We start from the raw sequence: 55,164 nt of genomic DNA on the forward strand, positions 1-55,164 counted from the left end.
CGTGCCACAACGGCCCCACCTCAGCGACGAGTTCAGCGATCACATCCGGCGACAGCCCAGTGACCCGGCACTCCGCCACGATCAACTCACGCGCCTCACCTGCTGGCATGGCCGTCGTTGGGACTTGTGTGCGTACCACGGAGGAGCATGCTGACGCCCTCGCTGAAGCTGCCTGCGAACTTGTCGACTCCGCAGGCCCATGGAGCGCAGATGCGGTCGACGGTGTCCTGACCGTGGTGGAGACTCTGCTCGGGGCGCTCTGCGAGCGCCTCGACGTCACTGTTGGGCAGCGCCTGGATACGGCGGCGAGTTGTAGTGGAGCACCCCCTCAAGCGCGGGCAGGTGTACGCCCCGTGCGGGCAGCCCGAAGGGACGGCTCGGTACGTCCGGATTGAGCGCCCGGGAGGCCAGCGCGTGCTGATCGCGGACGCTGCCACTGGCCGCCGCGAGCGCGAGATCGACGTCAAGCGGCTGCATGAGTACCCCACTCGCAACGGAGTGCCGCGGCCGCGATGCGCGGCGCGCCGAACCGCTCCTTGACGAACACCGCGCCGATCTCACTGAGAAAAAGCCAGCTCCGTACAACGAATTTCAGCTTACAAATTCATAGGCTTTCAGTGCGGCATACGTGTAGAGATAAGCGCCACTGGGGCTTTGGGTCGGTAGTGAATACCGCGCGTCGCTTACCGTCTGTGTCTGTCGGTGTGGCCCGTCTCGGACTGCATCGCACAGAGAAATGGAGAAGCAATGCGCAAGTTCCAGAAGATCGCTGCTGTGGCAGCCGCGGTCGGCAGCGTCGCCCTCGCCGGAATGGGGACTGCCCATGCACAGGGCCACGACGGTGAGGACGACCACGGCAAGCCGAAGGTTGTCTTCAACAACATCGAGTACAACTGCTACGTAGCTGGTGACGTAAACCGCACAACCCCCAGCCAGGGTTTCCAGACCCTGCTCGCCGTCGTGAGTCCTCCGTTCCTCCTGCTGGGCGCCACCCAGCCGCAGGGAGTCAACTTGAACGCGTCTATCTGTTCTCCCGGAACCAACACGGTCTTCAACGAGCCTGACGCGGCCCAGGTCTCCCGTACGTGACGACTGACAGCCCATGGTGGTCATGCCCAAGTGCACGATCACCATGGGCTGCCGAGGTACTCAGGCCGATCTCGTGGCCTGCTTTTTCGTCGGCCGTTGGCGCTTCCTGAATTCGGGTATCGGCGGGTTGACCGACATCGCTCTCGGGGCCGAGACACCTCATTGGTAGCTTGCCCCAGTGGATCAAGCCAGGTGATGCAGGCTCTTGAAGGCGAGGTCGGCGCGCTCGTCCGCGCCCTCCGCGATCTGTCGGAAAAGGACTGGGAGCGCCCGACTCGATGTGAGCCGTGGCGAGTACGGGAGCTGTTGGGACACATCCACGTTGTGGTCGGATGGCTTCCGGAGATGCTGGCAGCGCCGGCGCCGCCCCATGCCGAGATCTCCGCAGCGAAGTACTACCGACCGGACGACCGCTTCGCACCGCAGACCAATGCGGCCCGCATCGAGCTTGCCCAGCAACATGCAGCGGCCCCGGTCAGCGGTGCCGCCTCACCACCGCTGACGCGTCCGTCGACCGGGCCTTGCTGAGGCGGCTGTTCCAGCGGGTCGCGCCGCCGCTGTGAACTGAGCGCTCCTGCAAGAGACGGGAGGGTGGATCGCATGCTCCCGGCCACCGGCAAGCAGACGTCCCACCGCGCGACGGGAGCTGACGTGGAGGACAGCGGCGCCGGCGGCGGATTGCCTGCGGCGTCGAGGACCGCGCTGCGCGGTCCGGCGGTGCGGCGGCCGCTCGCACTGCGGGCAGGGAAGAAGCTGACAGCAGGCCATGTACGGGTAGCTGCGGATGCACTGGGGGTGTCGGAGCGCACGGTGTGACGGTGGCTGGCAGCCGCTGAGAGGAATGAGACCGCGGCCGTCAGCCCCGTGCCCACGAACCGCTCCTGCGGCGCCCGCTCATCGGCGAGCGGGGTACCACCGCGCTCCCGCAGGATCCGCAGGATCTCCGAGACGTAGCGGGACTCGGCGTCGAGATGCAGCCGCGCCTCGGGAACGGAGTATCCGAACAGCTCTCCCTCACCCCGATGGATGATCACGTTCCGTACCAGGCCGGCGAGTTCCCCCGGGTGCCCGCGGCAGGCCGCTCGTGTCCAGGTCACGGGGGTCGCTGTACGGCGTCTGCCGCAGGTGGTCGTCCATGCCCCGGACCCTCGCCCCTGCCCCAGGGGCAAGGTCAACGGCCCAGGACGTTTGGCCGAATCACCCCCACACGAACCGGGGCCTTGGCACGGTAGGACCATGACGAGCACCGATGACCAGGCGACCCCATCCGGTCGTACGACGGCCGTCCAGGCCATGCGCGGCGCGGCGGCGCAGCTTGCCGAACTGCTCGGCACGGCCCCCGACTCCGTCACCGCGGTCCGCCCGACGCCCGACGGCTGGACGGCCGACGTGGAGGTCGTCGAGCTGGAGCGGGTCCCCGACACCATGACCATCATGGCGACCTACCGGGTCACCCTCGACCCGGAGGGCCGGCTCCTGGGCTACGAACGGGTGCGCCGGTACGCCCGCGGCCAGCTCGACCGAGGCCGCTAGGCCTGCCGTTTTCGAGGCCCTCCTCCGCCTTGCAGCCGCACGCACCAGACCCCGCTCGCCGGCACTGACGAGATGCCGCCGATTCCCTGCGACGTGAGGCAAACGACAGGCCTGGCGACCGTCCTGCTCCTCTCGGCTTCCCTTCGCGGGACCGTTTTCGGTGTTCGCGTGAACACGCCCGCCGCCACCCCCGTACCTACGGGCGGCACGAGAACGAGTCTCGCGAGAGGAATCGCACCGTGACCGTCATGACGCAGACCGGCGGGACGCAACCCGCCGCCACCTCCGGCGGGTCGGGGACCGGCGGCCTCTTCGACATCCTCGAACTGATCCTGGACCGCGGGCTTGTGATCGACGTGTTCGTCCGTGTCTCCCTGGTCGGCATCGAGATCCTGAAGATCGACGTACGCATCGTCATCGCGAGCGTCGACACCTACCTCCGCTTCGCCGAGGCCTGCAACCGCCTCGACCTCGAGTCCGGCCGCAAGGCCCCCGACAAGCTCACCGACATCGTCGGCAACCTCGTCGAGAGCGGCGCCCGGGGCAAGACCAGCGGCGCGATCGGCGGCGCCATCGACGCGATCGGCGACATCTTCGACCGCGACGACAAGGACGGCAGGGAGGAAGACCGGTGAGCGGCGTCTACGTCTACGCCGTCACCCGCTCCGACCACCCCCTGCGGCTCGACGGCCTGCGCACCGTCGGCGGGACCGACGACCCCCCTCGCGTGGTCGTCCACGGCCCGCTCGCCGCCGTGATCAGCGCCGCACCCCCCGGCCTGCGTCCCAAACGGCGCGACCTCGCCGCCCACCAGGAACTCCAGGAGCGGCTGATGGCCGACGGATCGGTTCTGCCCATGCGGTTCGGCCTGCTCGCCCCCGACGACACCGCCGTCAGAACGGCCCTGGAGGAGCGGGGCCAGGACTACGCCCGAAGGCTGGACGCACTGCACGGCACCGCCGAGTTCAACCTCAAGGCCGCCCGCGACCAGGACGACCTGCTGCGCGAGGTGCTCGACGAGTCCGAGGAGGCCCGCCGGCTCAACCAGGGCACCCGCGACGGCACCGGCAGCTACGAGGACCGCCTCGCTCTCGGCGAACTGGTCGCCCGGCAGGTCGACGCCCGGCAGCGGCGGCAGGCCGACGAGATCGTCCGGCGGCTGTCCGGACTGGCCAGGTCCAGCGTCGTGGCGGACCCGTCCAAGGACGACTTCCTCAACGTGTCGTTCCTCGTCGAACGCGCCCGCGCCGAGGAGTTCACCACGGCCGGCCGGCGCCTGGCCCACGACTACGGCGACGCCTACGACTTCCGCCTGCGCGGTCCCTTGCCCCCCTACAGCTTCGCCGCCTGACCATGGGCCTGCTCACCGGCATCCTCACCCTCCCGCTCGCGCCCCTGCGCACCACCCTCTGGGCCGCCGAGCAGCTACAGGCGGCGGCCGAGGCGCAGTACTACGACCCGGCTCCCGTCCGGCAGGCCCTCGTCGACCTGGAACGGGCCCTGCTGGAAGGCCGCATCGACGAGGACGAGTACGACCGCCGCGAGGACGAACTACTGGACCGACTCGACGAGATCACCGCCCGGAGACGAGCCCCCCGACCATGACCCATCCGGCAACAGGCGGACTCACCGGACCGCCCCGCCTGCCCTCCCCCCACGACCACGGGCCCGGCACCCAGAGCGCCAACCTCGCCGACATCCTCGAACGCGTCCTCGACAAGGGCGTGGTCATCGCCGGTGACATCCGGATCAACCTGCTCGACATCGAACTGCTCACCATCAAGCTGCGCCTGCTCGTCGCTTCCGTCGACAAGGCGAAGGAGATGGGCATCGACTGGTGGGAACACGATCCCTCCCTCTCCTCCCGGGCCGCCCGCCCCGAGCGGTCCCTGGCCGACGAGAACGAACGACTGCGCGCCGAGATCGCCGCCCTCAAGGCGGCCGACAGGAGGCCGGAGCCATGACCGACCCGAACCTCGTCTACGCCTACGCGGTCCTGCGCCGCACCCCCGAGGCCGCCGCGGCGGTGGCGGACCTGCGCGGAGTCGCCGGCGACCCGGTCCACCTGGTGGAGCCCGCCGACCCCACCTCCCGGCTGGCCTTCGCCGTCGGTCACGTCCCGGCCGCCGACTACGACGAAGCCCCCCTCAAGGCCCACCTCGACGACCTGGACTGGATGGAGTCCACGGTCCGCTCCCACCACGCCGTGGTCGCCGCGCTCGTCGCGAGCGGCGCCGCCGTCCTGCCCCTCCGCCTGGCCACCGTCTACCCCGATGAGAACCGCGCCCGGCAGGCCCTCGACACCCGCCGCGCGTACTTCCTGTCCCTTCTGGACCGCCTCACGGGCCACGTCGAACTCGGCGTCAAGATCTACGCCACACCCGACATCACACCACCCGAGTCGGACACCGACGCCGGACAGGAAACGCCCACCGGCCTCGGCGTCGGCCGCGCCTACCTGGCCATCCGCCGCCGCAGACACCGCAGAAACGAGGAAGCCTGGCGTACGGTCGCACAGGCGGCGGCACACCTCACGCAGACGGCCGGCACCCTCGCCGTCGACCGCGTCGCACACACCCCGCAACGCGGAAGCCTCGCGGGCCCGGCCCCCGGCACCAACGTCGGCAACGACGCCTACCTCGTCCCCGCCGACCGCGTCGACGCCTTCCGCACCGGCCTACTGGCGGCCGCCCGGGGCATCCCCGGCCTCCGCGTCGAAGTCACAGGCCCCTGGGCCCCCTACTCCTTCGCACTCCAGCCGGAGCCGGAACCCGCCGGGTGACGGCCACGCACTCCCGCTCGAGTACCTGCTCGGCGGCACACGACCTTCCGCAGACCCACGAACCGGAACAAGCGCACACCCGGGGGGCGAAGCAGCCGGCAATCGGAGCCCGTGCCGTTCAGGCGCTCACAGCCGCCAACGCCGGCACCTGAGCCGCCTCGTACCGCTCCAGCACCACCCGGGCCACCTCCGGCGCCGGCCCCAGCACGTCCGCCAGGACGTCTGCCTCCGCCGCGCCCCGGGCGATGCGGTCCGGGAGGAAGCCGGGGGCGAGGACGTAGGGCGCGACCGCCACTCGGGAGCAGCCGAGAAACCGGAGTTCCCGGACGGCGTCCTCCGTGCGGGGGAGAGATGCGGAGGCGAACGCAGGTCGCACGGCGCACCAACCGGTGTGCCGCCACTCCCGCGCGATTTCTGCGATCACTGCGATCGCCTCCGGGTCGGTGGACCCCGCCGAGGCCAGCACGACCCCGGTCGAGGACTTGTCGGCGGGGGACAGACCCGCCTCGTACAGGCGTCGCTCCAGGGCGGACAGCAACAGGGGCGACGGGCCCAGGACCTCCGCCTGGCGGATACGGAGCTGCGGGGGAGCGTCCGCGAGAACCGCCGGGATGTCCGCCTTCGCATGGAACGCCCGGGTCAGGAGGAGGGGAAGGGCCACGACGTCACGGACGCCCTGGACCGCAAGGGACTCCAGCACTCCCTGCACCGAGGGCACGTTGAAGTCCAGGAAGCCTGTCTCCACGCGTACGTCGGGACGTAGGGAGCGGACCCGGCGTACCAGGGCATGCACCGTCGCGGCGTGCCGCGGGTCGCGGCTGCCGTGGGCGATGACGAGGAGAACAGGCTTGTTGATCACGGGACTTCAGCTCTTCACCAGCAGGCCGCGGTTGCGCAGCACCCACCGCTCGAGCGGGCTGAAGATGAGCAGGTCGATGGCGATGCCGACGACGAGGATGAGGAGGATGGCTTCGAAGACCATGGCCATGTCGCTGGCGTTGCGGCCGTTCTCCAGGAGCTGGCCGAGGCCGACGCCGAGGTCGGGGAAGGAGGCGATGATCTCGGCGGCCATCAGGGAGCGCCAGGAGAAGGCCCAGCCCTGCTTCAGGCCGGCGACGTAGCCGGGCAGGGCGGCCGGGAGGACGATGTGCCAGGTGTGCTTCAGGCCGGTCGCGCCGAGGGTGCGGCCCGCGCGGAGGAACAGCGGCGACACCTGGTCGACGCCCGAGACCAGGCCGTTGGCGATCGAGGGGACCGCGCCGAGCAGAATCACCGCGTACATCATCGAGTTGTTCAGTCCCAGCCAGATGACCGCCGGGGGGACCCAGGCGACCGAGGGCAGGGACTGGAGGCCGGACAGGATCGGGCCGAGGGCCGCGCGGACGAACTTCACGCGGGCCACGAGCAGGCCCAGGGGGGTGCCGATGATCAGGGCGAAGCAGAAGCCGAGCAGGCCGCGCGAGACGCTGGTCCAGATGTAGCCGAGCAGTTCGCCCTGGAGCCACGCGGTGTGGACGACGTCCCACACCGCCGACGGCGCGGGCAGCTTGGTGGGGTCGTCGACGACCTTGAAGGAGACCAGGGCCTGCCAGGCCGCCAGGACGAGGGCGACGGCGATGACGGGCGGCAGGATCTTCTCCACGAAGGTCTGCCGAAACGGCTTGCGGCCGGTCTGCACCGTCTCCAGCGCGTCCAGGCCGGCTTCCAGTCCGGCGAGATCGTTGCCGTCCTTGGCGGCGGTCGTCGAATCAGTGCTGGCCATGACGGCGGATCTCCCCACGCAGTTGTTCGGTGATCTCGACGGACAGCTCCGCCACGGCCGTGTCCTCGATACGGCGCGGGTGCTCGATGTCCACGGTCCACTCGTGGGCGATGCGGCCCGGCCGGGAGGACAGCAGCACCACGCGCTCGGCGAGCCGGACGGCCTCGCGCACGTTGTGCGTGACGAACAGGACGGACAGCTGCGTCTCGCGCCAGATACGGGTCAGCTCGTCGTGCAGCACATCGCGGGTGATGGCATCGAGCGCGGCGAACGGCTCGTCCATCAGCAGGAGCTTGCTCTCCTGGGCGAGCGCGCGGGCCATCGCGACGCGCTGGCGCATTCCGCCGGACAGTTCGTGCACCCGCTTGCGGTGGGCACCCTTGAGCCGGACGAGTTCGAGCAGTTCCTCGGCCCGCTCACGGCGCTCCGCCTTCGGCACGCCCCTCAGTTTCAGGGCGAGTTCGATGTTCTTGCCGGCGGTCAGCCACGGGAACAGCGCGTGCTCCTGGAACATCAGCGCCGGGCGGCCATCCGTGCTGATCTCGCCGGCGGAGGGCCGGTCCAGGCCCGCCACCAGGTTGAGCAGCGTGGACTTGCCGCAGCCCGAGGCCCCCAGGAGGGTGACGAACTCGCCGGGGGCGACATCGAGGGTGATGTCGTCCAGGACGAGCTGCTGCCCGGCGGGGCCCGGGAACGACTTCGAGACGTGGGCGATCCGGGCGGCGTGGGTGGCCGTCTCGGTGCCGTCGGCGGCCTTGGCGAGGGTCGTGGCCATGGTCGTCACCTCCTGGGAATGGGTCGGGATGCGGGCTTACTTGACGCCGAGACCGGCGTCGTCGACCGTGGGCTCGCCCTCGGCCTTGAGGACCTTGTTCAGCGGCGCGAGGTCGTAGATGCCCTTCAGATCCGGCTTCTCCAGCAGCCCGGCCTTGACGGCGTGTTCGGCCTCGGTGTTGAGGGTGGAGGCCAGCGGGTCGTCGGTGAACTGGATCGACTTCCACGCCGGGTCCAGCACATCGGCGGGCAGCGCCTTGCCGGAGTCCGCCGCCAGCTGCTGGTTGGCTGCCGCCTTCGCCTCATCGGGGTGGGCGTTGATCCACTTGTTGGTCTCGACCGAGCCCTTCAGCACCGCCTCGACGACCTTCGGGTGCTTCTTCAGGAAGTCCTGCCGCACGATGATGTTCGTGATCACGAACTTCTTGTCCGGCCACAGTGACCCCTCGTCGAGGAGCACCTTGCCGCCCTCGGCGACCAGCTTCGACGCGGTCGGCTCCGGCACCCAGGCGCCGTCGACGGACCCGGACTTGTAGGCGTCCGGGGTGACCTTGTTGTCACTGCGGACGACCGTGACGTCACCCTTGCCGGTCTGCGGGTCGACCTTCCAGCCCTGCTCCGCGGCCCAGTTGAGGAACGCCACGTCCTGGGTGTTGCCGAGCTGCGGAGTCGCGATCCGCTTGCCCTTGACGTCCTTCAACGACTTGATCTTGTCCGGATTGACCACCAGCTTCACGCCGCCGGACGCCGAACCGCCGATGATCCGCAGGTTCTTGCCGTCCGCCTTGGTGTAGCCGTTGATGGCGGGGGAGGGGCCGATCCAGCCGATGTCGATGGAGTCGGAGTTGAGGGCCTCGATCTCGGAGGGCCCCGCGTTGAAGAGCGCGGGCTTGACCCTGGTGGCGCCGAGCGCCTTCTGGAAGAAGCCCTTCTGCATGCCCACCAGCGCGGTGCCGTGGGTCAGGTTCCCGAAGTAACCGATCTTGACGGTGTCGAGACCCTCGATCTTCTTCGCCCCGGCGGCGATCTTGGCGCCCCCGTCGTCCTTGGCCTGGGAGCCGTAGCCGCAGGCGGCCAGCGTGAGCAGGGGCAGCGCGGCCAGTACCGCGAACGATCGGCGCAGAGCGGATGATGCAGGCACGGGAGGGTTTCCTCTCGGAAGCCCGGCGATCACGGTCTCTCAGGTCGTGGCCGGGAGGTCGGCAGGTTTTCGTCTACGGCGGTGGGGGGTGAGGGCGCGCGAGCGGTGCGCGTACGTCAGCGCACACATCGGGCCACTCCGCCCTGCCCGCTGCCGAGAGCACCGCTGCCGACGCGGCCGCCCTCCTTCGCGAACATCGAGTAGAAGTCGGAGGAGTTCATGTCAGAAGTCCCACCCGTCGTCCTCGGACTCGTCCTTCACCGGCTCCGGGGCGGCGAAGGACTCGCCGACCATGCCCGCGGTCAGTGTCGTGCCGTCGTTGGGATCGATCAGGATGAACGAGCCGGTGCGCCGCGAGTCCGCGTAGGAGTCGACCGGCAGCGGCTCGGCGGTACGGATCTTCACCCGGCCGATGTCGTTGGCGACGAGCTGTCCCGGGTGCGGGTGCAGGGACAGGTCGTCGAGCGTGAGGCGGGACGGGATGTCCTTCACGATCGCCTTGACCGTGCGGGTGCCGTGCTTCAGCAGCACCCGGTGGCCGACGGTCAGCGGGGCGTCGGCGACGTGGCAGACGGTGGCTTCGACGTCCTGCGTGGTCGGGGGCGCGTCCTTGGTGGGCACGATCAGGTCGCCGCGCGAGATGTCGATGTCGTCCTCCAGCAGGAGGGTCACCGACTGCGTCGTCCAGGCCACGTCGACCGGCTCGCCCAGCAGATCGATACCGGAGATCTTCGAGGTGCGGCCCGACGGCAGCACGGTGACGGCCTCGCCGACGTGGAAGGAACCGGCCGCGATCTGACCGGCGTAACCCCGGTAGTCCGGGTGGTCCGCGCTCTGCGGCCGGATCACGTACTGCACGGGCAGCCGGGCGTGGCAGTGACTCAGGTCGTGCGCGACCGGGATCGTCTCCAGGTGCTCCAGCACGGTCGGGCCGCCGTACCAGTCCATGTTCGCGGACGCTTCCACCACGTTGTCACCGACGAGCGCGGAGATCGGGATCGCGGTGACCTCGGGGACACCCAGCTCGGTCGCGTACGCCGTGAACTCCTTGGCGATGGCGGCGAACACCTTCTCGTCGTAGCCGACGAGGTCCATCTTGTTCACCGCGAGGACCGCGTGCGGCACCCGCAGCAGGGCCGCGATGGCGGCGTGCCGGCGGGTCTGCTCGACCACCCCGTTGCGGGCGTCGACCAGGATCACCGTCAGCTCGGCCGTGGAGGCGCCGGTGACCATGTTGCGGGTGTACTGCACGTGGCCGGGGGTGTCGGCGAGGATGAACCGGCGCCGGGGCGTGGCGAAGTAGCGGTACGCCACGTCGATGGTGATGCCCTGCTCCCGCTCGGCCCGCAGACCGTCCGTCAGCAGCGCGAGGTCCGGCGCCTCCTGGCCCCGGCTCGCAGACGCCCGCTCCACGGCTTCCAACTGGTCGGTGAGGACCGACTTGGAGTCGTGCAGCAGCCGGCCCACCAGGGTGGACTTGCCGTCGTCGACGGAACCGGCGGTGGCGAACCGCAGCAGCGTGGTGGCCGAGAGCTCCTCGGTCGTGATCGTGCTCATCTCTAGAAGTACCCCTCGCGCTTGCGGTCTTCCATCGCGGCCTCGGACATCTTGTCGTCGGCGCGGGTGGCACCCCGCTCGGTCAGCCGGGAAGCGGCGATCTCCACGATCACCTTCTCGATCGTGTCGGCGTCGGAGTCGACGGCGCCGGTGCACGACATGTCACCCACCGTGCGGTAGCGCACCAGGCGCTTCTCGACGGTCTCGCCGTCCTTCGGCCCGCCCCAGTCACCGGCCGTCAGCCACATGCCGCTGCGCTGGAACACCTCGCGCTCGTGCGCGTAGTAGATCTCCGGCAGCTCGATGCCCTCGCGGGCGATGTACTGCCACACGTCCAGCTCGGTCCAGTTGGACAGCGGGAAGACGCGGACGTGCTCGCCCGGGGCGTGCCGGCCGTTGTAGAGGTTCCACAGCTCCGGGCGCTGGCGTCGCGGGTCCCACTGCGAGAACTCGTCCCGCAGGGAGAACACCCGCTCCTTCGCCCGGGCCTTCTCCTCGTCCCGCCGGCCGCCGCCGAAGACCGCGTCGAAACGCTCCTGCTGGATCTTCTCCGTCAGGGGCACCGTCTGCAGCGGGTTCCGCGTGCCGTCCGGACGCTCCTTGAGCACACCCCGGTCGATGTAGTCCTGCACCGAGGCGACATGCAGTCGCAGCCCGTGCCGGGCCACCGTGCGGTCCCGGTAGTCGATGACCTCGGGGAAGTTGTGCCCGGTGTCCACATGCAGCAGCGAGAACGGCACCGACGCCGGCCGGAAGGCCTTCAGCGCCAGATGCAGCATGACGATCGAGTCCTTACCACCGGAGAACAGAATCACCGGCCGCTCGAACTCACCCGCCACCTCACGGAAGATGTGTACGGCCTCGGACTCGAGAGCGTCGAGGTGGGAGAGCGCGTACGGGCTGTCGGTCTCCTCGGAAACCGTGGCGGCGGTCGTCATGCCAGTCCCCTTTCGCTCAGCAGGGCGTACACGGACGCCGCGGACTCCTGCACGGTCTGGTTCTGCGACTCGATGCGCAGATCGGGCGACTCGGGTGCCTCGTACGGGTCGTCGATCCCGGTGAGCCCCTTGAGCTCGCCCGCGGCCTGCTTGGCGTACAGGCCCTTCACGTCCCGCTCGCTGCACACCTCGACCGGGGTCGCCACGTGGATCTCCACGTACGCGGTGCCGTTCGCCTGGTGCCGCTTGCGCACCGCCTCGCGGCTGTCCTGGTACGGCGCGATCACCGGGACGAGGGCGAGCACACCGTTACGGGCGAGCAGTTCGGCGACGAAGCCGATGCGCTGCACGTTGGTGTGCCGGTCCTCGCGGCTGAAGCCGAGGCCCGCCGAGAGGAACTCGCGGATCTCGTCGCCGTCGAGCACCTCGACACGGTGGCCCTCGGCGCGGAGCCGGCCGGCCAGCTCGTGGGCGATGGTGGTCTTGCCGGCACTCGGCAGACCCGTGAGCCAGACGGTGGCTCCGGTCGTCACGTCGGTCTCCTGAATCGTCTGAGTCGTCTGAGTCTGAGGCGTCGTCATCCGTGCAGCCCGCACTCGGTCTTGCTGCGGCCGGCCCAGCGGCCGGCGCGCGCGTCCTCGCCCTCCAGGACGCGGCGGGTGCAGGGGGCGCAGCCGACGGAGGCGTAGCCGTCCATCAGCAGCGGGTTCGTCAGGACGCCGTGTTCGGTGACGTAGGCGTCCACGTCGTCCTGGGTCCAGCGGGCGATCGGGGAGATCTTGACCTTCTGGCGCTTGTCGTCCCAGCTGACCACCGGCGTGTTCGCCCGGGTCGGGGACTCGTCGCGGCGCAGACCGGTCGCCCAGGCCTGGTAGTCCTTCAGGCCTCGCTCCAGAGGCTCCACCTTGCGCATGGCGCAGCACAGGTCGGGGTTGCGGTCGTGCAGCTTCGGGCCGAACTCCGCGTCCTGCTCGGCGACCGTCTGGCGCGGCGTGAGCGTGATGACGTTGACGTCCATCACGGCGTCGACCGCGTCACGGGTGCCGATGGTCTCCTCGAAGTGGTAGCCGGTGTCGAGGAAGACGACGTCGACGCCGGGCATCGCGCGGGAGGCAAGGTGGGCGACGACCGCGTCCTCCATGGAGGACGTCACGCAGAAGCGCTTGCCGAACGTCTCGGCCGCCCACTGGAGGATCTCCAGGGCGGAGGCGTCCTCCAGGTCGCGGCCCGCCTGCTCGGCGAGGGCCTTGAGCTCCTCGGTCGTGCGCTGTTCCTGAACCGTGGTCATATCTTCGCCCCTCCGGTGTCGGATCGCTTCAGCCCCTGGGCCAGCAGCCCGAGGAACTTCAGCTGAAAGGCTCGGTTGCATGCCGCGCATTCCCACGCGCCGTGGCTCTCCTCGTGCGGACGCAGGTCCTCGTCACCGCAGTAGGGGCAGTAGAAGGGGGCCGCACGTTCGCTCACGACAGGGCCTCCTCGCTGGCCCGGGCCGCCCACGTGGCGAACCGCTCGCCGTCCTCGCGCTCCGCCTGGAAGCGCTTCAGGACGCGCTCGACGTAGTCGGGCAGCTCGTCGGAGGTGACCTTCAGGCCGCGCACCTTGCGGCCGAAGCCCGCCTCCAGGCCGAGCGCGCCGCCCAGGTGCACCTGGTAGCCCTCGACCTGTTCGCCCTTGTCGTTGACGACCAGCTGGCCCTTGAGACCGATGTCCGCCACCTGGATACGGGCACAGGCGTTCGGGCAGCCGTTGAGGTTGATGGTGATCGGCTCTTCGAAGTCCGGCAGACGGCGCTCCAGCTCGTCGATGAGCTGCGAGCCGCGCTGCTTGGTCTCGACGATGGCGAGCTTGCAGAACTCGATGCCGGTGCAGGCCATGGTGCCGCGCCGGAACGAGGACGGCCGGGCGGTCAGGTCGAGCGCCTCCAGGCCCTCGACGAGCGACTCGACCTTGTCCTCCTCGACATCGAGGACGATCATCTTCTGCTCGACGGTGGTGCGCACCCGGCCCGAGCCGTGGGCCTCCGCGAGGTCGGCGATCTTCGTGAGCGTCGCGCCGTCGACGCGTCCCACGCGCGGGGCGAAGCCGACGTAGAAGCGGCCGTCCTTCTGGCGGTGCACGCCGATGTGGTCGCGCCACTGCTGGACCGGCTGCTCGGGAGCCGGGCCGTCGACCAGCTTGCGCTTGAGGTACTCGTCCTCCAGGACCTGCCGGAACTTCTCCGCACCCCAGTCGGCGACGAGGAACTTCAGGCGGGCCCGGGTGCGCAGCCGCCGGTAGCCGTAGTCGCGGAAGATCGAGATGACGCCCTCGTAGACGTCCGGGACCTCGTCGCTGGGCACCCAGGCGCCCAGCCGCACGCCGAGCTTGGGGTTGGTGGACAGGCCGCCGCCGACCCACACGTCGAAGCCCGGGCCGTGCTCGGGGTGCACGACGCCCACGAACGCGACGTCGTTGATCTCGTGCACGACGTCCAGCACCGGCGAGCCGGAGATGGCCGTCTTGAACTTCCGCGGGAGGTTCGAGTACGCCTTGTTGTTCAGCACCCGGCGCTTCATTTCCTCAAGCGCCGGAGTGCCGTCGATGATCTCGTCCTCGGCGATACCGGCGACGGGCGAGCCGATCATCACGCGCGGGGTGTCGCCGCAGGCGGTGACCGTGGACAGGCCGACGCCCTCCAGCCGGTTCCAGATCTCGGGCACGTCCTCGATCCGGATCCAGTGGTACTGCACGTTCTGCCGGTCGGTGATGTCGGCCGTGCCGCGCGCGAACTCCTGCGAGATCTCGCCGATGACCCGGAGCTGCCGGGTGGTCAGCGCCCCGCCGTCGATGCGGACGCGCAGCATGAAGTACTCGTCGTCCAGCTCCTCCGGCTCCAGGACCGCCGTCTTGCCGCCGTCGATCCCGGGGCGGCGCTGGGTGTACAGGCCCCACCAGCGCATGCGGCCGCGCAGGTCGTTCGGGTCGATCGAGTCGAAGCCCCGCTTGGAGTAGATCGTCTCAATGCGTGTCCGCACATTGAGACCGTCGTCGTCCTTCTTGAACTGCTCGTTGCCGTTGAGCGGGGTGTGGTGCCCCGCGGCCCACTGACCCTCACCGCGGTGACGGCTCACCTTGCGGCGGGGAGTCGCGGCGGCAGGCTTCTGCGGGGTGGCGGCCATGGTTGATACGTCCTTCGGGACAGGCGGGAAAGCGGCTCTGACCTGCGCGTGCGAGCACGCATGGGCATAGGGCGCGTCATTGCGCAGGGATGAGACGAGAAAGGGGGATTGTCGGGCTTGCGTGAGTGCTCTCAGCGCGCCGGACAGATGGCGCTGGACATGCGGCCGAGGTCGACGTGGCGTCGACTCACCAAGGCGATCCCAGTTCCAGGCATGACGGAAGCGTGTCACGGCGATCTGGACACAGTCCAGCTTCGTCCAAGATTCGGACACTTATGTCTCGAAATGCAAGACGTGAGTGTCCTTGGTCACATCGGCCCGTCCCGGGGTGTCCGGCCAGGTCAGACGGGGAACGCTCCAGGCCACGGCCCCGGAGCGGTGACGTCCGGTTCCTCCTCGACCTTGGTGTCGAACAGCTTGAAGCCACGGCGCTGGTAGTTGTCCATCGCGCGCTCGCTGTCCTTGCTGCACGTGTGCAGCCAGACCCGCTTCGTCGGGGTCAGTCCCGCCCAGCGGTCCGCGAGGTCCCAGGCGCGGGCCGTGCCGTACGACAGCAGGTGCCCGCCGATGCGCCGGCCGCGGAAAGCGGGGAGCAGGCCGAAGTAGAGGATCTCCACGACCGCGTCGTCCTGCGCCTCCAGCTCCACGTACCCCGCGGGTGTGCCCCGGTCGTACGCCACCCACGTCTCCACGCCGGGCCGCTCCAGGTGCTCCAGCCACCGCGCGTACGGCCAGCTCAGCCGGTCCGTCCAGTGGATGTCGCCGCCGATCGAGGCGTACAGGTACCGGCTGAACTCGGGCGAGGGGACCTCGGAGCGGACGACCCGGACGTCCCCGTCCGGCGTGGCGGCCGGCAGCAGGTCGGTCGGGGCGGTCTGCTCCAGGGACCAGGTGGTCACGGCGATGGTGGTCATGCGGGCCAGAAAATCATCTGACCTACTGGTCTGTCGATGGACCTACTGCTCTGCCGGTCGGCCCAGCGCCCTGTCCACCGACGCCAGCGGCAGCGCGAACAGCATCCGGCCCGACTGGGACCAGAGCTCGCCGGTCTCCTCCCAGTAGGACAGGGAACCCGACAGGCCGCTCCAGCAGTGGCGCGTCTCGTCCGTCGCGCACTCCGTCGCCCGCGCGCCCTCCGTGTCCTGACGCCACAGCGTCCCGTGCCCACCGGGCGTGCCCGCCGCCCGGTCGAGGTACCAGCCTGAGCGGTACGACAGCACGCCCCGCACGTCGGCCGTCTTCGACTCGTACGCCTCGACCGGGTTCGCGTGCCCCGAGGAGTCCGTGGTGAGCAGGCCGGACCGGGCAGGGCCCCGGCTCAGCGGGTAGCGCCACAGCCGGGTGCGCCGGTCGCCGTCCGCCGGCACCCACTCGCTCGCCACCAGGCTGTCGGGGGAGGTGCTGCGGTCGAGGGAGACGGCGGCAGGGTGCGGCACGTCGTCCCCGCCGGGCAGGGCGTACGAGGCGACCGCGGGCAGCACGTACCGGTGGCCGTCCGCCGCCCAGCCGCCCCGCACGCGGCCGACCGCGCCGGAGTCGACGGTGGCGCGCTGGATGCGGTCCATGTCGAACACGTACAGCGCGTTCCGGTCGCCCTCGCGGGTCGTCACCAGCAGCTTGTCCTGGTACCAGACCATGCCGGACAGCGGGGAGACCAGCCCCCGGTAGTCCCGCCCGCCGTCCACCGGGACGGCCAGCAGGGCCCAGGTGTAGCGGAGCCGGTCGGGGTCGTTCGCGTCGACGAAGGCGACCTTGGCGAGGCCCTGCTCGGGAGCCGGGCCGTCCAAGGAGCCGCCCGGGGTGCCGTCGCGGGTCCAGCCGGAGAGGACCACGCGGTTCCCGCCCCAGCGGCCGTCGTCGTCCGCGTCGCCGGAGGTGGTGACCGCGCCGGACCGCCAGCCCCGGGTGTCGGCGCCGCCGAAGCAGTACGCGCGCGTGGCCGCCGGCTCGACCGGCAGGGTGTGCTTCTCGGCGGTCGAACAGTCGGCCGCGTTCCGCAGCGTGCGGTCGGCGCCGTCCAGCACCGTGCCCACACCGACGGGGCGGCCCATCTTCGAGGCGAGCCGGTCGAGCCACCGCCCGGGCACCCGGTGCTCGGCCAGCGGCAGTCGCCCGGCCTCGGCGGACACGGAGACCGGCTTCAGAGCCCCGGGCGCGTCGGCGACCGTGGCCTGCGAGGCGCTGATCAGGGTGGCGGCGGCGGTGAGTGCGAGAGCCGTCCCGGCCAGGGCCCCACGCAGTGCCCTGCCCCGCCTGCGCCGCCGGTGTCTGCCACGATGCTTCATAACGTCCTCCCGAGGCGGGCCAACTGCGCCTTGTGGTCCGTACGTTGACGGAGGAGCAGGTGGGGTGGCCCGTAGAGGATGCTACGGCAGGTGGGCGGGGTGAGGGGCGAAGACCTTGCAAATATGCGCAAGATGCACCCCTGGGGCGGCCGGACGGCACGCCCCGTGAACCTCAGGGGGCCGGTGCGGAGCCGCGCAGCCTGCCCACCGCCGGTGCCGTCGAGTGCGGCAGCAGGTCCTGCGGGTCGTCCGGGAGGAGCACCTCCACCTCGGCTTCCTCGGCGAAGCGGTACGGCCGGTGTTCCAGGAACGCGCCGAGGTACCGCCGTACCCGCGACATCTCGGCGCGCACCGTCACCGTGCGGGCCGGGTCGCCGAACACATCGCCGGCCAGGTCCGAGGCGCTGCGGCCGGTGCGGTGGACGGCGAGGAGGTACAGCAACTCGGCATGCCGGGGACTCAGTTCCCGGGTCCAGGAGCCCGCGCCGCCGGAGACCGCCACCGTCCATCTGCGGGCCTGTCTCAGGTCCAGCACGATGCTGGTCGCCCCACGCGGCACCGGCTCGTCGGCGGCCGCCCGCAGCAGCCAGCCCCCGGCCAGCGGCTCCACCGAGCACAGCCCGAGCGCCGGCACCCACCTCGGGCCCGGCGACAGGGACTTGGGCAGGGCCACACGCCGCGTGTACGGCATCCCGCTGACCGCGGCGGTCCAGCCGTCCCGGTCGACGACCAGGGCACGCCCGACGAGCCGGGCCAGCACCGGCGCCGCCACCGCCCGCAGCCGCTCCAGCGACTCCAGGTGCCGCTCCCGCAGCCGGGCCTCGGCGAGTTTGGCCACCGAGTCGACCCAGGCGAGCGTGGCCGGATGCATCGTCTCCAGCGGTCCGCTCACGTCCACCACGCCGAGCAGCCGGCCGTCCCGCGGATCCGTCAGCGGAGCGCCGGCGCACGTCCAGACGGCCTGGGAGCGCACGAAGTGCTCGGAGGCGAAGACCTGCACGGGCCGGCGCACCACCGCCGGGGTGCCCAGACCGTTCGTGCCGACGACGTCCTCACGCCAGTCCGCGCCGAGTTCGAAGCCGAGCCCGTCGGCCTTGCGCAGCACCGGCGCGCTGCCCTCGCGCCACAGCACCCGGCCCTCCTCGTCGGCGACCACCATGATGTGGTGGGCGACGTCCGCGAACCCCAGCAGCCCCTCCCGCAGCACCGGCAGCACATGGCGCAGCGCCGACGTCTCGCGCCGCCGCTGCACCTCCTCGCGGGACAGCAGATCCGCCCGGAAGTCGTGGTCCGGATCCACACCGCTGCGCAGCATGCGCTCCCAGGACTGCTCGATCACCCGACGCGGCGGCACGGGCGCGGGCTGCCCGGACAGCCGGGCGGAACGGACCTCGCTGAGCACCCGCGCCGCACGGGTGGTGTCCACGGCGGCGAGCTGCGTGACGTCCATAGGCGTGTGCCCCCCGGAGTCTCTTCTGACTGTCCGTCTCATAGTGCCGCCTGCCACCGAGGGGACGCGCACAGTCCGCACACAGTCAGCAGCAAGTTGCAACCCCCTGCAACCCTGGTGGACGGACCGGCCGTGTCCGAGACTTGAGCGGCGCCGTCCCGAGCGGCGTTCAGTGGCTCGAACGGGCCAGTGCGGCGGGGGTGGTGCCGTGTCGGCGCAGCACCACCTCCGCTTCGGATGCCCGGATCAGGTCACCGGCCGGGCCCGCTCCACCACCGACGCCAGATCGAGACTGGGCGGGAGCGTCCCGAACGCCGCGCCCCCGTCGCCGCCCAGCCGCGCCGCGCAGAACGCGTCGGCGACCTGCGGTGGCGCGAAACGGACCAGCAGTGACCCCTGGAGCACCAGTGCCAGCCGCTCCGCCAGCCGCCGCGCCCGCCCCTCCACGCCCTCCAGATCGGCGAGTTCGGTCAGCAGGCTCTTGATGGCCCCGTCGAGCCGGTGATCGGCGCCGCGCGCCTGCCCGACCTCCCGCAGATACGCGTCGAAGGCCCCCGGCTCCCGCCGCAACGCCCGCAGCACGTCGAGGGCCTGGACGTTGCCCGCGCCCTCCCAGATCGAGTTGAGCGGCGACTCGCGCACCAGCCGGGGCAGTCCGGACTCCTCGACGTAGCCGTTGCCGCCCAGGCACTCGGCCGCCTCCACCGCCACCGGCGGGCACCGCTTGGTCACCCAGTACTTGGCCGCCGGCACCGCGATCCGCAGCAGCGCCCGCTCCTGCTCGCCACCGTCGTCGTAGGCCGCCGCGAGCCGCAGCGCCAGCGTCGTCGCCGCCTCCGACTCGATGGCGAGGTCGGCGAGGACGTTGCGCATCAGCGGCTTGTCGACGAGCTTCCCGCCGAACGCCTCCCGGTACGCGCAGTGGTGCACCGCCTGCGCCACGGCCTGCCGCATCAGCCCCGCCGAGCCCAGCACACAGTCGAGCCGGGTCGCCGCCACCATCTCGATGATGGTGCGCACCCCGCGCCCCTCCTCGCCGACCCGGCGGGCCCAGGTCCCGTCGAACTCGACCTCGGCCGAGGCGTTCGACCGGTTGCCGAGCTTGTCCTTGAGCCGCTGGAGCAGGAACACGTTGCGCGTGCCGTCCGCCAGCACCCGCGGCACCAGGAAGCAGGTGAGCCCGCCCGGCGCCTGCGCCAGCACCAGGAAACCGTCGGACATCGGCGCCGAGCAGAACCACTTGTGCCCGGTCAGTCCGTACGTCCCGTCCTCCGCGAGCGGCCGCGCGGACGTCGTGTTGGCCCGTACGTCGCTGCCGCCCTGCTTCTCCGTCATGCCCATCCCGAACAGCGCCCCGGCCTTGAGGTGCGCGGGCCTGAGCTCACGGTCGTAGACCATGGACGTCAGCCGCGGCTCCCACTCGGCGGCCAGGGCCGGGTCCGTGCGCAGGGCGGGCACCGCCGCGTGCGTCATCGACAGCGGGCAGCCGTTGCCGGCCTCGACCTGCGTCCACACCAGGAAGGCGGCGGCCCGCCGCAGATGCCCGGCCGGCCGGTCCCAGGCCGCGGTCAGACCGGCCGAGACGCCCTTGCCGAGCAGCCGGTGCCAGGACGGATGGAACTCGACCTCGTCGATCCGGTGGCCGTACCGGTCGTGCGTACGCAGCCGGGGCGGGTTCTCGTTGGCCCGCGCCCCCCACTCCTGCACCTGGGCCGAGCCGGAGGTCCGCCCGAGCGCCGACAGCTCGCCCAGTACCTCGTCGCGCAGGCCGGGATCGAGATGTCGTTCGACCGCCGCCGTGAGGGCCCGGTCGGCCGAGAAGACGTCGTACCCGACCAGCGGCGGGACCTGGTTGTTCACGGAGTGGGTGCTGCCAGCCATGCTGCGAAAGTACCCCGGGCGGCCCCTTGGTCACCAAGGGGCGGGGTCCCGGGTGCCGGAGACCAACCTGTGGGTGAGTGCCATCAGGTGCGACGGATACCGTTAGGGGGTGCAGCCAGCAAGTGAAACCCCCGACACACCCTCCGGGCGCCTCCACCGGGCGCGTGCCCTCTACCGGAACGTCTCCAAGCGCAGGACCGCCTGGCTGTTGCTCAAGGACACCGTCAACTCCTGCATCGAGTACCGCATCCTGGGGCTGGCGGCCGAGGCCGCGTTCTTCACGCTGCTGTCGGTGCCGCCGCTGCTGCTGAGCATGATCGGACTGCTCGGCTACGTCGATGCCTGGACCGGCGCCGACACCATCGAGAGCCTCCAGGCCAACCTCCTGGAGGCCGCCCGCACGGTGCTGTCCGACCGGGGCGTGCGGCAGATCGCCGAGCCGATCCTGCACGACGTGATGAAGGGCGGCCGGCCCGACGTCATCTCCATCGGTTTCCTGTTCGCCCTGTGGTCCGGCTCCCGCGCCGTGAACGTCTTCATAGACACCATCACCGTCATGTACGGCCTCGACGGCGTCCGGGGCATCGTGAAGACCCGCCTGATGGCCTTCGCGCTGTTCATCGTCGCCCTGCTGATCGGCTCGATCGCGCTGCCTCTGATGGTGGCCGGGCCGGACGCGGTGGTGCGGATCGTGCCGTGGTCGACGACGGTCGTGCAGGTCCTCTACTGGCCCGTCGTGATCCTGCTCTCGATCGCCTTCCTGACGACGCTCTACCACGTCTCCGTCCCCGTCCGCTCCCCGTGGATCGAGGACGTGCCCGGCGCGCTCGTCGCCCTCGGCATGTGGGTCCTCGGCAGCTTCCTGCTGCGGATCTACCTGACCAGCACGGTCGAGGGCCCGACGATCTACGGCTCCCTGGCGGCGCCCGTCGCCGTGCTGCTGTGGATCGGTGTGGCCGCGTTCGCCGTGCTCGTCGGGGCCGCGGTCAACGCCGCCATCGACCGGGTCTGGCCGGCCGCCGCGACGGCCGCGGCCCGCGAGGCCAACGAGCGGCTGCGGCAGGCGCAGGTCGCCGAGTACGTGGCCCGCGCCGCCGCCAGAGGCGAGGCCGACCCCGACATGCCCTCCGAGTTCCCGGAACGCTGGTCCCGCTTCCTGCCCCCGGAGGACGTCACGGCCCGCCTGCGGACGCACGTGAAGAGCACCCATACGAAGGGCCCCGACCAGTCCCACGGGGAGCCACCACCGCCCGCGAACAAGTAACGGGCCCGCACACCACGGCACCCACGGACACCACAACGGGCCCACACCGGCCCGACTTCCGCGCACCGACGCGGCTTCCCCACAGCCCGCGTGCCCGCGGGGCCCTCCGGGCGGGCCCGCGGGCTGTGGCCCGCCGCTCGCTGCCGGTGCTGGTCCGGCCGTGGTCTGCCCGCGACGCGCAGCGCCTGCTCGGCAGGTGGATCGCTGTCGTCAGCCCTTCCACGTCCCCGCCGTCGTCTCCTCCCGTACGAAGTCCGTGAAGTCCCTGGGCGCGCGGCCCAGGACCTCCTGTACGCCGTGTGAGAGGTGTGCGTTGTGGCCGTCGAGGAGGGTGTCGAAGATTTCGGTCAGGGCTGTGACCTCCTGCGGTGGTAGGCCGAACTCGAGAAGCCTCTTGCCGTACTCCTGTGTCGACACGGCCCGGTAGGTGAGCGGGCGGCCCGTCGCCCGGGCGATTTCCGCCACCGCCTCGCCGAAGGTGAGCAGGCGCGGGCCGGAGAGGGTGATCGTCCGGTTCACGTAACGGTCGCCGGACGTCAGCGCGGTCACCGTCACGTCCGCGATGTCCCGTACGTCGAGGAACGGCTCGCGCACCTCGCCCGCCGGGAACACCAGCTCCCCGCGCTCCCGCAGCTCCGCCACCAGCGGCCCCTCGCTGAAGTTCTGTGCGAACCACGCGGCCCGCAGGACCGTCCAGTCCGCCCCCGACGCGTGCAGCGCCTCCTCCGTGGGCAGGGCCTGATCTTCGCCGCGCCCGGACAGCAGCACCAGCCGCCGCACCCCGAGCCCGACCGCCTCCCGCGCGAGCTCCCCGACCGCCTCGGCGGCGCCCGGCGCGCCGACGTCCGAGGGGTATACGAGGTAGGCCGCACCGGCGCCGCGCAGGGCGTCCGCCCAGGTCGAGCGGTCCCACCAGTCGAAACCGGTCGCCCGCGACGCCACCCGTACCGTGAGCCCGGCGGCCTGCGCCGCCCGTGTCACCCGGCTCCCCGTACGGCCCGAGGCGCCCGTCACCACAACCGTCATGTCCTGCGAGTCCCGTGTCGTGTTCGTCATGCCGTCGAGTCAACTGCCGTACACCGCACGGAACCATCGCTGAACGGCTCATTCCCATACGACCGCGTCTACGCTGACCCCATGGACGCGCCCTCACGCTCGAACACGCTCACGCGGGGGGACCCCCTTGCAGGGTTGCTGGAGGGCCCGCGCGCCAGGGGCGCGTTCATGACCAGGGCGTGCTTCGACCCGCCGTGGGCGGTACGCGTGGAGGACCGGGCGCCGCTCACCGTGATGCTCGTCGCGCGCGGCGAGGCCTGGGTCCTGCCCCACCGGGGCGATCCGACCCGGCTGCGGGCCGGGGACCTGGCCATCGCCCGCGGCCCGGACCCGTACACCTGCGCAGACGCCCCCGGCACGGCTCCGCAGGCGCTGATCCTGCCCGGCCAGGAGTGCCGCCACCCCGACGGACGCCCCCTCAACGGCTCCATGGACCTGGGCGTGCGCACCTGGGGCGACCGGCTCGACGGTGCCACGGTGATGCTGATCGGCACCTACCCGATGCAGGGCGAGATCAGCGGCCGGCTGCTGGACGCGCTGCCGCCGCTGCTCGCCCTCACGTCCGACGTGTGGGACTGCTCGCTCACGCCGTACGTCTCCGAGGAGATCGTGCGGGACGAGCCCGGCCAGGAGGTGGTCCTGGACCGGCTGCTGGACCTGCTGGTCATCGCCGCGCTGCGCGCCTGGTTCGCCCGCCCGGAGGCGGAGGCGCCCGCCTGGTACCGGGCCCTCGCCGACCCGGTCGTCGGCGGTGTTCTGCGCCTGCTCCAGGACGATCCCGCCCACCCGTGGACTGTCGCCGCGCTCGCCGCCAAGGTGGGTGTGTCCCGCGCCGCACTCGCCCGCCGCTTCACCGCCCTGGTCGGCGAGCCCCCGATGACGTACCTCACCGGCTGGCGCCTCGCCCTCGCCGCCGACCGCCTGCGCGACTCCGAGGACACGCTCGACGCGGTGGCCCGCCGGGTGGGGTACGGCAGCGCGTTCGCCTTGTCGACGGCGTTCAAGCGGGTGTACGGGGTGAGCCCGGTGGAGTACCGGGGGCGGGTGGCGTAGGGCGGGGGAGCGCCGCGGTGCCCTGGTCAGCGGCGGTGGCAAGCCCGATCCGGGACGCTCGCGGCAGCCTCGCCGGGCGCGGCGTAACCTGGCCCACGTGTACGTGGAGCGGGCGTCACGGCTGGCGGGAGCGGTCGTGTGGAGCAATGCCCCGGAGCGGGACGGGGCGGCGCGTGTGCTGCCCGACGGGTGTATGGACCTGCTGTGGCACGAGGGGCGGCTGCTGGTCGCCGGGCCCGATACCCACGCGTACCTCACGGACGGTGTGACCGGCGCCTGGGCCGGCATCCGCTTCTACCCGGGCACGGCCCCGGCCCTGCTGGGCGTACCGGCGCACGAGCTGCGCGACCGTCGCGTCGAGCTCACGGATCTGTGGCCGGCCTCGGAGGTACGGCGATTGGCGGCACGAGTGAACGCGGCCCCCGACCCGGCGAGCGGACTCGAGGACCTCGCCCTGCGGCAGGCGGCCGGTGCCGATCCACCGGATCCGCTGCTGCGGCACGTCGTGACCGCCCTGGACGCGGGCCGGCCGGTCGCCGCGACCGCCGACGCACTCGGCCTCGGAGCACGCCGGCTGCACCGCCGTTCGCTGACCGCGTTCGGCTACGGCCCCAAGACCCTGGCCCGGATCCTGCGGCTGCGCCGCGCCCTCGCGCTGGCCCGGGACGGTGTCCCCTTCGCGGACACGGCCGCCCGGGCCGGATACGCCGACCAGGCCCATCTGGCCCGTGACGTCAGGGAGTTGGCGGGCCTGCCGCTGGGTGAGCTACTCGCCGGCCGCGGCTAGCGGAGCGAACAGGTCGACCCCGTTGCCGTCCGGGTCGAGCACGACGGCGTACCGCTGCCCCCAGAAGGCGTCCCAGGGCTTGAGTTCGCCGTGGCACCCGGCGCCCACCAACTCCTCGTACAACGAGTCCACTTCCTCCGGACTGTCGCAGCGCAGCGCCAGCGAAGCCCGGCCGCCGTCCGAGGGCGGCTGCCACTCCGGCAGGAAGGAGCGGACCGTCTCCTCGGTGTCGAACATCAGTCGCAGCCCGCCGGGCAGTCCGGCCTCGGTGTGCGGCTGGTTCTCGGCGCCCTCGGGGAAGGCGAACCCGAGCCGGCGGTAGAAGGCGACGGAGGCGGCCATGTCGGAGACGACCAGGCCGATGGCATCGAATCGTGCAGTCATGGGCCCACCGTAGGCGGGCCCGCGACGCCCGGTCTTGAAGGAATCGGACACCGGCCGGCGCGGTGTCCTCTCCGTTCGAGACGGCCCACGGGCAGGCCCGTCACGTCGCCGCCATGACGGCCACGGGCAGTCCCGGCATGGTCGTGGCGGCCGGGGTGCCGAAGCAGGCCGAACGGGCCAACCACGGCTGTTGTCGGGAACGGTAGGTTCGGACCTCATGGCACCCCGACTGCTCGTCTACACCCGCACGACGGGCTACCGGCACGACTCCATCCCGGCCGGCGTCGCCGCCCTCCGCACCCTCGGCGACTTCGAGGTCCACGCCACCGAGGATCCGGCCGCCCTCGAGCGGCCCCTGGACGACTACGCGGCCCTCGTCTTCCTCTCCACCAGCGGCGAGGTCCTCACCCCGGCCGGCCGGGAGCGGCTCGCCGCTTACGTGGAGTCGGGCGGTGGTTTCGTCGGCGTGCACGCGGCGGCCTGCACGGAGTACGACTGGCCGTACTACGGCGAGCTGCTGGGCGCGCGGTTCGCCCGGCACCCCCTCCACCAGCCCGGCAAGGCCGTGATCGAGGACCACGCCCACCCGGCGACCCGGCATCTGCCCGCCGTCTGGGACTTCACCGACGAGTGGTACGACTTCCGTACCAACCCACGTGGCAGGGTCCACGTCCTGGCCATAGCCGACGAGTCCTCCTACGAGGGCGGCGGCATGGGCGACGACCACCCCCTGGTCTGGTGCAAGCGGCACGGCGAGGGCCGCGTCTTCTACACGGCCCTGGGCCACGCCTCCGAGGCCTACGACGACCCGGCCTTCCGCACCCACCTCCTGGGCGGCATCACCTGGGCGGCCGCGCTGCCCCTGCCCTGACCCCTCAGGGTCCGTCCCTCCCCGGCCCCTGTGGGTCCCGCGCGTCCCACCCTCCGCCGGGACGCCGCCGCCCCGCTCGTGAACCGTCCCTGGGCGGCCCGCGTACGGCGGGAAAGCTCGCTCCGTCCGCCCCCGGCCCATGAGGCTGTGCCGTGCCGGATGAGACGAGCCGCCCCAGGGGGAACCCACGGGGGACGGCGGTTCGGAAAGGAAGACCGCATGAGCATGCGCAATCGGGCCATGGCGATGGTGACGGCCGTGCTGCTGGGGGCCGGGGCCACCGGAATCGCCCTGGCACCCGCCGCCGACGCCGCACCCGCGTACTTCGGTATCGACGGCGGCGGCGCCGTCGGCAACGACTGGGAGGACGAGGAGAACCTCGGCGTCGAGGCGTACGCCAAGGGCAACGCCATCGCCCTGTGGGAGACCGTCCTGTGGGCGGACGGCGCCCTGTGGGAGGACGACGAGGGCGAGTGGCGGCCCTTCAAGAAGAGCCAGATCGACGGCTCGTTCGGGCCGGAGACCGAGTCGGCCACGCAGTGGTGGCAGAGCCGGCACAAGCTGTCGGAGACCGACGGCGTCGTCGTCAGCGAGAGCTGGGACTTCGCCCAGACCCGGCTGCTGAGCATCCCGGGCAACATCGTCCAGTACAAGGGCGACGCGCAGAACGTCAACTTCAAGCGCGTGGGCGGCAAGTACCAGGTGAAGCTGAGGAACGTCGGGTCCTGGAAGAACGCCCACTACCGCATTCTCGGATGAGAACGCCGTCGCCGGGGAGCGGGGGCGGGTGGACCCGCCGCCTCACCCGCTCCTCGTCGGCAGCACCCACAGCAGCCCGGCCAGCAGCACCACGATGACCGCGAAGGAGACCAGGGCCGCCGCCCGCCACCGCCGGTACTCGGCGCCGGGCGGCGGCGTCGCCGTGTCCACCGCCTGCCCGGCCGGCTCCGCCGGCACCGCAGCGCCGTGCGGCCACGTCTGGTCCGCCAGATCCCACAGCGCCAGCAGCCGCGCCTGCTCCGCCCCCGCCACCCGGCACAGCGCCTGCACCGCACCCCTCGGCGGCTGCTTGGCCCCGCTGAGATACCGCTGCCACGACGACTTGCTGTACGCCGTCCGCCGCGCCAGCTCGGCCAGGCTCAGACCCGTGCGGTCCTTCAGCGCCCGCAGTTGCCCGACCAGGTGCCGTGCCTCCCTCGGCAGTGCGTCCGGAAGCGGCCGCCAGCGTGTCATGGTCGTCCCCCAACTGCTCGCCGCCGCCCCGCCCCGGGCAACGGCCCCTCCCCGCCGCATCGTTCGACGCCGGTCGGTTCCGGCCAGTTCCCCACCGTGACGGGCGCGCGGCGCGCGTAAGGGGTGTGCGGCTACCGGCCGGGCGACCGTCGCTCGGCGCACGGTGCGCCGGGGCGTGCTCCGCGACGGTCGGTCGGCATGCGGTGCTTCGGGGTGTACGGCGAGGCGGTGGGCGACGTCCGGCCGGATTCAGTCGGTGTCCGGCGCGCCGGGACACACCGCCACCGCGTCGACCTCGAACAGCATCCCCGGCAGCGCCAGCGAGGCGACCCCGCAGAGCGTCTGCGCCGGGAGCCGCCGGCCGAAGCGCGTGTGCAGCGCCTTGCCCAGGACCTCCAGCTTGTCGAGGTCGTGGTCCACGATGAACGTGCCGAGCCGTACGACGTGTTCGTAACCGAGCCCGACCCCCTCCAGCGCCGACCGCAGCCGGTCGAAGGCCAGTTCCACCTGCGCGGCGAAGTCGCCGGGCACGGGGGCGCCGGTGGCGTCGGAGGCGTACTGGCCGCCGATGAAGACGGTTTCGCCGGGTGCGGAGACGGCGTGGCTGTAGCCGAACGGCGTGGGGTCGTGGAGGGTGGCCGGGTTGGTGATCGTGCGCGAGTCGCGCGTCATGACCGGGCAGTCCTTTCGCGGAGTACGGCCGCCGCACACCGGCGGCGACCCTGGCACTTCTGCCAACTCCCCACGTCCGTAGGCGTATTCCACCCGCGACCACGGCGGATGGCTGTCCGCACCCGCACCGGCGACCGTGGATCGCCTGCGCTACGCCCGCGGCGGCGCCGTACTCGCCCGTTCCACCAACCGCGTCGACAACTCCGTCCGTGTGCTCTCCGGATGGTGGCCGTCCATCAGGCGCAACAGCGACCGCAGGGCCGTCGCGGCCATCTCCGACAGCGGCTGGCGGACCGTGGTCAGCGCGGGGGAGGCCCAGCGCGACTCGGGCAGGTCGTCGAAGCCCACCACACTGACGTCGTCCGGGACCCTCAACCCCCGCTCGGCCAGGGCCTCGTACACCCCCAGCGCCATCCGGTCCGAGCAGACGAAGACGGCCGTAGGCGGCTCGGGCAGGTCGAGCAGTTCCAGCATGCGGTGGCGGGCCTTGCTCTCGTCGAAGCCGGCGTGCCGGACGTACTCGGCGCGGTGCCGGACCCCGGCCGACGCGAGCGCCGAGCGGTGACCGGCGACCCGGGCGCTGCTGCACATCGTGCGCCGGTGACCGGCGATGACGGCGATGCGCTCGTGCCCCAGGGACAGCAGATGCTCCGTGGCCGTCAGACCGCCCTGCCAGTTCGCCGCGCCCACCGACGCCACGCCCTCCGGCGGTTCCTGGACCGGGTCGATCATCACGAACGGGATGCGGTGCTGCTCCAGCCAGGCGTACTGGGAGTCGCTCAGCTCGGCCAGGTTGAACAGGACCCCGGCGGAGCCCCGGGCGACCAGCTTGTCCAGCCAGCCGCGTTCCGGGCGGCCGGCCCGGGTGCGGGTCAGGGCCGCCGATACCACGACCTCCAGGCCCGCGTCGTGCGCCGCCTCCTCCACTCCGTGCAGCACCGCGCCCGACCAGGAGCTCTCGAGCGAGTGCACGACCAGGTCGACCAGCCGGGGTGCCTTCGTCGCGTCGAACCGGGGTCTGCGCACATAGCCGAGCCGGTCGAGCGCTTCGGTGACGCGGCGGCGCGTTTCGGGCGCCACGTCCTCCCGGCCGTTGACCACCTTCGACGCGGTCGGCACCGACACCCCTGCCTCGCGGGCCACGACCGCCAGCGTCGGACCGGCCGCCACGCTCGCACTCGCCGTACGGACCATCGGGAACCCACCTCTCCGGCCCGCCCGAGGGCCGTGGAAAGTTTCGACCAGCGCTGCTCACCGCGGGCCGGAGTCCGACCGGGCAGAAAGCGCTTCCTACTCTAGGTGCGGCGCAGGACGGCGGGAAGACAAGTGAATTCACGGGTTCTCGTGGGTCAAAACTTTCGAAACCCCGAACAACGCGCTCAGTCGGGTGTGCAGGTCAGCCGGAACCCGGTGAAGTCCGCCGTGAACGCCGCGTCGACGAGGTCCCGGGCGTGGACGCCCGCCATCGCACCGGTGAAGCGCAGCCGGGAACCGTGGTCGTCGGACAGCCGGCTGAAGTCCAGGGCCGGGCCGATCGCCGTTCGCGCCCCGTCCCGTACGTGCCAGAAGCGTGCCTCGGCTCCCTCGATCGTCACCCCCAGCGTCACCCCCTGCGACACGGCCGCGTCCACCGGCACCTCCACGACGGCGACCTGCCGGGTGCCCTCCTCGTCGCGTTCCACGAGGCTGAGCACCGTACGGCCCTTCGCGCCGGGCGTGCCCTGCCACTGCTGTCCGCGCTGCGGCTCGCCCTCGGGCTCCGCCCAGGTCAGGTCCAGGCTGAGGTACGCCTCGGGGTTGTACCAGAGCACCAGCCCGGCGGCCTGGGTGAAGGTGACCGGCCGCGCCTCGACGGTGACCTCGGCCTCCGCGCGGTGCTCGGTGACGCGCTGGGCCAGCAGGCTGCTCGCCCAGCGGGACTCCGGCCCGTGCCGGCCGCGCAGCCGGATCCAGCCGGGCCGGGCCGTCGTGTCGGCCCACGAGGGGTCCGGCGGCTCGCGCAGTGAGCTCCACGGCCAGGACAAGCCCTCGGGCGGGGCGGCGGGAGGCAGCGGGTGCGGCCGCGTCGGTACGTCGACTTCCACCGCCGGGTGCCAACCGCCCTGCCGCAGCCGGGGCCAGCCCTCGGCGTCCCAGGTCACCGCCTGGACCGCGGTCTCCCGGCCGAGCGGGCAGCGGCGCCCCCGCGGCGTGTGCAGCGGACGGGCCGTCAGATGGCCGATCACCCACTGCCCGTCCGGCATCTCGACCAGCTCGCCGTGCCCGGCCTTCTGCAACGGCACCTCCGGATCGTCCCGGGTGGTCAGCAAGGGCCGTTCGTCGAGTTCGTACGGCCCGGTCAGCTCCCGGCCGCGGGCCACCCGCACCCCGTGCTCCCAGCCCGTGCCGCCCTCCGCGAGCACCAGGTAGTACCAGCCGGCGCGCCGCAGCAGCTTCGGCCCCTCGATCAGCCGGTCGTGCTGGAGCAGCAGGCGCGTCGGCCCGATGGGGGCGAGCGTGTCCCGGTCCAGCTCCGTGACGACGATGCCGGCGAACCGCTGACCGCCCGGCCGGTGGTCGTTCTGGAGGTTCAGCAGCCACAGCCTGCCGTCCTCGTGGAACAGGGCCGGGTCGAAGCCGTGGCTCGCCACCCGGCGCGGCACGCTCCATTCGCCGCTCACGTCGGTGGCCGTCGAGACGTAGGTGTCCAGGTCGAAGTACGGCGTGCCGACCGAGCGAACGACGGTGTACGTCACCCAGAACCGTTCCCCGTCCCAGCTCAGCGACGGCGCCCAGATGCCCCCGGAGTCGGGCACCCCGGCCAGCGAGCCACCGGGGGCCGCGCCCCGGACGTGCCCCGCGTACTCCCAGTGGGCCAGGTCGCGGGAGCGGTGGACCGGGATCGTCGGGAACCACTCGAAGGAGCTGGTCGCCACGTAGTACCAGTCGCCGACCCGGATCAGGGAGGGGTCGGGGGCGAAGCCGCGGAGGACGGGGTTGTGCAGGACGGTCACGTGAGGGCTCCGGGAGGCGTGGGCACCCCGGGGGCCGCGGGGAGTCAGGGTCACCGGCGGCCCCCGGGAGTCAGGGAGAGGCGAGGGAGGTCACTTGAGGGCGCCGATCACTTGAGGGCGCCGAGCGTCACGCCCGACCGCCAGTAGCGGCGCATCGCGACCATCATGATCGCCATCGGGACGATGGACAGCAGCGCGCCGGTCAGCACCAGGCCCGTCAGGTCGATGCCGGACTCCAGGCGCGTGCCGGTCCAGTTGTACAGGCCCAGGTTGAGCGTCCAGTTCTCCTTGCCGCGCAGCACGGTCAGCGGCAGGAAGAAGGCGTTCCAGGTGTTGACGAAGGCCAGCAGGAACACCGTCGCGCCGCCCGTCGTCATCATCCGCAGCACGATGCTGAAGAAGATCCGCAGCTCGCCGGCGCCGTCGATCCGGGCCGCCTCCAGCAGCTCGTAGGGCACCGTGGCCTCGGTGTACACCTTGGCCAGATACACGCTGAACGGGTTGATCAGGCAGGGGATCAGCATCGCCCACGGGGTGTCCACCATGCCGAGCGCCGAGAACAGCAGATACAGCGGCAGCGTGAGCAGCGCGATCGGGATCAGGAACGAGCCCACGACACACGCGAAGATCGCGTTACGGCCGGGGAAGTCGAACCGGGCCAGGCCGTAACCGGTCGCGAGCGCGATCAGCGTGCCGCCGAGCGAGCCGACGCCCGCGTACAGGAACGAGTTGGCCGTCCACCGCAGGAAGATGCCGTCCTGGTAGGTGAACACCTGCTGCAGGTTGTCCCACAGATGCCAGCCGGAGAACCACAGGCCGTTGCTCTGGTACAGCGCCGTGCGGTCCTTGGTCGCGGCGACGATCAGCCACCACACCGGGAACAGGCTGTAGACGCTGGCCAGGATCAGCCCGACCAGCAGGAAGCGCTGACCACCCCGCCCGCGGGAGGCCACGTCCGGGCGGGGGAGGCGCCGGACGCTGCGGACGGGGGGCCGCTCGGTGGTGTGCTCGGTCAGCACCATCAGTCGGCCTCCTTCGAGGTGAGCCGGTAGAAGAGGAAGGAGGCCACGCCCAGGATCAGGGCGAGCAGCACGGACAGGGCAGCCGCGTAGTTGTAGTTGCCGGCGTTGAACGCCTGGTTGTAGATGATCATGATCGGGGTGAAGCTGTCGCTGACCGTCTGCGGAGTGATGTTCCGGAACAGCGCCGGCTCGTTGAAGATCTGGAGCATCTGGATGATCGACAGCAGACCCGTCAGGACCAGCGCCCCGCGCACGTACGGGATCTTGATGCTGCGCGCGATCCGCAGCTCGGAGGCGCCGTCGAGCCGGGCCGCCTCGAACAGCTCGCGGGGCACGCCCTGGAGCGCCGAGTAGATGATCACCATGTTGTAGCCGATGCCGTGCCAGGTCAGCAGGTTGCCGATGGACGGCCACACCATCGACGGCGCGAAGAAGTTCCAGTCGAACCCGAGGGCCTTGCCGATCGGCGTGAGCGGGCCGACGTCCGGGCTGTAGAGGTTGACCCACACGATCGCCGCGACCACGCCCGGGATCATGTACGGCACCAGCAGCAGGATCCGGAACCGGCTCGCCACCCTGGAGGTGACCGCGTCCAGGAACAGCGCCAGCAGCAGGCTGATCAGCAGCATGAACGGGATCTGGACACAGGCGAAGAGCACCACCCGCAGGATGGAGTTCATGAACGCCGAGTCCGTCAGCCCCTGGGTGTAGTTGTCGAGCCCGACGAACTCCGTCGTGGCGCCGCCGAGGCCGAGCCCGGACTGCTTCTCCGTGTACAGCGACTCGTAGACGGCGTAGCCGATGGGGAGCAGATACAGGAAGACGAAGCCGAGCTGGAAGGGCACCGTGAACGCGGCACCCTTCCAGCGCAGGGAGCGAATCATCGAATGCCTCAGCCCTTGACGCTGATACCGCGGGACTTCAGGTCCTTGACCGTCCACTCCTGCATGTGCGCGAGCAGGTCGGTGACCGTCTGCTCCTTGCTCACGACCTTGGCCCAGCCCGCCTGGAGCTCGGTGAACATCGCGGTCCAGTTGGGCCCGAAGGTCCAGTCGGTGGTGACGGTGCCCAGGCTGTCGGTCACGATCTTCTGCGCCGGCTCGTAGTTCTTGCCGAGCAGCTTCTGCGAGATCGACTCACCGACGTAGGCCTTGCTGTCCGCCAGCGCCGGCATCACGCCGTTGCCCGTCTCCGGGCTGGCCATCGTCTTGACCGCGTCCTGGTTCGTGGACATCCACAGCGCGGCCTTCGCGGCCTGCTCCTGGCTCTTGCACTGCTCGGTCACCAGGGTCACGCTGCCGGTCAGGTTGGTGCCCGCCGGTGTCTTGGGCGCTTCACCCTTGTATGTCGGCCAGGGTGCCAGGGCCCAGTCGCCGAAGGACTTGGTGAAGTTCTGCACCATGCCGGCCATCTGCCAGGTGGAGATCTGCCGGGTGGCGGTGGCACCGGTGTCGTAGCTGCGCTGCACGGCCGCGTAGTCGGCGAAGGACAGCTTGGCGTTCAGATCGTTGTCGATGATCTCCTGGATCACCTTCGCGGCCTTGAGGGTGCCCTCGTCCTGGAAGTTCACCTTCCAGGCGTCGCCGTCGATCGAGTACCAGTGCGCACCGGCCTGCATGGCGAGCACCTCCAGGGTGCTCGGGTCCTCACCGGCGTAGTTGGTGATCTTGATGTTGTGCTTCTTCAGCTCCTTGCCCGCGGCGATGAAGTCGTCCCAGGTCGCCGGGGGCTTCAGGCCGTACTTCTTGAAGATGTCTGTGCGGTAGATCGTGAACTGGGGCGCCGAGCTGGTCGGCACACCGTAGAGCTTGCCCTGCACCTGCGCACTCGCCCAGGCGCCGGTGTTGAACTTGTCCTTCTCGCCCTCGACGTAACTCGTGATGTCGGCGAGCGCGCCCTGCGACACCCAGCTCGTCACGTACTCGGCGGTGTTCTGCACCAGGCAGGGGGCGTTTCCGGCCTTCACCGCGTTGGTCAGCTGCTTCTGCATGGTCAGCTGGTCGGTGACCTTGGTGTACTTCAGCTGGATGTCCTTGTGCGAGGCGTTGAACGCCTTGACGACCGCCTCCTGGCCGTTGGCCCACCCCCAGAAGGGGAGGGTGACCGGGCCGGACTTCGACGCGGCGTCGTCGCCCGAGCCGGATCCGCCGCAGGCGGAGAGCAGACCTGTCAGTGCGATACCCGCGACTGCGGCGGAGGCGAACCTTCTCCGGGGGCTGGTGAAGTTCATCTGACCGTGATCCTTCGGAATAGGGCGTTCTCAGAACGAGAGGGCGGCGGCGGCTCGGTTGTGCTGGCCAGGAACGGCGGCCGGAAACCGTCGGCTCGCGGTTGCGGGGGGTTCGGCCAAGCGTAAGCAGAAGCTGTAGTAAGCGGTTGCAGGGACCGTAGGCGGGCAGCTCGACTCTTAGCAAGAGGTGCGCGGCAATTTGTTACGGCGGATTGTCCGCAGGGTTATCCCCGGACGCGTGGCATCCGCTCCCGCCGGGCCTCACATATCCGCAGGTCAGTGCGGTGCCGGACGCGTCGGCGCCAAGGTCTCGGCGGCCACGTTGACGAAACCTCGAACGGGCTGCAAAGACCTCGGAAAACGGTTACGTAACGACCTCTACGCGTTGTCCGTGCTATCCGTTCTCACCCGGCGGCCGCACCGAGTTGCGGACCACGACATGCGTGCCCAGCACCAGGTGGTCGCCGTCGGCGCTCTTGCGGCGACCCGCGCCGCCCTCGCGCCGGTCGACCACCGCACGCAGCGCGACGCGGCCCATCTCCTCGTACGGCACGTGCACGGTGGTCAGCTGGGGAGTGAGCTGGGACGCGAGCGGGATGTCGTCGTAGCCGACGATCGAGACGTCCTCGGGCACCCGCAGGCCCGCCGCGCGCAGGGCCTGCATGGCGCCCGCCGCGACCACGTCCGTCCCCGCGAGCACGGCGGTGAAGTCCGGAGTGTCGTGCAGGGCCGCCTCGACGGCCTCGTACCCGTGCTCGTAGTCGTACGGGCCGTGCCGGACCATGCCCGGGTCGAACGGCACGCCGTACGCCTCGAAGGCCCGCTGCGCTCCCCTCAACCGGCCCTGCGCGGTGGTCAGTTCGGCATGCCCCGGCAGGATCAGGACACGTCGGTGACCGGCCGACAGCAGGTGGCTGGCCATCGCGTAGGCGCCGCCCTCGTTGTCGTAGTCGACGGTCGTCGCCGGGACATCGCCCTCCAGCGGAGGCCGTCCCACCAGCACCAGGTGCGAGCCGGCCGCGTCCAGGGAGCGGGCGAAGCGGGCCATGCGCAGCTGGTACTCGTCGTAGTCGTAGGCCCCGCCGAGCAGGATCACCGCGGCCACGCCCTGCTGGCGCATCAGGTTCACCAGGGCCAGCTCCCGCTCCGGGTCGTCGCCGGTCGTGCCGACCAGGGAGAGCCAGCCGCGCAGCGTGGCGGCGCCCTCGACGCCCTTGGCGACATGCGCGAACGCGGCGCCGGTGATGTTGTTGATGAGGATCGCCACCGTCGGGGTGCCACCGCCGGCGAGCGAACGGGCGTGGGCGTTGGTGACGTAGTCCAGGTCCCGGACCACCTTCATCACCCTGCGGCGCAGCTCCTCCGACACCGGGTAGTTGCCGGACAGCACCCGCGAGACGCTGGCCACGGAGACGCCGGCCCGCTCCGCGACGTCGCGAATGGTCGCCCGTCCGGCGTCGCTCGTCGCCTTGCGCTGACTCACCCTTGCGGCTCCTTCACCGTTGCGGCTCGATCCGGCACCGGGGCTGTGCCCCCACCCGTGCGGAAACCGTATCCCATGGTCACTCCTGGCTGGAGGGCTTGTGGACGGTGGGCTGGAGGGCCTGCGGGACGTGGGCGCTGACCGGATGTGCTGCCCTGATGTGGGCCGGACGCGCCACCGTGTCGCGGCGGCCGAATGCCCGGCGATGACGGCCGAATGCCCCGCGATGACGGCCGGACGCGCCAGCGTGCCGACGGTCCTCCACGGTCTGCCCCCCCGAGCCGTTACGCCACCCGCGCCAGATCCGCCCGCAGCACCTCGTGGACCGGCGGCACGCCCGCCACCAGGCGCTCCAGTTCCTCCACGACGATGCGGCCGAGCCGCTCCAGTTCGTTGCCCAGGGAGCCGGCGATGTGCGGGGTGAGGAACACGTTGGGCAGCTTGTACAGCGGGGAACCGGCCGGCAGCGGCTCCGGGTCCGTGACGTCGAGGACCGCGCTGAGCCGGCCGGAGACCAGCTCGTCGGCGAGCGCGTCGTGGTCGACCAGCGCGCCGCGGGCGGTGTTGATGAGCACGCCGCCGTCCCGCACCAGGGCGAGCCGGTCACGGTCGAGCATGTGGTGGGTCTCGGGGATGTCGGGGGCGTGCAGACTCACGATGTCGCTGTGTCGGAGCAGGTCCTCCAGCGACAGCGACTCGGCACCGAGGGCGGCGGCCTCGGTCGGGCTCACGTACGGGTCGTGCAGCAGGACGGTGAGGTCGAACGGCCGCAGCAGCTCCAGCAGTCGGCGGCCCACACGGGACGCGCCGATGACACCGACCCGGCGGCCGAGGTTCCCGGTCGCCGCGGTCTGAGCGGGGCCCGGGTAGGCGTGCGTGCGACGGAAGCGTTCGCGGTGGTCGAAGGCGTCCTTGCCCACGAGCAGGATCATCGCGAGCGTGTACTCGGCGACGGGCACGGCGTTGCCCGTCACCGCGCTGGACACCTTCACGCCGCGCTCCCAGAAGGCCTCGCCGACCAGGGAGCGCACGGACCCGGCCGCGTGCAGGACCGCGTCCAGCTTCGGGGCCGCCGCGAGGGCGCCGGCGTCCAGATGCGGGCAGCCCCAGCCGGTGATCAGCACCTCGGCACGGGCCAGGGCGCCGGCCGCGGCCGGATCGGTGAAGTCCCGCACGACCAACCCGGGATCGATGTCGGCCGTGCGCCTCAGCCGCTCCATCAGCGGCGGAGGAAAGAGCAGCGGGAGGTGAACCGGGTCCATCGCGAACACGGCCCGCGGCAGCTGAGGGCTGGGCATGACACTCCTGGAGCAGAGGATGGAAACAGTTTCAGAAAGCGCCTTCTACCGTAGATCCGCCGGGAAGCGGTGGTCAATCGGCAGGGCCGGTGCGGTAGCTGCCAGCAAGTGAGGGGGCCGGGACCTCCGCCCCTCAGGGTCGGCATGCTGCCCTGCGTTGGTAATCGGTTACTGACGTTTCAGTGCGCGGAGGTGGAGGCCGGCTGCGCCACCGCCGGTACCTGAGCCCCCGGCCGACCACTTTGGCAACCGGTTCCCAAGCTTGTTGCCGAGGCAAGGTCCCACCCGCCCCTGGTCAGGGGCGCCCCACCACCCGTCGGCGGCTTGATCGCGACGGCCGAAAACAGGACTCACCGGCGCTCTGGCTGATGACACCGAGGTTACACAGTCTTTTCGAAAATTCGTCAAGGCTCTTGACGCGCCATCCCGACGGCAAGAAGCTCTGCCCCACGCACAACAACCGGTTGCCAGAGCAAGCCGGAAAAGCAAGGAGGTGGTGCGTTCATGCACCCACATGCTGGTGCTTCCCTGAGCCGCCGCCGATTCCTCGCCCTCTCCGCGGCCGGCGCCGCGGTCGGCACGGCGGCGCTGAACGGCTGCGCGATGCGGGTCTCCGGCGGCGTCAGCGGCGGCGGCGAGACGGTCACGCTGATGGTCAAGCCCGACGACATCTCCCCGGAGCTGGTCAGACAGGCCCAGAAGGACACCGGCGTCAAGATCGTCACGGTGCGCTACGACATCACCAAGCTCATCGGCATGATGACCAACGGCGCCCCGCCCGACCTGGTCCGCGGTGTCGGCGCCACCGACGCGCCCTACTTCGCGGCGCGGGACGTGATGGAGGACCTGGACCCCTACTTCGCGGGGAGTAGCGTCCTCAGGGTCGACGACCTGGACCCGGTCAACGACCTGTGGCGCTTCGACGGCCGCACCCAGGGCAAGGGCCCCCGCTACGGCATGGCGAAGGACTTCTCCCAGGACTCCATGTACTGGTACAACACCGCCCTCTTCGACAAGGCGGGCGTCGACTACCCGCCCGAGACCGAGCCGGTCACCTTCGAGGAGTGGCTGGAGAACGCCAAGCGGCTGACGCGGCGCAAGAGCGGCCAGACGACCGTCTTCGGCGGCAGCTACAACGGCGTGCTGACGCCCAACCTCCTCGCGAGTCTGACGGCGGCGGCGGGCGGGAGCCTGTTCAGCGACGACTTCTCCCGGGTGGACTTCACCACCCCCGAGGCCCGCAAGGCGCTGAACTGGTACATCGAGTACGGCCGGGCCAGGGTCGGCCCGAGCATCGTCCAGCCGGACCCCAACACCTGGGACGGCCCCACGTTCCAGGCGAACCGCATGGCCATGTCCAACTCCGGCTACTGGCTCGGCGGGCTGATCAACGCCGACAAGAAGCTGGCGCCACTGGCCCGCCTGGCCCCGGCTCCGATGTTCGAGGGCGGTCAGCGGATCAGCCCCTGCCAGGCCGGCACCGGACTGTGGATGCCGAAGAAGGCGAAGAACAAGGACGCCGCCTGGCGGGTCTTCGAGTGGTTCTTCGGCGAGGGACCGGCCAAGGCCCGCGCCTCCAGCGGCTGGGGCATCCCCACGCTGAAGTCCCTGCGCCCGCTGATGCCGGCCCAGGAGGACTACCAGAAGCGGGTGCTGAAGGTGCAGAACGCCGAGCTGAAGCACTTCTCGGTGATCGCCTACACGCCCTACGCCACGGCGGACTCGCTCTACGCCCTCTTCAACCAGGAGGCCCCGGCCGCGATGAACGGCCGGATGTCCGTCGACACCCTCGCGGGCCGCCTGAACTCGGCCATGAACGAGCAGCTCAAGCGCGGTAAGGAGCAGGTGGGATGACGGTCGACCAGATACCCGTCACGGGGCGGACCGACCCGGCCGCGAGTGCCGGTCGCGCCACACCGGCCGCCCGGCGGCCCCGGATCTCCATGACCGAGCGCAGGCATCGCGCTTTCTACCTGTTCACCGCGCCCTGGATCATCGGTTTCCTGCTCCTGACGATCGTGCCGATGGCGTACGCGCTGTGGCTGAGCTTCACCACGTACGACGGCATCTCCCCGCACTGGCGCTACGTCGGCCTCGGCAACTACACCGAGCTGTTCTCCGACCCGCAGACCTGGAACTCCCTGGGCCGCACCGGCCTGTTCGCGATCACGTCGGTGCCGCTGTCGATCATCGCCGGGCTCGGCCTCGCCGTCCTGGTCAACCGGCCCATCAGGGCGCGCGGGCTGTTCCGCACCCTGCTCTATCTGCCGGCCGTGGTGCCCCCGGTCGGTGTCGGCCTCACCTTCAAGGCGCTCTTCGACCAGAACTCCGGTGCCGCCAACGGCGTCATCACCCTGTTCGGCTTCGACGCGCTCGGCTGGCTCGCCGACCCCTACGCCCGCTACGTGCTGCTGATGAGCGTGCTGTGGGCGGCCGGAAACGTCATGATCATCTCGCTGGCGGGGCTCCAGGACGTGCCCCGGGAACTCCACGAGGCCGCCCGGATCGACGGGGCGAGTGCCTGGCGGACCTTCCGCAGCATCACCGTGCCGCTGCTGTCGCCGGTGCTGCTCTTCCAGACCGTGACCGGCGTGATCGCCTCCGTGCAGACCATCATGCCGCTGCTGCTGTCACCGGACGGCACCACGGCCGGCGTCACCGCCCTGCCGCAGTCCAACTACCTGTACATGATGCACGTCTTCTCGCAGTACTTCGCGCTCGGCCGCTACGGCTACGCCTCCGCACTGCTGTGGGTGCTCTTCGTTCTGATCCTCATCGTGACCGGACTCATCTTCAAGTTCACGTCCGGCGTGGTGTTCTACAACGTCGACCCGGAGGCGAAGAAGTGACCGCCACCAGCCTGCCCCCGAACTCCGCGCCCCGGGTGCGGGTGCGCGCCAACCGCCTCGTCCTCTACACGGTCCTCGTCGCCCTCACCGGGCTGTTCATCGGCCCCTTCGGCTGGCTGATCCTCTCCGGCCTGAAGACCCCGGCGGAACTGGCCGCCTCGCCCGTGCACTGGCTGCCCACCGACTTCCAGTGGCAGAACTTCGCCGACGCCTTCAACCTGATCGACTTCCTCGGGTACGCCCGCAACTCCCTGATCATCGCCCTGATCTACGCCGTGCTCGTCACGCTCAGCTCGGCCTGGGTCGGCTTCGGTTTCGCCCGTCTGGAAGCCCCCGGCAAGAAGACGCTGTTCGGCATCCTCATCGGCTCGATGATGCTGCCCCAGATGATCACTCTGCTGCCGACGTACCTGATCTTCGCCAAGCTCGGCATGGTCGACACGTACTGGCCGTGGGTGTTCTGGGGACTGGCCGCCGCTCCCTATCTGGTCTTCCTCTTCCGGCAGTTCTTCGCCGGGCTGCCCCGTGAGCTGGAGGAGGCCGCGATCGTCGACGGCTGCGGCTACGGCATGATCTTCTGGCGGATCTTCCTGCCGCAGTCCTGGCCGGTGCTGTCCGCGAGCTTCGTGATCGCCTTCACCTGGTCCTGGGGCGACTACATCGCCCCGCAGCTGCTGCTGTCGACCGACAAGTCGACGCTGGCCGTCGCCGTCATGACCACCTACGTGACATCGGCCGGAACGCCCGTCGCCAACCTCCAGGCCGCGGCCTCCGTGATGTACGTGGTGCCGATCCTGCTGATCTTCTTGATCGCCCAGCGCGGCTTCGTCGCCGGCATGTCCACCACCGGACTGAAGTGACCCCTCTTACCGAACCTTTTGCAAGGAGTTGCGCATGAATACGCCCCTGTCACGCCGGACGACACTCCAGGCCGCCGGTGTCATCGCCGCCGCGGGCCTGGCCGGCAGCATCGCCGGCACCGCACAGGCCGCCGCGGCGGAGGAGAACGGCACCACCAGCGACAGCGTGGTCATCCATCCCACCCTTCCGCAGGTGCCTGTCAACAACTCCTTCACGGTCAAGGTGCGGCCGCTCGGAGGCACCTGGCAGAAGCTCGGCGTCTACCTTGCCAGGCTCGCACTGATCGACGCGAACACCGGCAGCAACAAGGCCCAGAGCTCCTCCTGGGCCGCCTTCGACTTCTCCGGCACCGTCGAGGTCGAGGTCACGTACAACCCGGGCGGCGGCGAGAAGGTCCGCATCCGCCCGGACTCGTACGGCATCAAGCCCGAGGTGCTCGGCAGCACCGCGCGTTTCACCCTGGACCGGCCCCGCAACCTCGTCGTCCAGATCGACGACAAGATCTTCGACTGCCTGCACCTGTTCGCGAACCCGCTGGAGCAGGACGTGCCCGCCGAGGACGACAAGAAGGTCATGTACTTCGGGCCCGGGCTGCACACCACCACCGACCGGTTGCTGAAGGTGCCCAGCGGCACCACCGTCTATCTGGCCGCCGGTGCCGTCCTCACCTCGCAGGTGATCTTCGAGAACGTGGAGAACTCCCGGCTGATCGGCCGCGGCGTGCTCTACAACTCTCCCAACGGGGCGCTCTTCATCCGCAAGACCGAGAACGTCACCATCGACGGCGTCACGATCCTCAACCCCCGCTACGAGAACGTCCGGGTCGCCGAGTCGCAGAACCTCACCATCAAGAACCTGCGCGCCTTCAGTCACCAGGGCTGGGGTGACGGCATCCAGCTCTACTGCTCCGAGAACGTCACGATCGACGGCTGCTTCCTGCGCACCTCCGACGACTGCGTCGCTCTCTACACCCACCGCTGGGACTTCTACGGCGACACCCGCAACATCACGGTCAAGAACTGCTCCCTCTGGGCCGACGTCGCCCACCCGATCAACATCGGCGTGCACGGCAATTCCGACACCCCAGAGGTGCTGGAGAACCTGCGCTACGAGAACATCGACATCCTCGACCACCGCGAGCCGCAGGTGACCTACCAGGGCGCCATCGCCTTCATGGTCGGTGACAGCAACATCGTCCGGGACGTCAAGTTCGACAACATCCGCGTGGAGGACTTCCGCTGGGGCCAGCTCATCCACATGCGGGTCGAGTACAACCCGAAGTACAACACGTCGGCAGGCCGCGCCATCGAGTCCGTCTACATCAAGGACCTCAGCTACAACGGCAAGAACGCCGACCTCTCGATCATCGCCGGCCTCGACGCGGAGCACGCGATCAAGGACGTCACGTTCGAGAACCTCCGCGTCAACGGCAGGGTGATCGCCGACAGCACGGGCAAGCCGAAGTGGTATCTGGCCTCGGACGGCGTGCCCATGTTCGTCAACGAGCACGTGACGAACCTGAAGTTCCTCACCACCGCCGAGGCCGAGGCGGCCGCCGCGTCATGAGCACCGTCCCCGTGAGAAGCACTCCCATGAGCACCCCCGCACCGAGCCGCCGGGGCTTCCTCGGCGGCGCGGCCGCGCTGCTGCTGGTGTCGGGCGCGAGCGGCCTGCTCGCGTCCGGCACCGCCCGGGCCGCCGCCCAGGACGGCACCACCGGGCTCCGCGCCTTCACGCACCCCGGGCTGCTGCACAGCGCCGACGACCTGGCCCGTATGAAGGCCGCGGTCGCCGCCAAGGAATCCCCGGTCCACGACGGCTACCTCGCGCTCGCGGCGCACGCGCGCTCGAAAGCCACCTACACCATCCAGAACACCGGCCAGATCACCTCCTGGGGCCGCGGCCCCACCAACTTCCAGAACCAGGCGGTCGCCGACTCGGCCGCCGCCTACCAGACCGCGCTGATGTGGTGCGTCACCGGCGAGCGTGCCTACGCCGACAAGTCCCGCGACATCCTCAACGCCTGGTCGGCGTCCCTGACGGCCGTCACCGGCGCCGACGGGCCGCTCGGCGCGGGCCTCCAGGTCTTCAAGTTCGTCAATGCCGCCGAACTGCTGCGGCACAGCGGCTACGACGGCTGGGCCGAGGAGGACATCGCGCGCTGCGAGGAGTCCTTCCTGCGCGTCTGGTATCCGGCGATCTCCGGCTACATGCTCTACGCCAACGGCAACTGGGACCTGACGTCCGTCCAGTCGATCCTGGCCATCGGAGTGTTCTGCGAGGAGCCCACCCTCTTCGAGGACGCGCTGCGCTTCGCCGCCGCCGGCGCGGGCAACGGCAGCGTCCCGCACCGCATCGTCACCGACGCGGGGCAGGGCCAGGAGTCCGGCCGCGACCAGGGCCACGAGCAGCTCGCCGTCGGCCTGCTCGCGGACGCCGCGCAGGTCGCCTGGAACCAGGGCGTCGACCTGTACGCCTTCGACGACAACCGGCTGCTGAAGAACGTCGAGTACGCCGCCCGCTACAACCTCGGCGGGGACGTGCCGTTCGTCCCCGACCTGGACCGCACCGGCAAGTACATCAAGAGGTCCGTCTCCGCGGTCGGGCGTGGAAACCTGCCCCCGATCTACGAGATGGCCTACGCGCACTACGCCGGTGTCCGGGGCCTCGACACCCCCTATACCAAGGCGGCCGTCTTCCGCGGCACGGGCGGCGCCCGCGTCGTCGAGGGCAGCAACGACGACCTGCCGAGCTGGGGCACCCTCACCTTCGCCGGCACCAAGGCCCCGGCCCCGGCCGAGCCCACGGCTCCGGCCGGTGTCACGGCGGTGGGCGGCGACAAGTCCGTCACCGTGACGTGGGTGCCGTCGGCGTGGGCCGAGTCGTACACGGTCCTGCGGGCCACCGGCGCCGACGGACCGTACGAGACGATCGCGACCGGCCTCGACGAGCCGGCGTACACCGACCGTGACGCCCGCTCGGGCAGGCCCTCCTACTACCGGATCACCGCCACCAACTCCCAGGGCACCAGTGCCCGTTCGGCCTGGGCGGCGGCGGTCCCCGGGCTGCCCGACCCCTGGGAGACACGGGACGTCGGGAACGTCGAGATCCCCGGCTCGGCCGTCTTCGACGGCGAGCGGTTCGTGCTGGAGGCGTCCGGCACCGCCGACACCCACCGCCTGGCCTACCTGCCGCTGCGCGGCGACGGCACGATCACCGCGCGGATCGTGTATCCGCTCAGCTCTCAGTACTCCAAGATCGGCGTCACGATACGGGCGGGCCTGGACGCGGGCGCCGCCCACGCCGCCATGCTGATCCAGGGCCTGCCGCTGCACACCTGGAGCGGCGTGTGGTCCGTACGGCCCAAGGCGGGGGCCGGGATCAAGGGCACCGGCAGCACACCCGTGCCGCCGTCCCAGCAACAGGCGATCACGACCAGCGCCGGCTTCCCGATCTCCTCCTTCGGCACACTGCCCGAGTCGGCGACACCGCTCCAGGCTCCGTACGTCGAGGGCGCCGGCGACGGCTACCGGATGCGCATGCCGTACTGGGTCCGCGTGACCCGCCGGGGCGACCGCTGCACCGGCGCCATCTCCCCGGACGGTATCCGCTGGACCGAAGTCGGCTCCAGCGACGTCGAGTTGGGCGGCACCGCGTACGTCGGTCTCACCCTCACCTCCTGCCTCGGCATCGACGAGGAGTACGCCGAGACCGGCACCGGCGCCTTCGACAACGTCAGCGTCGTCTCCCGCACCGCCGGGGAGGTCTGGTCCGTGCCCCGCCCGGCCACCGCCGCCGGCGACCTGCGGGCCACCGCCGGCGCCGACGCGGTCGAGCTGGCCTGGACCGACCCGGACCTCTCCGCCCGCTACAAGGTGCTGCGCGCCGCCGCGGCCGACGGCCCCTACGAGACGATCGCCACCGGCATCGGCGCGGTCGGCTTCGGCACCCGAATCCGGTACGCCGACGCCACCGGCACACCCGGCACGACGTACCACTACGCCGTCGCCAAGACCAACCGCGCCGGACGCGGCCCCCTGTCGGAGTCCGCCGCCGCCACGATGCCGACACCCTCCGTGCCCCGGCTCACCTCCGCTGCCACGGCGTTCGCGAACAAGGGCGTGCCCTTCATATTCCTTCTGCGCGCCTCCCACGAACCGATCCGGTTCGCCGCGGACGGACTGCCCGACGGCCTGCGCGTCGACCGGCGCACCGGCCTGATCTCCGGAACACCCACGGAGACGGGCGAGTTCAAGGTCACCACCACGGCGGGCAACGCCGCCGGAGACGCCACCGGCACCCTCACCCTCACGGTGGGCACCCCGCCGCCCAAGCCCTGGAGCTACGGCGACCTGGGCGACGTCATCCTCGACGACCGCGCCTACGGCACCCTCGGCGTGGTCGCCGTCCAGACCCCCGGCAACACCGCCCACGAGGACGGGACCTTCGTGGTGCGGGGCGCCGGGACCGACCTCACCGTCAACAACCAGGGCATGACGGGCCAGTTCGTACGACGGCCCGTTACCGGCGACTGCGAGGTCACCGCCCGCCTGATCTCCCGCGCCGGAGCCACCGGCGACCGGGTCGGCCTGCTCATGGCCAAGTCCCTGTCGCCGTTCGACCAGGCGGCCGGGGCGATCGTCACCGGCGGCACCAGCGCCCAGCTGATGCTGCGCACGACGGTCGCCGGCAAGTCCACGTTCACGGGCAACGGGGCGGTCACCGCTCCCTGCCTGCTGCGGCTGAAGCGCACCGGGACGCACTTCACCGCATCCGCCTCGTCCGACGACGGCGCCACCTGGACCCCCCTCGCCGAGGGAGACATCCCCGGCTTCGGTGACGCCCCCTACTACGTGGGCCTGGTGGTCTGCTCCCGCAGCCCCCTGACCCGCAGCACCACCGAGTTCGACGAGGTGAGCATCACCCCCATGTAATCCTCACGGATTGGAGATGCACCGTATGAGCCGCACTTCCCCCCACACGCACCAAGAGAGCGGCGCGGTGAGCCGCCGCGGTCTGCTCAAGACCGCCGGCGGCCTCACCGCGGCCCTCGCCCTCGGCGCCACCGCCACCGCCACCACGGCGGACGCGGCCCCGGCGACCTTCACCCACCCCGGCATGCTGCACAACTGGGGCGACATCAACCGGGCCAAGGTCCGGGTCGCCGCGGGCGACAACCCCTGGCTGTCCGGCTGGAACAAACTGACCGCCAACTCCCACTCACAGTCCACTTGGACCGCCAGACCGCAGTCCGTCGTCTACCGGGGAACGGGCTACCCCGAGAATTACCAGCTCCTCTACAACGACATCGCCGCCGCCTACCAGAATGCCCTGCGCTGGCAGATCGCCGGCACCGCCGCGAACGGCGACTGCGCCGTGCGCATCCTCAACGCCTGGTCGAACACGCTCACGTCCATCCAGGGCACCGCCGACCGGTACCTGGCCGCGGGTATCTACGGCTGGCAGTTCGCCAACGCCGCCGAACTCATGCGCGGCTACGCCGGGTTCGACCTGAACAAGTTCAAGCAGATGATGCTGAACGTGTTCTACCCGATGAACAACAGCTTCCTGACCAACCACAACGACGCCTGCATCACCAACTACTGGGCGAACTGGGATCTGTGCAACATGGCCTCGGTCATGGCCATCGGGATCCTGTGCGACGACGGCGCCAAGTACGACCAGGCCGTCAACTACTTCAAGAGTGGCGGAGGCAACGGCCAGATCCAGCGGGCGGTGCCGTTCCTGTACCCGGGCGTCGAGGGCTACGACCTCGGCCAGTGGCAGGAGTCCGGCCGCGACCAGGGCCACACCATGATGGGCATGGGCCAGATGGGCGCGGTCTGCGAAATGGCCTGGAACCAGGGCGACGACCTGTACTCCTACGACGGCCGCCGCTTCATGAAGGCCGCCCAGTACGTCGCCAAGTACAACCTGAACATGAACGTGCCCTTCACCACCTACACCTGGGGCAGCGGCCAGAACTGCTCCCAGCAGTCGCAGACGGTGATCAGCTCCACCAGCCGTGGCCAGGTCCGCCCGGTGTGGGCGATGCTCCACTACCACTACGGGCGGCGCCTGCTCCTCGACGACAAGTACATCGCCCAGATGTGCTTCTCGGTCGCCCCCGAGGGCGGGGGAGGGGACTACGGCACCACCAGCGGCGGCTTCGACCAGCTCGGGTTCGGCACGCTGATGTACGCCAAATAGCGGTCAAGCCGGCTCGTGCACCGGAATACCGGTGGACCATGGGGTGCTCTGGTAGCACCGGTGCACGAGCGCGGCGAAGGGCTGGTGGGCGTATGACGGCAGTCCGGACGGACCCCGTGGTCAGGAGCCCGTACGGGGCCGTACGCGGCAGGTACGAGCAGGGAGTCGCGGTCTTCCGCGGCATCCCGTACGCGGCGCCCCCCTTCGGCCCCCGCCGCTTCCGCCCGCCCGTTCCCCTCCCGCCCTGGGACGGCGTCCGCGACGCCGTCGCCTTCGGCCCCACCCCGCCGAAACCCCCGTACTCCGAGGCCTTCGCGCACTACCTGTCCGACCCGGTCGTGCCGGGCGACGACTGCCTCAACCTCAACATCTGGACCCCGCAACCCGACCCCGGGGCCCGGCTCCCCGTCCTCGTCTGGCTGCACGGCGGCGCCCTGACCAGGGGCTCGTCCGCCGTCCCCGTCTACGACGGCCACGCCTTCGCCCGCGACGGCGTGGTGTGCGTCTCGATCAACTACCGACTGGGCGTGGAGGGCTACGGCCTGTTCCCGGACACGCCTCCGAACCCGGGCCTGCGCGACCAGATCGCCGCCCTGACCTGGGTGCACGAGGCCATCGAGGCCTTCGGCGGCGACCCCGGCCGCATCACCCTCGGCGGCCAGTCCGCCGGGGCGATCAGTATCGGCGCCCTCATCGCCGCCCCGCAGACCCAGGGGCTGGTCCGGCGGGCGGTCCTCCAGAGCGGGCCGCCCGAGGCGTCCGAGCGGGCCAAGGTACGGCGGATGGTGCGCCGTATGGCCTCCCGGCTGAAGATCCCCGCCACCGCCGAGGCCTTCGCCGCCGTCGACCGCGACCTGCTGCTGAACACCCAGGCCGAGGTGGGCAAGCTCAGCAGCCCGGTGGTCGGCGGCCCCGCCTTCGGCATCGTCATCGACGGCGACACGGTCCCTCGCGACCCCCTGGAGGCCCTCACCGAGGGCGGCGCCGCCCCGGGCGTCGAGCTGATGATGGGCTGGACCCGCGACGAGTACCGGCTGTGGCTGGTCCCGGGCGGCCTCCTGGACCGCGTCGACCGCCTCGGGGCCGTCGCCTTCGCGGGAGCCATGGCCCGCTGCCACTGCGGCAGCGAGGTCCCACGCGGCTACCGCGCCCTGCACCCCGAGGCGGGCACGGCGGAAATCGTCGGCCAGCTCGTCACCGACCATCTCCTCCGCATCCCCCTGCACCACCTGGCCGACGCCCGTACGGAACCGTCGTACGTCTACGAGTTCGCCTGGCCCTCGAACCTCCCCGACCTCGGCTCCTGCCACGCGCTGGAACTCGGCTTCGTCTTCGACACCGGGGAGGTCCCGGAGTCCCGGAAACTGGCGGGGGAGGGCGCGCCGCAGGAGCTGGCCGACGCGATGCACACGGCGTGGGTGCGGTTCGCGACGGACGGCGACCCGGGCTGGGAACGCTGGAACGCGGCCCACCCGGTGCGCGTCTTCGGGGACCGCGCACCGGACGCCGAGAACGGCCTGGCCTACACGGCGTACGGCCCCCGGGACCGCGAACTCGCCCTCTGGGCGACCGACGCGACCGACGCGACCGACGCGACCGACGCGATCGACGCGGCCGACGCCGCTGTCACGCCTGAGGAATCCACACCCGTACGACGGCTCCGCCGCACCGGCGCACTCCGCCGGCACTGACGATGCTCACGCCGACGGGGCGCATGTTCCGCTGAGCGTGGACAGGAAGGCGGTCCAGGTGGCGGGGGTGATGGTGAGGTGGGGGGTGGAGGGGGTCTTGCTGTCGCGTATGTGGACGGCGGTGGGGTGGGTTGATACCTCGACGCAGTTGCCGCCCTCGTCGCCGCTGTAGCTGGACTTGAACCACTCAGGTGCGGTGCCGCTCATGCCTCTCCCAGAAGACGGTCCAGCAGGTCCCTCGTGTCCTCGGGGGTGAGGGCCTGTGACCGCAGCATCGCACACTTCTGCGTGAGGATCGCCACCTCATCAGGGTCGGCGATGAGCTGGCTGCCGCGCTGGTTCTCCGTGTAGGCAAGCCGCTGGTGTTCGGGCGTCTCCAGCAGGACAAACGGACCGTTGAGGCCCGCGTGACTGGTTCGATTCATCGGCAGGACCTGGAACATGAGGCCCGGCAGTTCCGAGCACGCGCGCAGGTGCCGCAGTTGCTCGGCCCAGACCTCCCTGCCGCCGATGGGCGCTCGTAAGACCGGCTCCCAGACCACGAAGCAGGTGACGGGCGGGTTCTTGCCGTGCAGGATCCCCTGGCGTTCGATGCGCGCCGCCACCAACTGGGCGATCGTGTCCTCGTCGTAGAACGGCACGCGACTGCGGAACACCGCCCACGCATACGCCTCCGTCTGGAGAAGACCCGGCAGCACCTGGTTCTCGTAGGACGAGATCGAGATGGCCTCGCGCTCCCGGTCGAGGAACTCCTCCGCCCACAACGGGATGAGATCCACCTCCGGCATCTCCGACAGGGCAGCCACCAACGCCCCCTTGGTGTCCAGGAGTTGGTCCAACTGCTCCGCGAGATCCATCTTCAGGGGCCGTCTGCCCTGCTCGATGGACGCGATCTGCTGCTCGCCGACGACGAAGATCTCCCCGAGGGACTTCTGCGTGTACCCGGCCGCCTCCCGGAAGAGGGCGAGCAACGCACCCACCATCTTCATCGCCGAGGCGTTCCTGCGTGACCGTCGTGACCGTGTCGTGGTGCTCATGGCGGCGAACTCCCCACCCGCGCGCGTACTTGCACTGTTCCGCGCACGTACAACGTGGCTGTACGGGTGCGCGTTCTGTTCCATGATGGCCACGGAGTGTGACTGTCGTCCCGTGAACGACGAAACTCCACTCCTGTGCCAACTCCCGTCAGCGCGCGAGCGGTTCTACCGCCGGGAGCGCCAGTCCGTTCCGGCCGCACGCGCGTTCGCGTATGACGCGCTCATGGACTGGGGCGGGTGCGAGCGCGCGGAGGACGTGCTGCTGTGCGTGAGCGAACTGGCGACGAACGCGCTGGTGCACGGCGTGCCGCCCGGCCGTGGATTCCTGCTGAGGCTGGTGCCGTACGGCGAGGCCGGTGGCGTACGGGTCGAGGTGCACGACAGTGGCGACGGCGTGCCGGTGCCGCCCCAGCAGGACGTCCAGGAGCCCGGCGAGGGCGGGCGGGGCCTGTTGCTGGTGTCGGAGCTGGCGGACAAGTGGGGCGTGGGGGCGAGGTGTCCCGGAAAGATCGTGTGGTGCGAGTTCGAAGGACCATTTCGGGAGGGGCCCAGGATCGAAGCGGTCAACGAATACAACGCCAAAGCCGCACAGGAGCACCGGAGCGCCTTCAAGGACAAGGACCTGCCGCCGCGGCTGGACGTGAACGACATGAACACCACGTGTGCGCCATGACGAAGAGGAGAGAGGTCATGAAACGCATCACCCGGACCGCGCTTGCCGTCGCCGCCGTTCTGTCGCTCGGCTTCGGCGCCGTAGCCTTCGAAGACGACTCCTCCCAGGCGACGGAGACGAGGGCGAAGGAAAAGGGCTACGACAAACTGGTGGCGAACCAGCCGACAGGTGGATCAAGACCTGGGGGAAGGCCAGCTCGAAGGGCAAACTCATTCCCGCTCCCGGAAATGGACGGCACCTACAGCGACGGGGCCGGGACGTGCAACACCTACTACGACTTCGACGCCACCACGGGTGCCTACCTGGAGTTCACCCTCGGCATGAACCAGAGCTTTGGATCCCTGAGCGGGGCTCGGCCACTGGAACATCGCGACCAACGCCCACTGGACGAAGGACGTCATGGGTTACCGAGGCACATCCCCCCGTCTCCCGGCGGAAGCCTGCTCGACCGCGCTGCTCTCCCTCGCCGGCTCAGCGCGGACCAGTCGGCGGCTGACGAGGAAGTCCCAGACCTGCTGGGCGACGGAGGGCGGCAGGGCGGAGGCGGCGAACTCCGCCTCCGGCAGGGCACGCGGCACGGTGAACAGCTGGAGCAGGGCGATCAGGCCGTCCGGGATGAAGTACAGCCGGCCGTCGACCCGCCGGAAGGCGAACCGGCCCGGCTGGTCGGAGTCGCCGCGGCCGGTCCAGTAGTAGTACGTGTACTCCTGCACCACCTCGCGCTCCGGGCGGCGGATCACCGTGCCGTTGATGACGTAGCGCGCTTCGCGATCCGGCTGCGCCGAGCCCACGACCTTCATGATGTCCGCGCCGTACCGCTCCTGGTAGAGGTACGTGTGCGCGCAATCGGTGCCGCCCACCCACGGGCGGCCGAGATTGTTGCCCGTCAGGGTCGCCTTGGCCTCCTCCACCGCGACCAGCTCGCGCTCGCTCAACCCGCCGTCGACCTCGTCGTAGTCCAACGCCCGGGCGATATCGTGATCGGGGTACGGCATCACGTCACGCAGCCCGAACTCTTCGGGCCGCTTGGCCACGATCGCCCCGGCGGTGAGCATGAACGTGCCCAGACCGCCGAACGTCCACTTGTCGCGGTGCTCACGCAGGAAGTTGACCGACTCCATGGCTTCGTCGGCGGTCTCCGTCGGGAAGCCGGTGAACCCCATCATCTGCACACCGATCCCCGCCTGCGTCATGGCGTCGATCGTCTGCGACACCTGGGCGAGCGTGGTGCCCTTGTCGATCAGATCCAGGATGCGCTGGTTCGCGGATTCGAAGCCCACCGAGACCGAGACGCAACCACTGCGCCGTAACGTACGGCACCGCTCGGTCGACCAGTACTTCTCCAGGCGGATCTCCGCTCCCCACCGGAAGTCCAACTCTGACTCGATCACCCGCTCCGCGAATTTCAGAATGGTCGCCGGTGCAAGTACGTCCACCGAGAAATAGATGAACTTGGCGAACTTGGATATCTCCGCGACATCGGCGACCATCTTGTTGACCGGGTCCTGCCGCCACGGGCTGGTCGGACTGTCCTCGTTGAGGCCGTAGTCGCAGAACGTGCACTTGTTCCAGTAACAGCCTCGGGTGGGCGAGTAGTACACGAACGGCTCGGGGCTCAGGTATTTGTCCCACGGCAGCGTCGAGTAGTCCGGGGTCGGCAGGCCGGCGAGCTGTTCGTATGTGAACACCGGCAGTGCCCTGCCGACCCCGTGCCTCGGGTGCAGGCGGATGTTGGGATGGCCGCTCGGCAAGCGGCCCGCGTCGAGTGAGTCGAGGATCTCCACGTACGCGCTCTCGCCCTCACCCACCACGAGCGCGTCGAACACGTCGAAGATCTGGAACACGCTGCGCTTGTCCACCGCGTACTTGTTGACGTCGGCGACCTCGGTGCCGCCCGCCATCAGGAACACGTCCGGCAGTGCCTGGCGGATGAGCCGCGCCAGCCACAACGCGAACGGCAGTTGAGAGACGAAGGTGATGTTGATGCCGATGACATCGTGGCGGCCGGCGACCAGACGGGGCACGAGGACGTCGGAGTAGTACGGGGTGAACGCGTTGCTCAGCCGGGCGAGCATCGCCTCGTCCGTGAGATCCCGGACCGAGGAAACGTTGAACCTGTCGTAGGGCTGGAATTCGAATCCGTTGTGGAACTGTCCGGGCAGCCCTGCCGAGCCCAGGGTGTTCATCCAGCCGGTGATGGTCTCCACCGCGTGCTGGTACTGGGAGTAGTCGTAGAACCGCTCGGGATCCTGAAGCACCCGGACGGCCTCGGCGGTCTGCTCGGGTGACACCTGCCCGGCACGCAGCCGCATCGCGGCAACCGCCGTGGGCGACATCCGGTCGTCGAACGCGGAGGCGGCTGATGCCTGCTGGACCAGCCAGTTGTGGGGCAGGTCGGTGTATGAGTGATGGAACGCCTCGATGTTGGCGTCAATGACCGCGGCCGCGGCCTGCCCGCGCGCCCGGGCGTAGGAGTCCAGGTAGCACAGCGAGTGGTAACCGCAGGTCGGATCGGTCAGCGGTGGATAGATCAGGACCGGGCGCATGTGTTCTCCTGGGCGATATCCCTGCCGTCGAGCCGTTGGCGACGGCATCCTCGTCAAACCGATCGGGCTTCCACTCGCTCCTTGATGGTGCGGACGGCCGATTCCAGCTCGTCCGCGTCGAACCGGAGCGCATGGGCGAGCACCGTCCCACGGCCCTGCACCCGGACCGGAGTCTCCGGTTCCAGGGCCACCGCCAGCATGGTGCCGCTCATTCCCGGCACGGCCACGACGCCGTCCTTGACGGAAACCATCCCCTTGGCCTTCTCCCCCTGGTAGGAGTCGTGGGTCTCGCGCCGTACGGATCGCACGGCTGCGACATCGACGGAGACCGCCGCCAGGTGGCCGGTGCGGATCACCAGGTGTTTGCCGTCGATGTAGTGGGGGCGGGTGTGCACGCCCGCGTAGACGCCGAACAGCCACAGGACGCCGTAGATCCCGAGGACGAGCAGCCCGGCGCGCAGCCAGGGCCAGGGCACGAGCAGCTCGACGAGGAAGATCTCCAACGGCCCCATGAACATCATCAGCAGAAGGAATATCTTCTGGTTCGCCCCGTAGCGGATCACGGTGGCGTCCGCCGGGACGTCCTTGCGTCCGCGGACGAGCAGGGCGATCGACATGACTCCGCCCAGCTCATGGCGGATCAGCGTGAGCACGGGACGAGGCAGTACCGTGCCTGCCGCCTCGAGGAACGCGTCCCACCGGGGCACACCACTCCGGCGCAGTCGCCGGTAGACCACCCGGGCGGTCACGGCGAGGCCGAGCGCCAGTACTCCGGTCAGGATCTCGACCCCGGTCGCGATGAGCACGGCGTCACCCAGATCGAGCACTCCGGTCGCTACCAAGGTCAATTGGACAGCGATCACGGTGAACGTCACCCATTTGAGGACGCGCACCATTCTGCCGCGCTCGGAGTTGGCCGATGCTTTTAACCGCCGTTGAACAGATCCCATACGTTCCCTACCGATGCGCGCGGATGATGGCCTGCTACTCACTGTTCATATTTTCCTCGGCCGATACGATCCAGTCCCGCTCCACGACCAACCAACTGTCCCCCGCCAGACTCCGTTCGAAATAGGCATAGGGCAGTGCGCCGTAACCCCGCTCGCCCCATTCCTCGCCCCAGCTGTTGCGGACCCGGAAGTGACGTCCGGTGTCGTCGAAACCCACCAGCAGCGTGATGTGCATGCCCAGCGAGCGCTCTCCCTCCCCGGGCAGCGGGATGGCACCGGTCCGGAAGGAGGAGAACTGTGAGGTGTACAAGGGGAACTCACACGCCACCGGGAGCCCCGCACGCATCGCGGCACGCAACGTACCAAGGTACCGCTCTGGCGTGAGCTCCTCCTTGCGGATCCGCCAGGAGACCACGTCCGAGGTGCAGTGCGCTGCCGGACGGAGGCCGGTCTCCGGGTCGGTGTCCACGGTCTCGGCGGTCCACGGCCATGACGCCTCATCCGGCAGTCCGAACCGCCGCCAGGCGGCGATGCTGGAGTCGATGTGCGCGCCACGCCGATCGGGTTGCCCCATCAGACGGCGTGCCATCCGGTAGTTGAACAGGATCGAGGGCTCGATTTCCGCCTGCCGGGCCCGCCGGGCGAAGTAGGAGGCGAGCGCCGTGACCACGGCAGCGGTGCAGAGCGGCACCATTCCCTGGTTGATCACCGGTGGGAACCACTCGTCCAGGACCACACGGCCGGCGGGGCCGTCCCGCTCCTGGGGCCATGGTGGTGTGATGCCGGTGCCCTGCCAGTGGAACGTGACGGGGTCGCGGTCCAGGTCCCCCAGCCGCTCAGCCGCCGCTGACACGCTCGGCCGTCCGTTCGTCGTGGACCACTCGCATGACCGTGGCCAACCGCTGATCGCGCATGAGGACCGCCTCCCGGAAGGCGCGGAGGGCGTCCGGGGCGAAGTCCGCTTCCGGGCGTCGCTCCGGCAGGAAGTGGCGGTACCGGTCCTCGCCCCGGACGAGCAGCGCGCTGTCCGGCCCGTGCACCGGGCGGACCGACGGGGCCAGGTAGTCCACAGCGAAGCAGATCCGCTCCTCGGCCACGGCGCTCGGGCCGCTGCTGTGCACCGTCGTCGGCTGGTGGAGCGACGCCTGGCCCGCCTCGATCTCCACCGCGACCACGTCGTCCTCGTGTACGTCGTAGTCCGCCTGCTCACCCTGCATGAGGCCCGCGAGTGTGCGGTCGGCGAAGTCGTGCCGGAGGAGACCGGACCTGTGCGACCGGCGGCAGTACAGCATCGTGCCGTTGTCCCGGCTGGTCCTTGTCAGCGCGAGCCAGACGCGCACCGCGCTGCCCTCGGCTCCCTCCCAGCCGAAGTACGGCGCGTCCTGGTGCCAGGCCAGTCTGCTGCCGCTGTGCCCCTCGCGTACGAACAGGTTCGTCGACCAGACCAGGAGATCCGGCCCGATGAGGCTGGACGCGAGGTCCAGCAGTCGCGGGTGGTGGACGAGCCCGTCCGCCCAGCGCGCGACCAAGTGGATCTTGGGGTAGTTCCAGCGGCGCTTCAGCAGGCCACCTGCCTGGTCGGTCACCGTGCGGTAGGTCCGGTAGGCGGTCACGGCCTCCGCGACCTGGGACGGCGTCAGCACGTCGACGG

Annotated in this window: 54 protein-coding genes and 1 pseudogene (1 of these 55 only partly in view); 22 read left to right on the forward strand and 33 right to left on the reverse strand. The window is 70.4% G+C overall.

All coding sequences use genetic code 11. The features are described 5' to 3' along the window. Positions 1-276: 276 nt before the first annotated feature. Positions 277-477 carry a hypothetical protein gene (locus tag ACZ6TU_RS14475; RefSeq protein WP_467669449.1) on the reverse strand — a complete coding sequence of 67 codons (201 nt, stop codon included), beginning with the start codon at positions 475-477 and terminating at the stop codon, positions 277-279. Positions 478-747: 270 nt separating this feature from the next. On the opposite strand from ACZ6TU_RS14475, the gene ACZ6TU_RS14480 reads away from it, so the two are divergent. The 9 genes from ACZ6TU_RS14480 (at position 748) to ACZ6TU_RS14520 (ending at position 5,404) form a co-directional block, all read left to right on the forward strand. Continuing rightward, on the forward strand, positions 748-1,089 hold the full coding sequence (locus tag ACZ6TU_RS14480) for a hypothetical protein (RefSeq protein WP_467669451.1): 342 nt from the start codon (positions 748-750) through the stop codon (positions 1,087-1,089). 195 nt (positions 1,090-1,284) lie between these two features. Next, a complete protein-coding gene (locus ACZ6TU_RS14485) occupies positions 1,285-1,617 on the forward strand; it encodes a maleylpyruvate isomerase N-terminal domain-containing protein (protein WP_467670294.1) in 333 nt (110 codons plus the stop codon). A 72-nt stretch (positions 1,618-1,689) separates the two neighbouring features. Continuing rightward, positions 1,690-1,905 (forward strand): hypothetical protein, encoded by a 216-nt coding sequence (locus ACZ6TU_RS14490; protein WP_469548492.1) that lies wholly within the window; start codon positions 1,690-1,692, stop codon positions 1,903-1,905. Between the two features lie 420 nt (positions 1,906-2,325). Then, entirely contained in the window at positions 2,326-2,622 is a 297-nt protein-coding gene (locus ACZ6TU_RS14495; protein WP_086851657.1) for a gas vesicle protein GvpO, read from the forward strand. A gap of 248 nt (positions 2,623-2,870) precedes the next feature. Then, entirely contained in the window at positions 2,871-3,257 is a 387-nt protein-coding gene (gvpJ, locus tag ACZ6TU_RS14500; protein ID WP_469549183.1) for a gas vesicle protein GvpJ, read from the forward strand. Continuing rightward, positions 3,254-3,973 (forward strand): GvpL/GvpF family gas vesicle protein, encoded by a 720-nt coding sequence (locus ACZ6TU_RS14505; protein WP_467669455.1) that lies wholly within the window; start codon positions 3,254-3,256, stop codon positions 3,971-3,973. Before gvpJ ends, ACZ6TU_RS14505 begins: the two co-directional genes overlap by 4 nt. Positions 3,974-3,975: 2 nt before the next feature. Then, positions 3,976-4,227 carry a gas vesicle protein GvpG gene (locus ACZ6TU_RS14510; RefSeq protein WP_030240378.1) on the forward strand — a complete coding sequence of 84 codons (252 nt, stop codon included), beginning with the start codon at positions 3,976-3,978 and terminating at the stop codon, positions 4,225-4,227. Then, positions 4,224-4,586: a gas vesicle protein gene (locus tag ACZ6TU_RS14515; protein WP_467669457.1), complete on the forward strand. Its 363-nt coding sequence runs from the start codon at positions 4,224-4,226 to the stop codon at positions 4,584-4,586. The genes ACZ6TU_RS14510 and ACZ6TU_RS14515 overlap by 4 nt, the downstream gene beginning before the upstream one ends. Next, the gene (locus ACZ6TU_RS14520) at positions 4,583-5,404 is read left to right on the forward strand and encodes a GvpL/GvpF family gas vesicle protein (RefSeq protein WP_469548494.1); all 822 of its coding nucleotides are present in this window, start codon (positions 4,583-4,585) and stop codon (positions 5,402-5,404) included. The genes ACZ6TU_RS14515 and ACZ6TU_RS14520 overlap by 4 nt, the downstream gene beginning before the upstream one ends. A gap of 118 nt (positions 5,405-5,522) precedes the next feature. Here the strand turns inward: ACZ6TU_RS14520 and ACZ6TU_RS14525 are convergent, their stop codons facing one another. From ACZ6TU_RS14525 to ACZ6TU_RS14595, 15 genes are all read right to left on the reverse strand, one after another. Then, on the reverse strand, positions 5,523-6,263 hold the full coding sequence (locus ACZ6TU_RS14525; protein ID WP_469548497.1) for a sirohydrochlorin chelatase: 741 nt from the start codon (positions 6,261-6,263) through the stop codon (positions 5,523-5,525). 6 nt (positions 6,264-6,269) lie between these two features. Then, the gene (locus ACZ6TU_RS14530; RefSeq protein ID WP_469548499.1) at positions 6,270-7,166 is read right to left on the reverse strand and encodes an ABC transporter permease; all 897 of its coding nucleotides are present in this window, start codon (positions 7,164-7,166) and stop codon (positions 6,270-6,272) included. After that, a complete protein-coding gene (locus ACZ6TU_RS14535; protein ID WP_467669465.1) occupies positions 7,153-7,941 on the reverse strand; it encodes an ABC transporter ATP-binding protein in 789 nt (262 codons plus the stop codon). The genes ACZ6TU_RS14530 and ACZ6TU_RS14535 overlap by 14 nt, the downstream gene beginning before the upstream one ends. Before the next feature lie 36 nt (positions 7,942-7,977). After that, positions 7,978-9,081 carry an aliphatic sulfonate ABC transporter substrate-binding protein gene (locus ACZ6TU_RS14540; protein ID WP_467669467.1) on the reverse strand — a complete coding sequence of 368 codons (1,104 nt, stop codon included), beginning with the start codon at positions 9,079-9,081 and terminating at the stop codon, positions 7,978-7,980. A gap of 222 nt (positions 9,082-9,303) precedes the next feature. Then, positions 9,304-10,638, reverse strand: coding sequence for a sulfate adenylyltransferase subunit 1 (locus ACZ6TU_RS14545; protein WP_467669469.1), 1,335 nt, complete (start codon positions 10,636-10,638; stop codon positions 9,304-9,306). A gap of 2 nt (positions 10,639-10,640) precedes the next feature. Then, positions 10,641-11,576 carry a sulfate adenylyltransferase subunit CysD gene (cysD, locus tag ACZ6TU_RS14550; protein WP_467669471.1) on the reverse strand — a complete coding sequence of 312 codons (936 nt, stop codon included), beginning with the start codon at positions 11,574-11,576 and terminating at the stop codon, positions 10,641-10,643. Continuing rightward, positions 11,573-12,109, reverse strand: coding sequence for an adenylyl-sulfate kinase (gene cysC, locus ACZ6TU_RS14555; RefSeq protein ID WP_467669473.1), 537 nt, complete (start codon positions 12,107-12,109; stop codon positions 11,573-11,575). The genes cysD and cysC overlap by 4 nt, the downstream gene beginning before the upstream one ends. Positions 12,110-12,153: 44 nt before the next feature. Further along, entirely contained in the window at positions 12,154-12,864 is a 711-nt protein-coding gene (locus ACZ6TU_RS14560) for a phosphoadenylyl-sulfate reductase (RefSeq protein ID WP_467669475.1), read from the reverse strand. Next, complete coding sequence (locus tag ACZ6TU_RS14565; protein WP_467669477.1) at positions 12,861-13,040, reverse strand: hypothetical protein; 180 nt, start codon at positions 13,038-13,040, stop codon at positions 12,861-12,863. Before ACZ6TU_RS14565 ends, ACZ6TU_RS14560 begins: the two co-directional genes overlap by 4 nt. After that, positions 13,037-14,734 (reverse strand): nitrite/sulfite reductase, encoded by a 1,698-nt coding sequence (locus ACZ6TU_RS14570; protein ID WP_467669479.1) that lies wholly within the window; start codon positions 14,732-14,734, stop codon positions 13,037-13,039. The genes ACZ6TU_RS14565 and ACZ6TU_RS14570 overlap by 4 nt, the downstream gene beginning before the upstream one ends. 131 nt (positions 14,735-14,865) lie before the next feature. Then, entirely contained in the window at positions 14,866-14,949 is an 84-nt protein-coding gene (locus tag ACZ6TU_RS14575) for a putative leader peptide (protein ID WP_310887545.1), read from the reverse strand. Between the two features lie 126 nt (positions 14,950-15,075). Beyond that, positions 15,076-15,648: a GNAT family N-acetyltransferase gene (locus ACZ6TU_RS14580; protein WP_467669481.1), complete on the reverse strand. Its 573-nt coding sequence runs from the start codon at positions 15,646-15,648 to the stop codon at positions 15,076-15,078. Between the two features lie 42 nt (positions 15,649-15,690). After that, on the reverse strand, positions 15,691-17,019 hold the full coding sequence (locus ACZ6TU_RS14585; protein WP_467669483.1) for a hypothetical protein: 1,329 nt from the start codon (positions 17,017-17,019) through the stop codon (positions 15,691-15,693). A gap of 172 nt (positions 17,020-17,191) precedes the next feature. After that, the gene (locus ACZ6TU_RS14590; RefSeq protein WP_467669485.1) at positions 17,192-18,469 is read right to left on the reverse strand and encodes a GAF domain-containing protein; all 1,278 of its coding nucleotides are present in this window, start codon (positions 18,467-18,469) and stop codon (positions 17,192-17,194) included. Between the two features lie 246 nt (positions 18,470-18,715). Further along, a complete protein-coding gene (locus ACZ6TU_RS14595) occupies positions 18,716-20,350 on the reverse strand; it encodes an acyl-CoA dehydrogenase family protein (RefSeq protein WP_467669487.1) in 1,635 nt (544 codons plus the stop codon). 109 nt (positions 20,351-20,459) lie between these two features. Here ACZ6TU_RS14595 and ACZ6TU_RS14600 point away from each other — a divergent pair, with 109 nt between their 5' ends. After that, positions 20,460-21,614: a YihY/virulence factor BrkB family protein gene (locus tag ACZ6TU_RS14600; RefSeq protein ID WP_467669489.1), complete on the forward strand. Its 1,155-nt coding sequence runs from the start codon at positions 20,460-20,462 to the stop codon at positions 21,612-21,614. Positions 21,615-21,824: 210 nt separating this feature from the next. On the opposite strand, the gene ACZ6TU_RS14605 is transcribed toward ACZ6TU_RS14600, so the two are convergent. After that, positions 21,825-22,670, reverse strand: a complete 846-nt coding sequence (locus tag ACZ6TU_RS14605) for an NmrA family NAD(P)-binding protein (RefSeq protein WP_469548510.1) — start codon at positions 22,668-22,670, stop codon at positions 21,825-21,827. Positions 22,671-22,751: 81 nt separating this feature from the next. On the opposite strand from ACZ6TU_RS14605, the gene ACZ6TU_RS14610 reads away from it, so the two are divergent. After that, positions 22,752-23,723, forward strand: coding sequence for an AraC family transcriptional regulator (locus tag ACZ6TU_RS14610; RefSeq protein WP_467669494.1), 972 nt, complete (start codon positions 22,752-22,754; stop codon positions 23,721-23,723). A 97-nt stretch (positions 23,724-23,820) separates the two neighbouring features. Next, positions 23,821-24,510 (forward strand): helix-turn-helix domain-containing protein, encoded by a 690-nt coding sequence (locus ACZ6TU_RS14615; protein WP_467669496.1) that lies wholly within the window; start codon positions 23,821-23,823, stop codon positions 24,508-24,510. Here ACZ6TU_RS14615 and ACZ6TU_RS14620 read toward each other — a convergent pair. After that, the gene (locus ACZ6TU_RS14620) at positions 24,490-24,894 is read right to left on the reverse strand and encodes a VOC family protein (protein WP_467669498.1); all 405 of its coding nucleotides are present in this window, start codon (positions 24,892-24,894) and stop codon (positions 24,490-24,492) included. The two genes, ACZ6TU_RS14615 and ACZ6TU_RS14620, sit on opposite strands and share 21 nt — an antisense overlap. A 217-nt stretch (positions 24,895-25,111) precedes the next feature. Between ACZ6TU_RS14620 and ACZ6TU_RS14625 the strand changes: the two genes are divergently transcribed. Both ACZ6TU_RS14625 and ACZ6TU_RS14630 read left to right on the forward strand, forming a co-directional pair. Beyond that, positions 25,112-25,765 (forward strand): ThuA domain-containing protein, encoded by a 654-nt coding sequence (locus ACZ6TU_RS14625; RefSeq protein ID WP_467669500.1) that lies wholly within the window; start codon positions 25,112-25,114, stop codon positions 25,763-25,765. 219 nt (positions 25,766-25,984) lie between these two features. After that, positions 25,985-26,524: a peptidoglycan-binding domain-containing protein gene (locus ACZ6TU_RS14630; protein WP_467669502.1), complete on the forward strand. Its 540-nt coding sequence runs from the start codon at positions 25,985-25,987 to the stop codon at positions 26,522-26,524. Between the two features lie 42 nt (positions 26,525-26,566). Here the strand turns inward: ACZ6TU_RS14630 and ACZ6TU_RS14635 are convergent, their stop codons facing one another. The 9 genes from ACZ6TU_RS14635 to ACZ6TU_RS14675 all read right to left on the reverse strand — a co-directional run bounded on the left by ACZ6TU_RS14635 (position 26,567) and on the right by ACZ6TU_RS14675 (position 36,696). Further along, complete coding sequence (locus tag ACZ6TU_RS14635) at positions 26,567-26,998, reverse strand: helix-turn-helix domain-containing protein (RefSeq protein ID WP_467669503.1); 432 nt, start codon at positions 26,996-26,998, stop codon at positions 26,567-26,569. A 249-nt stretch (positions 26,999-27,247) separates the two neighbouring features. After that, entirely contained in the window at positions 27,248-27,670 is a 423-nt protein-coding gene (locus ACZ6TU_RS14640) for a RidA family protein (protein WP_469548518.1), read from the reverse strand. A 150-nt stretch (positions 27,671-27,820) separates the two neighbouring features. After that, positions 27,821-28,864, reverse strand: a complete 1,044-nt coding sequence (locus tag ACZ6TU_RS14645; RefSeq protein WP_467669507.1) for a LacI family DNA-binding transcriptional regulator — start codon at positions 28,862-28,864, stop codon at positions 27,821-27,823. 185 nt (positions 28,865-29,049) lie between these two features. Then, the gene (locus ACZ6TU_RS14650) at positions 29,050-30,663 is read right to left on the reverse strand and encodes a glycoside hydrolase family 43 protein (protein ID WP_467669509.1); all 1,614 of its coding nucleotides are present in this window, start codon (positions 30,661-30,663) and stop codon (positions 29,050-29,052) included. 107 nt (positions 30,664-30,770) lie between these two features. After that, positions 30,771-31,685: a carbohydrate ABC transporter permease gene (locus ACZ6TU_RS14655; protein ID WP_469548522.1), complete on the reverse strand. Its 915-nt coding sequence runs from the start codon at positions 31,683-31,685 to the stop codon at positions 30,771-30,773. Further along, a complete protein-coding gene (locus ACZ6TU_RS14660; RefSeq protein ID WP_467669513.1) occupies positions 31,685-32,569 on the reverse strand; it encodes a carbohydrate ABC transporter permease in 885 nt (294 codons plus the stop codon). The genes ACZ6TU_RS14655 and ACZ6TU_RS14660 overlap by 1 nt, the downstream gene beginning before the upstream one ends. Positions 32,570-32,577: 8 nt before the next feature. Next, complete coding sequence (locus ACZ6TU_RS14665; RefSeq protein ID WP_467669515.1) at positions 32,578-33,915, reverse strand: ABC transporter substrate-binding protein; 1,338 nt, start codon at positions 33,913-33,915, stop codon at positions 32,578-32,580. Positions 33,916-34,309: 394 nt separating this feature from the next. After that, a complete protein-coding gene (locus ACZ6TU_RS14670) occupies positions 34,310-35,398 on the reverse strand; it encodes a LacI family DNA-binding transcriptional regulator (RefSeq protein WP_467669517.1) in 1,089 nt (362 codons plus the stop codon). Between the two features lie 284 nt (positions 35,399-35,682). Then, positions 35,683-36,696 (reverse strand): hydroxyacid dehydrogenase, encoded by a 1,014-nt coding sequence (locus tag ACZ6TU_RS14675; protein WP_467669519.1) that lies wholly within the window; start codon positions 36,694-36,696, stop codon positions 35,683-35,685. A gap of 504 nt (positions 36,697-37,200) precedes the next feature. Here ACZ6TU_RS14675 and ACZ6TU_RS14680 point away from each other — a divergent pair. The 7 genes from ACZ6TU_RS14680 to ACZ6TU_RS14710 all read left to right on the forward strand — a co-directional run bounded on the left by ACZ6TU_RS14680 (position 37,201) and on the right by ACZ6TU_RS14710 (position 48,307). After that, entirely contained in the window at positions 37,201-38,550 is a 1,350-nt protein-coding gene (locus ACZ6TU_RS14680; RefSeq protein WP_467669521.1) for an extracellular solute-binding protein, read from the forward strand. Further along, entirely contained in the window at positions 38,547-39,545 is a 999-nt protein-coding gene (locus ACZ6TU_RS14685) for a carbohydrate ABC transporter permease (protein ID WP_467669523.1), read from the forward strand. The genes ACZ6TU_RS14680 and ACZ6TU_RS14685 overlap by 4 nt, the downstream gene beginning before the upstream one ends. Continuing rightward, the gene (locus tag ACZ6TU_RS14690) at positions 39,542-40,405 is read left to right on the forward strand and encodes a carbohydrate ABC transporter permease (RefSeq protein WP_359036769.1); all 864 of its coding nucleotides are present in this window, start codon (positions 39,542-39,544) and stop codon (positions 40,403-40,405) included. The genes ACZ6TU_RS14685 and ACZ6TU_RS14690 overlap by 4 nt, the downstream gene beginning before the upstream one ends. A 34-nt stretch (positions 40,406-40,439) precedes the next feature. After that, complete coding sequence (locus ACZ6TU_RS14695; protein WP_467669525.1) at positions 40,440-41,972, forward strand: glycosyl hydrolase family 28 protein; 1,533 nt, start codon at positions 40,440-40,442, stop codon at positions 41,970-41,972. A 26-nt stretch (positions 41,973-41,998) separates the two neighbouring features. Further along, a complete protein-coding gene (locus ACZ6TU_RS14700; protein ID WP_469548530.1) occupies positions 41,999-45,340 on the forward strand; it encodes an alginate lyase family protein in 3,342 nt (1,113 codons plus the stop codon). Positions 45,341-45,365: 25 nt separating this feature from the next. Beyond that, positions 45,366-46,616, forward strand: coding sequence for an alginate lyase family protein (locus ACZ6TU_RS14705; RefSeq protein ID WP_469548533.1), 1,251 nt, complete (start codon positions 45,366-45,368; stop codon positions 46,614-46,616). 92 nt (positions 46,617-46,708) lie between these two features. After that, a complete protein-coding gene (locus ACZ6TU_RS14710) occupies positions 46,709-48,307 on the forward strand; it encodes a carboxylesterase/lipase family protein (protein WP_469548536.1) in 1,599 nt (532 codons plus the stop codon). A 6-nt stretch (positions 48,308-48,313) separates the two neighbouring features. Here ACZ6TU_RS14710 and ACZ6TU_RS14715 read toward each other — a convergent pair whose 3' ends face one another. Both ACZ6TU_RS14715 and ACZ6TU_RS14720 read right to left on the reverse strand, forming a co-directional pair. Beyond that, entirely contained in the window at positions 48,314-48,514 is a 201-nt protein-coding gene (locus tag ACZ6TU_RS14715) for a DUF397 domain-containing protein (protein ID WP_467669533.1), read from the reverse strand. Then, positions 48,511-49,344, reverse strand: coding sequence for a helix-turn-helix domain-containing protein (locus tag ACZ6TU_RS14720; protein ID WP_469548539.1), 834 nt, complete (start codon positions 49,342-49,344; stop codon positions 48,511-48,513). Before ACZ6TU_RS14720 ends, ACZ6TU_RS14715 begins: the two co-directional genes overlap by 4 nt. 85 nt (positions 49,345-49,429) lie before the next feature. Between ACZ6TU_RS14720 and ACZ6TU_RS14725 the strand changes: the two are divergent. Continuing rightward, a pseudogene (locus ACZ6TU_RS14725) lies at positions 49,430-49,870 on the forward strand (ATP-binding protein); the annotation flags it as partial. Between the two features lie 551 nt (positions 49,871-50,421). Here ACZ6TU_RS14725 and ACZ6TU_RS14730 read toward each other — a convergent pair. From ACZ6TU_RS14730 to ACZ6TU_RS14745, 4 genes are all read right to left on the reverse strand, one after another. After that, on the reverse strand, positions 50,422-52,563 hold the full coding sequence (locus ACZ6TU_RS14730; protein WP_469548541.1) for a B12-binding domain-containing radical SAM protein: 2,142 nt from the start codon (positions 52,561-52,563) through the stop codon (positions 50,422-50,424). 53 nt (positions 52,564-52,616) lie between these two features. Further along, positions 52,617-53,411, reverse strand: coding sequence for a hypothetical protein (locus tag ACZ6TU_RS14735; protein WP_467669539.1), 795 nt, complete (start codon positions 53,409-53,411; stop codon positions 52,617-52,619). A gap of 136 nt (positions 53,412-53,547) precedes the next feature. After that, the gene (locus tag ACZ6TU_RS14740) at positions 53,548-54,366 is read right to left on the reverse strand and encodes a C1 family peptidase (protein WP_469548545.1); all 819 of its coding nucleotides are present in this window, start codon (positions 54,364-54,366) and stop codon (positions 53,548-53,550) included. Further along, positions 54,350-55,164, reverse strand: partial view of a phytanoyl-CoA dioxygenase family protein gene (locus ACZ6TU_RS14745; protein ID WP_469548547.1) — the 3' portion only. The gene runs 70 nt beyond the window's last position; 815 of the gene's 885 nt are visible here — the last part of the coding sequence; the start codon falls outside the window, past its right edge; its stop codon occupies positions 54,350-54,352. Before ACZ6TU_RS14745 ends, ACZ6TU_RS14740 begins: the two co-directional genes overlap by 17 nt.

Source organism: Streptomyces sp. NPDC052064 (genome assembly GCF_055585925.1).

What these genes read in the sequence shown, in the direction of transcription:
- ACZ6TU_RS14730 (WP_469548541.1), bottom strand. Translation starts at nt 52,563, where the DNA reads ATGCGCCCGGTCCTGATCTATCCACCGCTGACCGATCCGACCTGCGGT.
- ACZ6TU_RS14685 (WP_467669523.1), top strand. Translation starts at nt 38,547, where the DNA reads ATGACGGTCGACCAGATACCCGTCACGGGGCGGACCGACCCGGCCGCG.
- ACZ6TU_RS14535 (WP_467669465.1), bottom strand. Translation starts at nt 7,941, where the DNA reads ATGGCCACGACCCTCGCCAAGGCCGCCGACGGCACCGAGACGGCCACC.
- ACZ6TU_RS14675 (WP_467669519.1), bottom strand. Translation starts at nt 36,696, where the DNA reads ATGCCCAGCCCTCAGCTGCCGCGGGCCGTGTTCGCGATGGACCCGGTT.
- ACZ6TU_RS14715 (WP_467669533.1), bottom strand. Translation starts at nt 48,514, where the DNA reads ATGAGCGGCACCGCACCTGAGTGGTTCAAGTCCAGCTACAGCGGCGAC.
- ACZ6TU_RS14475 (WP_467669449.1), bottom strand. Translation starts at nt 477, where the DNA reads ATGCAGCCGCTTGACGTCGATCTCGCGCTCGCGGCGGCCAGTGGCAGC.
- ACZ6TU_RS14590 (WP_467669485.1), bottom strand. Translation starts at nt 18,469, where the DNA reads ATGGACGTCACGCAGCTCGCCGCCGTGGACACCACCCGTGCGGCGCGG.
- ACZ6TU_RS14680 (WP_467669521.1), top strand. Translation starts at nt 37,201, where the DNA reads ATGCACCCACATGCTGGTGCTTCCCTGAGCCGCCGCCGATTCCTCGCC.
- ACZ6TU_RS14705 (WP_469548533.1), top strand. Translation starts at nt 45,366, where the DNA reads ATGAGCCGCACTTCCCCCCACACGCACCAAGAGAGCGGCGCGGTGAGC.
- ACZ6TU_RS14660 (WP_467669513.1), bottom strand. Translation starts at nt 32,569, where the DNA reads ATGATTCGCTCCCTGCGCTGGAAGGGTGCCGCGTTCACGGTGCCCTTC.
- ACZ6TU_RS14560 (WP_467669475.1), bottom strand. Translation starts at nt 12,864, where the DNA reads ATGACCACGGTTCAGGAACAGCGCACGACCGAGGAGCTCAAGGCCCTC.
- ACZ6TU_RS14695 (WP_467669525.1), top strand. Translation starts at nt 40,440, where the DNA reads ATGAATACGCCCCTGTCACGCCGGACGACACTCCAGGCCGCCGGTGTC.
- ACZ6TU_RS14625 (WP_467669500.1), top strand. Translation starts at nt 25,112, where the DNA reads ATGGCACCCCGACTGCTCGTCTACACCCGCACGACGGGCTACCGGCAC.
- ACZ6TU_RS14720 (WP_469548539.1), bottom strand. Translation starts at nt 49,344, where the DNA reads ATGAGCACCACGACACGGTCACGACGGTCACGCAGGAACGCCTCGGCG.
- ACZ6TU_RS14635 (WP_467669503.1), bottom strand. Translation starts at nt 26,998, where the DNA reads ATGACACGCTGGCGGCCGCTTCCGGACGCACTGCCGAGGGAGGCACGG.
- ACZ6TU_RS14530 (WP_469548499.1), bottom strand. Translation starts at nt 7,166, where the DNA reads ATGGCCAGCACTGATTCGACGACCGCCGCCAAGGACGGCAACGATCTC.
- ACZ6TU_RS14490 (WP_469548492.1), top strand. Translation starts at nt 1,690, where the DNA reads ATGCTCCCGGCCACCGGCAAGCAGACGTCCCACCGCGCGACGGGAGCT.
- ACZ6TU_RS14605 (WP_469548510.1), bottom strand. Translation starts at nt 22,670, where the DNA reads ATGACGAACACGACACGGGACTCGCAGGACATGACGGTTGTGGTGACG.
- ACZ6TU_RS14700 (WP_469548530.1), top strand. Translation starts at nt 41,999, where the DNA reads ATGAGCACCCCCGCACCGAGCCGCCGGGGCTTCCTCGGCGGCGCGGCC.
- ACZ6TU_RS14655 (WP_469548522.1), bottom strand. Translation starts at nt 31,685, where the DNA reads ATGGTGCTGACCGAGCACACCACCGAGCGGCCCCCCGTCCGCAGCGTC.
- ACZ6TU_RS14520 (WP_469548494.1), top strand. Translation starts at nt 4,583, where the DNA reads ATGACCGACCCGAACCTCGTCTACGCCTACGCGGTCCTGCGCCGCACC.
- ACZ6TU_RS14585 (WP_467669483.1), bottom strand. Translation starts at nt 17,019, where the DNA reads ATGAAGCATCGTGGCAGACACCGGCGGCGCAGGCGGGGCAGGGCACTG.
- ACZ6TU_RS14495 (WP_086851657.1), top strand. Translation starts at nt 2,326, where the DNA reads ATGACGAGCACCGATGACCAGGCGACCCCATCCGGTCGTACGACGGCC.
- ACZ6TU_RS14640 (WP_469548518.1), bottom strand. Translation starts at nt 27,670, where the DNA reads ATGACGCGCGACTCGCGCACGATCACCAACCCGGCCACCCTCCACGAC.
- cysD (WP_467669471.1), bottom strand. Translation starts at nt 11,576, where the DNA reads ATGACGACCGCCGCCACGGTTTCCGAGGAGACCGACAGCCCGTACGCG.
- ACZ6TU_RS14485 (WP_467670294.1), top strand. Translation starts at nt 1,285, where the DNA reads ATGCAGGCTCTTGAAGGCGAGGTCGGCGCGCTCGTCCGCGCCCTCCGC.
- ACZ6TU_RS14580 (WP_467669481.1), bottom strand. Translation starts at nt 15,648, where the DNA reads ATGACCACCATCGCCGTGACCACCTGGTCCCTGGAGCAGACCGCCCCG.
- ACZ6TU_RS14515 (WP_467669457.1), top strand. Translation starts at nt 4,224, where the DNA reads ATGACCCATCCGGCAACAGGCGGACTCACCGGACCGCCCCGCCTGCCC.
- ACZ6TU_RS14545 (WP_467669469.1), bottom strand. Translation starts at nt 10,638, where the DNA reads ATGAGCACGATCACGACCGAGGAGCTCTCGGCCACCACGCTGCTGCGG.
- ACZ6TU_RS14480 (WP_467669451.1), top strand. Translation starts at nt 748, where the DNA reads ATGCGCAAGTTCCAGAAGATCGCTGCTGTGGCAGCCGCGGTCGGCAGC.
- ACZ6TU_RS14610 (WP_467669494.1), top strand. Translation starts at nt 22,752, where the DNA reads ATGGACGCGCCCTCACGCTCGAACACGCTCACGCGGGGGGACCCCCTT.
- ACZ6TU_RS14710 (WP_469548536.1), top strand. Translation starts at nt 46,709, where the DNA reads ATGACGGCAGTCCGGACGGACCCCGTGGTCAGGAGCCCGTACGGGGCC.
- ACZ6TU_RS14630 (WP_467669502.1), top strand. Translation starts at nt 25,985, where the DNA reads ATGAGCATGCGCAATCGGGCCATGGCGATGGTGACGGCCGTGCTGCTG.
- ACZ6TU_RS14620 (WP_467669498.1), bottom strand. Translation starts at nt 24,894, where the DNA reads ATGACTGCACGATTCGATGCCATCGGCCTGGTCGTCTCCGACATGGCC.
- gvpJ (WP_469549183.1), top strand. Translation starts at nt 2,871, where the DNA reads ATGACGCAGACCGGCGGGACGCAACCCGCCGCCACCTCCGGCGGGTCG.
- ACZ6TU_RS14665 (WP_467669515.1), bottom strand. Translation starts at nt 33,915, where the DNA reads ATGAACTTCACCAGCCCCCGGAGAAGGTTCGCCTCCGCCGCAGTCGCG.
- ACZ6TU_RS14645 (WP_467669507.1), bottom strand. Translation starts at nt 28,864, where the DNA reads ATGGTCCGTACGGCGAGTGCGAGCGTGGCGGCCGGTCCGACGCTGGCG.
- ACZ6TU_RS14510 (WP_030240378.1), top strand. Translation starts at nt 3,976, where the DNA reads ATGGGCCTGCTCACCGGCATCCTCACCCTCCCGCTCGCGCCCCTGCGC.
- ACZ6TU_RS14575 (WP_310887545.1), bottom strand. Translation starts at nt 14,949, where the DNA reads ATGCCTGGAACTGGGATCGCCTTGGTGAGTCGACGCCACGTCGACCTC.
- ACZ6TU_RS14595 (WP_467669487.1), bottom strand. Translation starts at nt 20,350, where the DNA reads ATGGCTGGCAGCACCCACTCCGTGAACAACCAGGTCCCGCCGCTGGTC.
- ACZ6TU_RS14570 (WP_467669479.1), bottom strand. Translation starts at nt 14,734, where the DNA reads ATGGCCGCCACCCCGCAGAAGCCTGCCGCCGCGACTCCCCGCCGCAAG.